This is a genomic window from Porphyrobacter sp. SLTP, from assembly GCF_009905735.1.
Taxonomy (GTDB): domain Bacteria; phylum Pseudomonadota; class Alphaproteobacteria; order Sphingomonadales; family Sphingomonadaceae; genus Erythrobacter.
Map to the genome: position 1 here is coordinate 56,404 of NZ_JAAALE010000012.1, position 52,054 is coordinate 108,457.

Sequence of the window (52,054 nt, forward strand, 5' to 3'; positions counted from 1 at the left end):
CGCAGGCGACCCTGTTCGGCACCGCCAGCGCCGTGGGTGCGATCAGCATCGTCTCCGCCCGTCCGCGGGAAGGCTTTTCGGCCGAGGTGCGCGGCGGCTATGGCAACTTCAACCAGACCCTGCTCGGCGGTTTCGTCAATGTCGGCAGCGACACGCTGGCCTTCCGCCTCGCGGGCGAATGGCGCACGCGCGATGGCTATGTCGAGAACCTTTCTCCCAATCAGGACGAGGAACTCTACGCGCAGGATCAGCTCGGCCTGCGCGCCTCGCTGCGTTGGAGCCCGACCGAGGATCTGACGGTCGACCTCGTCGGCACCTATGACCAGCAGCGCAATGGCGGCACACCGTTCATTTCGGGCCGCTTCCCGGCCTTCACCGGCGCACCGGGCGGGTCGGCCAATGCCTTCCGCGATGCCAATCTCGGCGGCAACCCGGCGGGCGCGGCGGCGCTGGGCGACGACCAGCTCGGCCTCAACCGCGAGGTTTACGACATCAACCTCACCATCGACCACCAGTTCGACACCGACTGGAGCTTCACCACCGTCAACGGTTACCGCAAGTTTGACAGCGCCGAAGTGTTCGACGCCGACGGCAGCGCCGCGCCCTTCCTCGAATTCGCCGAGATCGCCGATGGCTGGCAGGTCAGCCATGAAGGCCGCTTCACCTATACCGGCACCAAGCTGCGTTCGAGCTTTGGCTGGAATGCCTTCATCGAGGACGGCCGCCAGAACGTGCCCTTCGCCACCGAGGAAGGCACCTTCCTCCAGTGCCTCTCCTCGCTGTTCGGCGCGCCGCTGGTGCCGGGCATCGCCTGCGTCGCGCCCAACGGCTCGGTTCCGGCGAGCGGCGTGACCGCGATCCTCACCGGCGGAGCGGCGACCGCGATCCCCTACACCTCGGTGTTCGAGAACCAGGGCCGCAACGAAGCCTATTCGCTGTTTGCCGATGCGACCTGGATCCCGTTCGAAAGCCTCGAACTGACCGCAGGCATCCGCTGGCTGACCGAATATCGCGGCTCGGAATTCTTCGCCCGCGTGCCCAACAGCCAGATCAGCCGCGCGGCGCTGATCCCCGGCCAGATCGACACCGGCGGGCGGACGTTCTCCGCCGACAAGTGGTTCCAGGCGTGGCTGCCGCGCGTCAATGCACTCTACCGGATCAACGACGATGTGAATGTCTTCGCCACCATCTCCAAGGGTCGCCGTTCGCCGGTCGTGCAGGTCGCCGCTGCGCGCAGTGGCGGGCGTCCGGTCCCCAACGTCCAGACCATCGCCGAGGAAACCGTCTGGAACTACGAAGGCGGGATCAAGCTGGCGACGGGCCGCGTGTCGGGATCGATCGGGGTCTATTATCAGGTCTATAACGACTTCCAGGTCTCGGTCGCGCAGCTCGATGCGCAGGGCAACCCGACCGGCGCCTTCGTCACCCAGAGCGCGGGCAAGGCCTCCAACCTTGGGGTTGAGGCGGAGCTGGCGATCGACGTGACCGACTGGCTCAATGTGTTCAGCAATGTCGGCTATATCGACGGCGGGATTGACGAGGACGGCGCGTTCTCGCCCGCCTTCTCGGGCGCGCGGTTCCGGTTGCAGCCGGAAATTCAGGCCGCGGGCGGCTTCACCGTCAATTACGAATTCGGCAACGGGATGCGCTTCTTCGCCACGCCGAGCGTGACGCACCGCAGCCGGATCTTCTTCGAAGTTCCGAACAACCCGCTGATCGCGCAGGAAGCGGTAACGCTGGTGAACGCGCGCGCCGGGATCAGCTTTGCCGATGAGCGCTACGAGATCGCCGGCTTCATCCGCAACGCCTTCGATGAAGACTATCTGCTCGACGCGGGCAACACCGGCGGCGCGTTCGGCATCCCGACCTTCATCCCGGCCGAACCGCAGTTCTACGGGGTGGAAGTGACCGCGAAGTTCTGACCGCGCCCTAGCGGGACTTGATGGCGGGCGGGGGAAGCAATTCCTCCGCCCGCTGCGCATCACGCGCGGCGATTTCGGCGGGGGTGAGCGGGCGGAAGCGGATGGCGATGGGCGTGAAGCTGCCGTCCTCGCGCTGGCGGATGGTGACTATGCCGCGCTGGTCGCCGCTGCGGAGTTGTTCCTCAAGCTGGGCAGCGCGGTCCTGCCCGATATAGAGGCGGCCGGTCATCAGCGCAGAGATGCCGTAGACCCCGTTACCATCGGTGGTGATCGGATGGGGGCACGCGGCTGCATCATCTGCGGCAGACACGGCATCAAGGCGCGGCGGCTTACCGGCAAGACACAGTGCTGCGGGCCACTGGTCGAGCTCTCGGGCATCGAACCCCGGCCAATCGTAACTGAACTCGACATAGTGCCCGCGCAGGTAATCGCGCGGATCGTAGCCTTGGATTGGGACCTCCCATTCGGTGCCCTGATGGTAGGTGCGGTCACTCTGCGCCCACAGCGCGCCGAGGCCGAGCACGGGGACAACAACAGTGGCGAGGCGGATCAGGCGGTTCATGCGCCGGGCTCCTCACGTGGAGCAAAGCGTTTGGACACTCGCACCGCGACCCATGCGACGCTGAGGATCATCACCCCCGACAGGATCAGCCCGAAGCCGCTCGTCAGCAGATCACCCGCCAGCTCGAAACTGAGGATGATGAGCCGCAGCGCAATCACGCCGACGGCGAGCTGGAACACCCCGCGCCACTGCGCCGCCAGCGCGGCGGCGGCGATGCCGGCCCATAGGGCCATGAACAGCAGCGCGGCGGGGACGGTGAGATCGTTGCAGGCATAGGCGAACACCAGCACGCCCCCGGCCCCGGCGATGATCGCGCCGGCCATCCGGCCCGAGGCGGTCGGCCGCGCCAGCATCACGCCGAGACCGGCGATCACCAGCACCGCACCGCTCACCGCCATGCTCGCCCATTCACGGAGCAGCGCGGTTTCGCCAAAAGCGTTGGCACTGGCGATCGCGCAGGCGAAGGACGCTCCGGCCACGGCATAAGCGAGCGCCAATTGCTCTAGTCGCCGCCAGAAACCCGGGCGATCACTGCGTGCGCGCAAAGCGGCGGCGAGCGGCGCGAAGGCAACCGGGCAAGCGATGACGAAGGCAAGCCACATCAGCCAGCCAAGCCCCGGATCGCGCGCCGCGCCGTAGCCGGTCATGGCGGTGGCATATTCCCACACTGTCCACACCATCCCGCCGACCACCGCCAGTGCGGCAGGCCAACTCCGCCCCATCAGCAACAACAGCGGCGCGAACAGGGCCAGCCACACGGCCAGCGGCTGCCACAACGGCGAAGAGGTCTGATAGACCTGCCCGAGATGCCCGAAGAAGGTGAGGCCCAGCGCCGCGGTGACAAACACCAGCGCCTCGACCGCCCAAGGAGACTGCTCCGCCAGCCGCTGCTCGCGCAGGAACAGCGCCGCCAGCAGCCCGGCAATCAGCGCAAAGTGAAGCGAAAGCCGCACCAGACCGGGAATATCCTCCCAGTTAGCCGCAATGACTGACACCAGCCCCAACCCGATCGCCAGCGCGCCGATCCCGAACACCGCCCACAGCACCAGCGGGCGGGCGTGTTCGGTCTCGTAGGCGAGCAGCCGGTCGCGCGTGGCCGCGTCGATCAGGCCGGCCTCTTGCCATTGGACGATCTTGCGCGCGCTCATCGCGCCACGCTACCCGCTCGCCCGCTGCCGGGCAATCGGCGCGGCTATTTGGCTTCGAGTTCGGCCTTGGTCAGCACGACCATGTTCTGAACCTTGGCGGCGTTGGCCGTCATCGCTTCGTCCGGCATGGCCACCATCCCGACCTTGGCGAGCGGGCCAGTCTTGCCCCAGCTCTTGACCCATTCCTTCATGAAGTCCTCAAGCCCCGGGATCGCGCGCATGTGCGCTTTCTTGACATAGACGAACAGCGGACGCGCGCCGGGGTATTTGAAGCTGGCGATGTTGTCATAGGTCGGATCGACCCCGTTCATCGGCAGGCCCTGCACCCGGTCGGCGTTTTCTTCCATGTAGGAATAGCCGAACACGCCCACGGCGCGCGGATTGCCGACGATCTTCTGGACGATGAGGTTGTCCTGCTCGCCCTGGTCGACATAGCCGCCATCATCACGCACTTCGGTGCAGATCTGGCGGTATTCGTCCTCGTTGCTGTCCTTGAGCGCCTTCATCGCCGGATCGGTCTTGCAACCGACTTCCATCACCAGTTCCTTCAGCGCATCGCGGGTGCCGGAGGTGCTGGGCGGGCCGTAAACGAGGATCGGATCGGCCGGCAGCGCCGGATCGACATCCTTCCAGGTCTTTGCGGTCTGCGGCTTGCCGTAAGGCTTCGCGGCGAGCGCTTCATAGATCGTCTTGGGCGACAGGTTGAGCATGATCCCGCCGCGTGCCGAGGCGAAGGCGATGCCGTCCAGCCCGACTTGCAGTTCAATGATCTCGTCGACCTTGTTCGACGCGCAGCTATCGAATTCCGATGGCTTCATCCGGCGCGAGGCGTTGACCATGTCGGGGGTGTTGGGGCCGAGCCCGGAACAGAACAGCTGGATGCCGTTCCCTGTTCCGGTCGATTCAATCAGGGGCGAGCGCTTGTCCGGGAAGGACCGGGCGAAATTCTCCGCCACCAGCTTGGCAAAGGGATAGACGGTCGAAGAACCCACCGCGTGGACCGACTGATTGGCCGAACCGTCGCCGCTGTCACAAGCGGTCAGCGTTGCAGCCCCCAGCGCCATCAAGCCGCCGACTTTGAAGAACTTTTTGATAGAATGTGCCATGATTATTCCCGATGAGTTCGGATCGAACCCCTGCCCAAATGGCGCAAAAGCCGCGCCCCGATCCGCCCCTAGGCGGACTTCATGACAAGCTTATGACTATCCTTCGCCACGGATCGGCATGCTGAATCTTTTGAACACAGCAATTTAGGTGACTGCACGCAACTGCATGAGAATGCGTGATATTCCTCCAAAAAGGAGGTTTTTCGCTTAACAGCATCGTAACAGCTTGCATAGTAAGACCCGCCATATGGCACTTGCGCGCCTCATCTTCCGTTACGTCGTGGCTGCTGCGCTCCTCGCGCTGTTGGCCGCGCGTCCGGCTGCGGCGAATGATCATACTGTGCCAATCTTTGCTCCGACGTGCCACGCCGCAAGCGGCGTCGAGGCCACGGCGCGCGACATGCAGGCGCGGGGGCGATGGATCTGCAACAACCAGTCATGGCGGTCGGATGTGCCCGTGGTCTGGCTTCGGTTCGAGGCGGGAAGCTGGCAGGGTGAAAAGCTGCCGCGGCAGTTCTTCTCCCGCATTGCCCGGTTCAAGTCCGTCACCTTCCACGCGATCGACGCCGATGGCGAGAGCCGCGTCACGCGCCTGACGCAGGCCGATGGGGTCGCGTTCCCCGCTGGCCCGGTGTTCCAGCTCCCCCTGCCCAAAGTCACCGCCGAGACGACCGTGCTGCTGGCCCGGATCGAAGCCCCGCACTCGGTCCCGCTGCTGACCGAGGCACGCATCACCCATGATCCGGGCGAGGCCGAATGGTCGCAGACCGAAATGATGCTGCTGGCCTTCGTGGTCGGGATGCTGGTGCTGCCGCTGTTGTTCGACATCAGCTTCTTCCTGGTGCTGCGCGAACGCTTCGTGGTGCTCCATGCCGCAATGGTCAGCGCCATGATGATCTATGTGGTGACGGCGGGAGGGTTGGCCTCGGCCTTCGTGACGCTGCCGGTGGCTGTCCTCGCCGTGGTGTCGCCCTTGTCCTACGCCATTGGCGCCGGACTATCGATGCTGTTCCTGGCGACCTTCCTGGAACGCGGCGCGCAGTCGCGGGTGATGCGCAACCTGACGATCGCGACCGGCTGGTTCACCATGATCGCGCCCGGGTTCTTCGCGCTCCAGCTCGATGCGACCCAGACATTCGACGACCGCGGCTATTTCATCACCTTTATCCCCTGCATCCTCGTGATCAGCGTGGCGGTGATTGAGGCTGTGCTGCGCGGCAGCCGCTCGGCACGCTATATCGCCGCCGCGTGGATGCCGATCATCATCGCCTCGACCGAACGTCTGTTGCGCGGCTTTGGCTGGCACGTCGGCCCCTCCAGCCTCGACCAGATGATCTATGTCGCGGTCGGGATCGAGGTGGTGGTGATCAGCCTCGCGATTGCCGACCGCTTCCTCGCCCTGCGGCGCGAGCGCGATGCGGCGCTGACCGAAGCGAAGATGCTGGAACAGATCTCGACCCGCGATTCGCTCACGGGTCTGATGAACCGCCGCGCCATCGAAGCGCGCTTCGATGAGCTGGTGGCGCAGGGCTTCGATACCTTCGCGCTGGTCGATCTCGACCGGTTCAAAGCGATCAACGACCTCCACGGCCACCAGGTTGGCGATGCCGCGCTGATCGCCTGCGCCAGCGCGATCCGCGCGACCGGCGACCGGGATTCGATCGCGGTGCGGCTGGGGGGCGAGGAATTCGTGGTGCTGCTGCGCGGCCCGCGCTCGCTCGAACGGGCCGAGGCGCTGCGGCAGGCGATTCCGATGCGGATCGCCAAGGAAGTGCCGGGGCTCGACCTGCCGGTCACCGCCAGCATGGGCGTGATCGTGATGGCCGAAGCCACCCGCCACAAGATGGCCTTCGCCGAGTTCTACGCCCGCGCCGACGCGCTGATGTACGAAGCCAAGGCGTCCGGCCGCAACCGGCTCGCCTATGAACGTCTGACAGTGTTCACCAGCGCCCCGCCGGAGCGCCGTCGGGAACGCATGGCTTAGCGAATTCGCGTCCCTCCCCGTTCCGCAGGAAAGAGGAGGGACTGGGAGTTCAGGCAAACGGCGCCAGCACCTCGGGCCGCACCCGCGCCAGCCGCCCGGTGGCGCGGTCGAGCATCGCCCAGGTGGTCGCCGCGCTGACAAGGCGATTGCCGGCGCTGTCGGCAAACTCCACCCGGCGGAGCGATTTCGCGCCCATCGCCGGGCCCTCAATCCAAGTCGTCGCGGTCACGGTCTCGCCCTCAGACACGTTGCCGCGGTAATCGATCTCGTGCCGCACCACGACCCAGAAGAACGCCGCGCGATCCTCGGGCCGCGCAACTGCGTCCCAATGCGCCGTCGCCATGTCCTGAATCCACTGCACCCACACGGTGTTATTGACGTGACCGAGCTCATCAATGTGCGAAGGCTCGGCCACGAAGCTGCGGGTAAAGCGGTTGGGGCCGGTCATTCGCCCTCGGTCTTCGGTGCCATCCCCATCTGCCACAGGATGAAGGCGAATTCCTCCGCCGTCTCCTTCAGGGAGTTCCAGCGGCCCGATTGCCCGCCGTGGCCTGCGCCCATGTTGGTCTTCATCAGCAGCAGGTTGTCGTCGGTCTTGAGCTCGCGCAGCTTCGCAACCCACTTGGCCGGTTCCCAATAGGTCACACGCGGATCGTTCAGCCCCGCCGTCACCAGCATCGGCGGATAATCCTGCGCGACCACCTGATCATAGGGCGAATAGGACAGCATATAGGCGAAGGACGCCTTGGAGGTGATCGGGTTGCCCCACTCCTGCCACTCGCCCGGGGTGAGCGGCAGCTTCTCGTTGAGCATCGTGTTCAGCACATCGACAAACGGCACATGCGCGACAATCGCGCCGTACTGCTTGGGATCCTGATTGATGATCGCGCCCATCAACTCGCCCCCGGCCGAACCGCCGCTGGCGGTGACCATGCCCTCGGCGGTGTAGCCCTTGGCGATCAGGCCCCGGCCCGCATCGACGAAATCGTTGAAGGTGTTGGTCCGCTCAAACATTTTGCCTTGCAGATACCAGCGCCGCCCGAGATCGTCCCCGCCGCGAATATGCGCGATGGCATAGGCAAAGCCGCGATCCACAAGGCTGAGGCGCGAGGTCGAGAAGCCCGGCGGGATGGCATAGCCATAGGCGCCATAGGCATAGAGATGCAGCGGCCCCGGCCCTTCGATCCCGGCCTTCTTGAGGATCTCCGCACGGTCCTTGCGCATTACGATGCTGACCGGCACCATCGTCCCGTCCCGCGCCTGCACGGTCACGCGTTCGGTGGTGTAGAGCGAGGCGTCATAGCCGCTCGGGATTTCCTGCGTCTTGAGCGTCTCCAGCTTGGCGGTCTTGACGTCGTAGTCATAGACCGTGCTCGGCGTGACCATGCTCTGATAGGAAAGCCGCAGCTTGGTCATGTCATATTCGGGGTTGTTGGACAGGCCCGCGGTGTAGCTCGCTTCCGGGAAGGCGATCGGGGTGATCTTTGCCGGATCGGCATATTGGCGCAGCTCGATCTGATCGAGGCCGTTCCTGCGACCTTCGGTGACGAAGAAGTCCTTGAACAGGTCGAACCCGGTCAGATAGAATTCGTCCGACCCCGCGATCACCGTCTGCCAGTCACCCGGCGTCTCCAGCTTCGCCTTGGCGAGGCGGAAGTTGATGTGTTCGTCATTGGTCCACACCCACAATTCGCCGTCACGCACGTCGACCGAATATTCGACGCCCTTCTTGCGCGCCTTCACCAGAATCGGCTCGGCCGTCGGATTGGCGGCGGGGACGAGGCGCACTTCGCTCGTCTCGTTGTCGCCGGTGGCGATGATCAGCCAGTCTTCCTGCGCGGTCAGCCCGGTGCCGACGCCGAAGCTCTGGTCTTCCTCCTTGTAGAGCGTGACATCGCTGTCCGCCGGCGTGCCGATGACGTGCAGCTTGGCTTCCAGCGTGCGCCACTCCTCGGTCGAAGGGCCGTAGACCAGCGCGGTGTCATTCGCGACCCACACCATATCGCCGCGCAGGTTTTCCAGCACATCGGGGAGCAATTCGCCGGTCTGCAAATCCTTGATCCGCCCGGTGTAACGCTCCGACCCGTTGGTGTCGGTCGAATAGGCGAGATAGCGCTGGTTCTGGCTGATCGAAGCCGCGCCGAGGCGGAAATATTCCTGCCCTTCGGCGAGCTGGTTCTCATCAATCAGCAGTTCGGCCTCACCGCCTGCGACGGGCTTGCGCCAATGCTTGCGGTATTGCGCGCCTTCCTCGAACTCGGACCAGTAGAGGTAGTCGCCATCCTTCTGCGGAACGGTGCTGTCGTCCTCCTTGATCCGCGCGCGCATCTCGGTGAACAGCGCTTCGGTCAGCGCCGATTGGCCCGCCATCTTCGCCTCGAAATAGGCGTTCTCGGCCTTGACGTGGTTCAGCACATCCTCGTCGTCCACCACCGGGTACGACTTGTCGTAGAGCCAGTCATAGGGGTCTTCGATGGTGATCCCGTGATGCGTGTAGGTGTGCGGGCGCTTGGCCGCGACGGGCGGTGTGATGTCGGGTGTGGCGGCAGTGGAAGCGGCGGATGACGTTGTCACGCGGGACTGTTCCTCTCGGGTGGTGGTGTTCGCGGCGGCTGGCACACAAGTGGTGGCCGCAAGGGCTGTGGCAAGAGCAAGGCGGCTGATCGGGCGGGTCATGGTTGGTCGTCCCCTTTGGCAGGCGGCCAGCGTGCATCCGGGTGGAAAGACGCGGGTTTTGGGCCTATGTTGGCGGTTCTAGAGATACATTCCTGCGCGGCAAGTGCCCCGCGCGATAAGCCGAGGATCGATGAAATGCTGATGCAGACCCATGAAGCCCGCTTGGCCGCGCTGCGCGAGGAATTGAAGCGCCGCGGCGTGGACGGGTTCATCGTGCCGATCAGCGATGAGCATATGAGCGAATATGTCGGCGAATATGCCCAGCGCTTGGGCTGGCTGACGGGGTTCGGCGGCTCGGCCGGGTTCGCGGCGGTGACGCTCAACCACGCGGCGATCTTCGTGGACGGGCGCTACACCGTGCAGGTGCGCGAGCAGGTCGACGGGCAATTGTTCGATTACAAGAGCGTGCCCGCCGAAAGCCTTGCCGGGTGGCTGGCCGAGGTGTGCGAGGATGGCGCGCGCATCGCCTATGACCCGTGGCTCCACACCTGGGCCTGGGTCGAGGCGCTGGAAAAGCAGGTCAATCCCAAGGGCGTCACGCTGGTCCCGCTCGCCAGCAACCCGATCGACGCGGTGTGGGCCGATCGCCCGGCGCCGTCGGCGGCGGTGGCGACGGTCCATGACGAAACACTCGCCGGGCGTTCCTCGGCGGACAAGCGTGCGGCGGTGGCCGATTGGCTGGTCAAGGAAGGCCATGATGCCGTGGTGATCCCGGCGCTCGACTCGGTCGCGTGGCTGCTCAATATTCGCGGCGCGGACGTGTCGCATACGCCGGTGGCGCTGTCCTATGTCATCGCCCGCAAGGATGGCAGCGCCGAGCTGTTCATCGCGCCCGAGAAGGTCACGCCCGAACTCACTCGCCACCTCGGCAACGCGGTGACGATCCGTGATCGGGGCGCGTTCGAAAGCGCCTTGAGCGAATATGCAGGCCAGAGCGTCGCGCTCGATCCCGATTTCGCGGTGGTCGGCATCGCGCAGGCCCTGCGCGCGGGCGGCGCGACATTCGCGTTCAAGCAGGACCCGACGATCCTCGCCAAGGCGATCAAGAACCCGGCCGAACAGGCAGGTCAGCGCGATGCGCAGACGCGGGACGGGGCGGCGGTGTCGCGCTTCCTGCGCTGGCTGGCAATCGAAGCGCCGAAGGGCGGCGTGGACGAACTTGCCGCCGCCGCGCGCCTGCAAGCCTTCCGCGAGGAAGACCCCAGCCTCAGCGATCTGAGCTTCGACACCATCTCCGCCGCTGCGGGCCATGCCGCGCTGCCGCATTACAAGGTGGACGAGGACAGCAATATCCCGATCCCGCCGTCCTCGATCTATCTGGTCGATTCGGGCGGGCAATATCCTGGCGGCACCACCGACATCACCCGCACCGTGTGGGTCGGGCCCGGCGAGCCAACCGCCGAGATGCGCGACCGCAACACCCGCGTGTTGAAGGGCCACATCCAGCTCGCCCGCGCGGTGTTCCCGCAAGGCACCTGCGGCGGCCAGCTCGATGTGCTGGCGCGGCAATATCTCTGGGAAGCGGGCGTCGATTACGCCCACGGCACCGGGCACGGCGTGGGCAGCGTGCTCGCCGTGCACGAAGGCCCGCAGCGCATCGCCAAGCCCAGCGGCGGGCAGGCGGGCACCGGGCAGGAGCTGTTCGCGGGCATGATCCTTTCCAACGAGCCGGGCTATTACAAGCCGGGCGCCTTCGGCATCCGGATCGAGAATCTGGTGCTGGTGGAAGAACGCGAAATTGCAGGGATGGAAGGCAAGTATCTCGGGTTCGAGACGCTGACCTTCGTGCCGCTGGATCGCAAGCTGATCGAGAAAGCCCTGCTGACGGCGGAGGAAATCGCGTGGGTGGATGCCTATCACGCGCAGGTGCGCGAGACCCTGTCGCCGCGCCTGACGGGCGATGATCTGGCGTGGGTGGAGCGCGAAACCCTACCCCTTTAGCATCGTCGCCCCGTGCTTGACACGGGGCTTGGCTAACTTCCCGTCCGCAAACGCTTGAGAAGAAAAGCCAAGCCCCGGATCAAGTCCGGGGCGACGAAACTTAGGCAACTCACCTTGTTGGAAGCTCAATGTTCCTGTAATGTTCCACCATCGATTCGCATCACATGGGAGGAAACACGATGATCGGCTACGTCACCTTGGGCACCAATGATCTGCCGCGCGCGGCGGCGTTCTATGACGCGCTGGCCGCGCATTTCGGGGTCGGGCGGATGATGGATACCGAAGCCTTCATCGCCTGGGGCGAATGGGGCGGTGCGCCGGGGATTGCGGCGACCCTGCCGTTCGATGGCCAGCCCGCCACCGTGGGCAACGGCGTGATGGTCGCGCTCGAAGTGAAGACGACGGAAGATGTCGATGCGATCCACGGCATCGCGATGGCGCACGGCGGCCGCGACGAAGGCGCCCCCGGCCCGCGCGGCGAGGACGGGTTCTATGCCGGCTATTTCCGCGATCCCGATGGCAACAAGCTGAACGCCTTCTGCATGGTGCCCAAAAAATGACCGCGCCCCGGCTGGAGGAGCGGTTCATCCACCTCGGTCTCGGCGCCAAGGCCGAGGTGCTGCCGCCCTTCACCGGGATGGCATGGTACGAAGACTACGGCGCGCGTGCTGCCGCTGACGGGGCGGAAGGGCGGTTGGTGTCGCAATACACCTTCTGCGAAAGCTGGACCTCATGGGAGATGCATCCGGCAGGCGCCGAAGTGGTGATCTGCGTGGCGGGGTCGATGGTGCTGGTGCAGGAACATCCCGATGGGCGGCATGAAAGCGTGACGCTGACGGCGGGGGACTATGCGATCAACCCGCCCGGCGTGTGGCACACCGCCGATGTGGCAGAGAGCGCAACCGCGATCTTCATCACCGCCGGGGAGGGCACCGAGCACCGCCCGCGCTAGCTTTCTCGCGGCGGTGCGGATGGCCCGCGGCGTCGCGCGGTCATTGTGCCATCATCGCCGGGTCATTGCGTGTTTCACGTGGAACAGTCGGCGGCCCGTTTCCCGGTCTGCCCCGCTTGTCCGAGCGGACGTCAGCGCATCAGCCCGCCGATCAGGTTCCTGACAAAAGCGGTCGCGCCGGTCTTGAGCGGATTGGCGCCGGACTTCTTGCCCAGCACCGCCGCCACCGCGATCGAAGCCAGCGAACCGCCCGCCGCAGTCATCGCGCTCTTGCCCGCCTTCTCCCACACAGACGGCGTCTTGCGCTCACGCTTGCCGACTTCCTCGCGTCCCTTTTCCGCGACTTCCTCCGCCGTGGCAGCCGCATCGGCAGCCTTGGCGGCGAGGACTTCGGCGGCGCTTTCGCGGTCGGCGCGGGTGTCGTACTTGCCATCGAGCGGGCTAATCGATTGAATAATCGCGCGCTCCTTGGGCGTCACCGGGCCGAGGCGCGAACGCGGCGGCTTGATCAGTGTGCGCTCGACAATGGTGGGGGCACCGTCCTCATCCAGCGTGGAAACCAGCGCCTCGCCCACCTTCAGCTCGGTGATCGCGGATTCGACATCGAGCTTGGGATTGACCCGGAACGTCTCCGCCGCCGCCTTGATCGCGCGCTGATCGCGCGGGGTGAAAGCGCGCAAGGCATGCTGCACCCGGTTGCCGAGTTGGCCGGCCACTTCCTCGGGAATGTCGATCGGGTTCTGGGTGACGAAGAACACGCCGACACCCTTGGAACGGATCAGGCGAACCACGTTCTCGATAGTGTCCTGCAAGGCCTTGGGCGCATCGTCGAACAGCAGGTGCGCCTCGTCAAAGAAGAACACCAGCTTGGGCTTTTCGGGATCGCCGACTTCGGGCAGGCTCTCGAACAGTTCCGCCAGCAGCCACAGCAGGAAGGTGGCGTAAAGCTTGGGACTGCGCATCAGCTTGTCCGCGGCGAGCACGTTGACGTAACCGCGACCCTGCTCGTCCACCTTGAGGAAATCATTGATCTCCAGCGCGGGCTCACCGAAGAAATTGTCCGCCCCTTGCGCCTCGAAACTGAGCAATTGGCGCTGGATCGATCCGACAGAAGGCTTGGTGACGTTGCCATATTTGCCGGACAATTCCGCCGAATTCTCGTTCGCCCAGGCCAGCAGCGCCTGCAAGTCGCTGAAGTCGAGCAGCAGCAACCCGTTCTCGTCAGCATAGCGGAAGATGATCTGCAGCACGCCTTCCTGCGTCTCGTTCAGATCGAGCAAGCGCGACAGCAGCAGCGGGCCCATTTCCGACACTGTGGTCCGGATCGGGTGGCCCTGCTCGCCATAGAGGTCCCAGAAGATCACCGGATTGTCGGTGTAGGTGTAATCACTGATGCCGAGTTCCTTGGCGCGGCTCTCCAGCTTGTCGGCGTGCTTGAAGGTCGGCGAACCCGGCATGGCAATGCCCGACAGGTCGCCTTTCACGTCGGCGACGAACACCGGCACGCCCGCCTTGGAAAAGCTCTCGGCGATGCCCTGCAAGGTCACGGTCTTGCCCGTGCCGGTCGCGCCCGCGATCAGCCCGTGGCGGTTCGACCGGCTAAGCGCCAGCGCTTGGCGCGATCCGTCCGACCCCAGCCCCAGATAGATATCGCCCGCCTGCTCACCCATGCTTGATCCCCGTCACACTCTGTCTGACCCTGATGTGCAGGGGCCGTCCGCAGCGGTCAAGTTCTCGACAGCGGCGCACATTTGGCTAAGGCTATCCGGCATGGGTCAGACTACGCCTTTCGTGCTGCTGGACGATGCCCGCGCCGGGGAAAGTGCCGCCGACGCGCTGCTTTACGAAGCGCCGCGCGCGCTGTTTGTGGCGCATCGGCCGGATGAGGTGGATAGCGTACTGACCGCGGCGGAGGCTGCCCGCCTAGCGCAGGGCGGATCGCTGGCAGGCTATATCGCCTATGAAGCGGGCCTCGCGCTGGAGCCGAAGCTGGCAGGCCTCGCTGCCGCGCGCAGTGGAGCGGCTGGGCCGCTGGTGTGGCTCGGCCTATTCGATGCGCCGACGCGGATTGCGGCAGGCGACGTGCCCGGCTGGCTCACCGCGCGGGCGGAAGGCACCGGCACGCTCGGCCCGATGGAGCCGCAGCTCTCTCCCGGCGGATACGAGGCCGCGTTCCATGCCCTGCGCGAGGCGATCCACGCGGGCGACATCTATCAGGCGAACCTCACCTACCCGCTGGCTGGCTCTTTCCGCGGCGATCCGGTGGGAGTCTATGCCGCGCTGCGCGATGCGGCGGCGGCAGGCTATGGCGGGCTGATCTTCGACGGGTCGCACTGGCTGCTGAGCTTCTCGCCTGAACTGTTCGTCGCGCTCAATGGTGCGGAGGCGAAGGTGAAGCCGATGAAGGGCACGCGCCCGCGCAACCCCGAACCCGCGGCAGACGCGGCGCTGGCAGACGACCTCGCCACCTCGGTGAAGGACCGGGCCGAAAACCTGATGATCGTCGATCTGATGCGCAATGATCTGTCGCGCGTCGCCGAGGCGGGCAGCGTCCATGTCGATGCGCCTTTCGCGGTCGAGAGCTACCCGACGGTGCACCAGATGGTCTCGACCGTCCGCGCGCGGCTCAGCCCGGGCAAGGGCGCGATGGATCTGGTGCGGGCGCTGTTCCCCTGCGGCTCGATTACCGGCGCGCCCAAGATCCGGGCGATGGAACTGCTGGGCGCAGTCGAGCGCGATGTGCGCGGGCCCTATTGCGGGGCGATCGGGCGGATCGATGCTGACGGGAATGCCGCCTTCAATGTCGCGATCCGCACGCTGCGCCTCGCCCCCATCGAAAACGGGCAAGGGTCAGCGGTGCTCGGCATCGGCTCGGCGATTGTGGCGGATAGTGAGGCGCTGTCCGAACGGCGCGAGTGCGAGGTCAAGGCAGGCTTCCTGCGCCGCGCGGCACCCGGCCTTGCCGCGCCGCAATGCGATCTGATCGAGACAATGCGGTTTGAACCGGAAAGCGGCATCGCCCTGCTCGAACTCCACCTTGCGCGGATGAAGGCGAGCGCCGCCACGCTGAGTTTTGCCTTTGATCGCCACGCCCTGCGCAATCAGATTCAGGCGCTGTGCTTTGAACTCGACGCCCCGGCGCGGGTGCGGTTGCTGGTATCGCGCTCCGGGGCGAGCGCGCTCGAAACCGGTCCGCTGCCTGCGCCCTTGGGTGAGCCAGTGAAGGTTGCCGCGCTTCCCAATCCGCTCGATCCGTCGGACTGGCGGCTGATGCACAAGACCTCGGACCGCGGCTTCTACGAGGAGGCACTGGCGGCGGCCCGCAGCTTCGGCGCAGATGAGGCCCTGCTGGTGCGCGGGGATGGCCGCGTCACCGAAGGCAGCTTTACTTGCGTTTTTGCTGAGGGGCCCGATGGCGTGCTGCTGACCCCGCCCGCCCACCTCGGCCTGCTCCCCGGCGTGCTGCGCGAACACCTGCTCAGCGAGGGCAAGGCGCGCGAGGCGGAGTTGACGCTGGACGATCTCGCCAGTGGCTTCTGGATCGGCAATGCCCTGCGCGGATTGATGCGGGCGGAGCTGGTCTGAACCGCGCCCGCTCAGGACAGGCTTAGACAAGCTTGGGGCGAGCGGTTAGTGGGGCCCATGGCTGATATCAAAATCCTCTACGAAGACGGTGAAGCGCTGGTGATCGACAAGCCTTCAGGCATGTCGGTCGATCAACCGCGCAAGGGCGGAATTTGTCTGGAAGACCACCTTGAGCGGTTGAAGCTGGGCTTCCAGCGTCCGCCCGTCGCGGTGCACCGGCTCGACACCGATACGAGCGGCTGCCTGCTGCTCGCCCGCAATCCCAAGTCGCTCGCCCGGTTCAACAAGGCGTTCGAGGAGCGGCTGGTGGACAAGACCTACCTCGCGATCCTCGCCGGGCATCCGCAGGGGACGCAAGGGACGATCGAGCTTTCGCTGGCGAAGATCAGCTCGGCAGAGAAGGGCTGGCGGATGATCCCGGCCAAGAAGGGCAAGCCGGCGGTCTCGCACTGGGAGCTGGTGGACGAGCTTGGGCCGCACAGCCTGATCCGCTTCCGCCCCGAAACCGGCCGCACCCACCAGCTGCGGGTCCACGCCTTGGCGGGCCTTGGCCTGCCGCTGCTGGGCGATCCGATCTATGGCGCGGGCAATGCGCCGGGTGCCAAGCGCACCATGCTCCACGCCGAGAGCCTGACCGTCACCCGCCCCGGCAAGCCCGCGATCGAAGCCCGCGCTGCGCTGCCGAACGATTTCCTCGCTCTCGGGGCGAAGGATGGCGGGGCGACAGATGGATGACGATTCGCCCGAACCGCTAAGCGCCCGGGCGATCCGGCTCGCCAGCGAGAGCTTTCTCGCAGGCTCCGGCCCTGGCGGGCAGAATGCAAACAAGGTCGCGACCGAAGTCGAACTGCGGGTCAACATCTACGCGCTGCGCCTGTCACCCCCGGTGTTCGCGCGGCTGCGGGCGCTGGCGGGCGCGAAGCTGGCGGGCAACGGCGATCTGATCATCAATTCCAAGGCCCACCGCACGCAGGAGGCCAACCGGCAGGACGCGCGCGCCAAGCTCGCGGCACTGCTGGAGGAGGCCCAGACGCAGCCCAAGCGCCGCGCCAAGACCCGCCTCAACCGGGTGGGCAAGACGGAGCGGCTCAAGGTCAAGAAGGTGCGCGGCACAGTGAAGGCCAATCGCGGCAAGCCCAGCAGTTCGGACTGGTAAGCGCGCGCCCAACCCCGCCTTGACTTTTCCCCGTGAATCGGCGAATGGCGCGCCCATGTGGCGGTGTGCCGGGCCTTCCGGGCGCGCCGCTATTTGCTTTTTTAGCCCTGCGTGACGCACTCGCCGGGCCGACCCAGTTGACAGGAACCCGCCATGGCGAAGCCCACCACCGTCAAGATCCGCCTCGTCTCGAGCGAGGGCACCGGCTTCTTCTACGTGACCAAGAAGAACCCGCGCAACATCACCGAGAAGATGAGCTTCCGGAAGTATGATCCCGTGGCGCGCAAGCACGTTGAATTCAAGGAAGCCAAGATCAAGTAAGATCTGGCTCCCGCGCTCGGCCTTAGGGCAGTGTGCGGTAATTCATCGACAGTTCAAGCCCGCGTCCTTAGGCGCATCGGCATGACAACACCTATCGCTTCTCTTCGCACGCTCGTCATCGGCCTTGGGGCCGGTGCGCTGGCGCTTGGCCTTGCCCCCGCTGGCACGGCCCCGCTGACGGCTCCGGCGGCGGCGCAATCTGCGGCCCAGTCCGCCACCAACCTCGACAAGGTGGTCGGCGCGCTGCGTGGCATTTCAACCATGAAGGCCGACTTCACCCAGACCGACCGGCAGGGCGCGACCCTGCGCGGCCAGATGACCCTGAAGCGCCCCGGCAAGATCCGCTTCGACTATGGCAAGGACGCCGATTTCCTCGTCATTTCGAACGGCAAGTCGCTTTACGTGATCGATTACGAGGTCAATCAGGTCGAACGCTGGCCGATTGGCAACTCGCCGCTGGGCGCGCTGTTCGATCCTGATCGCGATGTGAAGAAGTTCGGCAAGATGGTGCCGACCAGCAATCCCAATGTGCTGAGCGTGGAAGTGCGCGATCCCAAGAAGCCCGAGTTCGGGATGATCACGCTGATCTTCACAAAGAACGCTTCGGCGCCCGGCGGTTTGCAGCTGACCCACTGGGTCGCGCTCGATGCGCAGAACAACCGCACCAAGGTGGTGCTATCGAACCAGCGTTACGGCGTGGCCGTCGCCGACAGCACGTTCACCTTCAAGGACCCGCGCCGCTCAACTCGTCGTCCGGGATGAACGGCGGTACGGCGAGCTGTTGTAAGAACGCGACAAAATTCGCCGCGTGTTCATGTGAATGAAAGCCGCGACGGGCTAATCATTCTCAACAAGGCGGCTCGAAGGGAGGTTTCCCCCCTGTTGCCCACCCTTCGGAATTGGGCCTGCCTTGTACAAGCGTGACGAACGCTCCATGGAACCCTCGACCCACCGCCCCCGGGTCGAGGGTTTTTTGGTGTCCCGGCGATTTATGCAGGCCTGCAAAGCGCTCCGCCCTGCGCTTCCGGTGCTCACGCACATTAAGTGCGCTCCGCTCCGGTTCTCGGTCGAATCCCTTTTCGGCGATGCCTAAATCACCGGGGCGCGTCCGCGCAAAACCTACTCCCAGCCCAGCGCCTTGCGGATGATTGCGTAGATCACGTTCTGCTCGATCACACCGCGCACGCGGCTTGCGCCGGGGCCGGTGGCGAACAGGGCGACGTCCTCGCCGCCGTGGGTCTCGCTGCCGAGCGGCACCAGCGCCTGCTGGCGGGCCTTGATCCCGGTTTCGGGCATCGGGCGGCCGTGATCGTGGTCCTCATCGTCAGCGTCATGCTTTTTGGCCAGCAACCCGCCCGGCCCATTGGCGTAGCCCAAGGTGGTGTAGGGCTTGCCATCCGCCGCCAGCAGGGGCGATGCGCCGTCCCCGCCATCCTCGCCATTGCCCTTCGGCGGCACCACCAGCCCGAGGATGTCGTTCCCGCGCTGCGGGTAGCCCGAAATCGTGAAGACGTGGCTGTGATCAGCGGTGACCATGATCAGCGTTTCGGCCGGATCGGTGTTGTCGACCGCATATTGCACCGCGCGCGCGAACTCGACCGCCTCTTCCAGCGCATAGCCTGCCTGTCCGGCGTGGTGCGCGTGATCGATCCGCCCGCCTTCGACCATCAGGTAGAAACCATCGGGATCGGCCTTCAGCCGCGTGATCGCCTGTGCGGTCATGTCGGTCAGGGTAGGCTCCGGCGAATCCGCCTTCCGGTCGGCCATGAAGGTCAGGTGACCGGGATTGAACAAGCCGAGCACCGGCTTGTCCATCGGCGCGGCGGCCAATTCGGCGGCGGTCTTGACGACGGTGCCGCCATTCCGTGCGGCCCACTGGTCGGGCAAATCGGCCCCGGCATCAATCCGGCGGCCACTGCGCTCCTTGTCCTTGCCGTAGAACACCGCGGTGCCACCGCCGAGCGCGACGTCGAACTTCGCATCGGCGAGCTGCTGCGCAATGTCCTTGCAACCCTGCCCCTGCTGGTCGGCGGGGATGTTGGTGTCGCTCTCCCAGTCACGATCCGCGCTGCGCGAATAGACGCTGGCCGGAGTCGCATGGGTCAGGCGCGTCGTGGTGACGATCCCGAGCGCGAGGCCGCGCTGTTTCACTTCCTCGCCCAGCAAGGGCAAGGGATGGGCGAGCGCGTCCTGGCACACGCCCTTTTCCGCCTCCGGCCCGATGCCGAGCACCCCGATGCGGGTCTTGGTCCCTGAATGCATCGCGGTCGCCGTGCCCGCGCTGTCCGGCACCTGCGCATTGGTGTTGTAGGTCTTGACCAGCGCCAGGTTATCGAACTTCTCGAAGCTGAGCCGGTTTTCCTCCCCCGTCTCGCCCCGCTTCTGCCCTTCGTAAATCCGCGCTGCGGTGATGGTGGAGATGCCCATGCCGTCTCCGATAAACAGGATCACGTTCTTCGCTTGCTTCGGCGTGGCGACCTCAGCCACCGGAGCGGGGCGTGCATCGCTCGCGCCGGTGGTGGTAATGGTGGTTACACACCCGCTCAAGGGCAGGGCTGCGGCCAGCAGAGCAATCATCGCGCGGGTCGTGGTCATCGGGGTTCTCCTCAGGCTGCCCGCTATCGGTTGGCGGTGGGACGGTAAAGCGCTGATCGCCATCCTAGTGGCTGGATTTTGGTGCCACCCATGCCTAAGTCCGCTGCCATGCTGACTGTCGCCACCTGGAACATCAATTCCGCCCGCCTGCGCGTGGGCCTGATCGAAAAGCTGCTCACCGAGGCCGCGCCCGACATCCTGTGTCTGCAAGAGATCAAGTGCGAGAGCCATCTTTTCCCGGCCGAGGCATTGGCGGCGCTGGGGTACACCCATCAGGCGGTGAGCGGTCAGAAGGGCTACCACGGCGTCGCCACCATCAGCCGCGTGCCGATCCGCGAAGTCACCCGCCACGACTGGCAGGACAATGGCGAAGCGCGGCATATCGGGGTCGAGGTGCTGGGCAAGGATCTGCTGATCGAGAACGTCTATGTTCCCGCTGGCGGCGATGTGCCGGACCGGGAGGTGAACCCGAAGTTCGGCCAGAAGCTCGATTTCCTCGGACGCATGACGAAGTGGGCCGATCGGCTTGACCGCCCGACGCTGATCGTCGGCGATTTCAACATCGCCCCGCTCGAAAGCGATGTGTGGAGCCACAAGCAATTGCTCAAGGTTGTCAGCCACACGCCGATTGAGGTCGAGACGCTGGGGCGGTTTCAGGACGCGCACGGCTGGGTCGATCTCGGACGTCAGCATGTGCCCGCTCCGGCGCGCTATTACTCCTGGTGGAGCTATCGCAATCCGGGCTGGCAGGAGAACGACAAGGGGAGGCGGCTTGACCATATGTGGGCCTCGCCCGACGTCGCCAAGCAGGCGAGGTCGCACCGCGTGCTGGAGGATGCGCGCAGCTGGACGCAGCCGTCCGATCACGTGCCGCTGATCACGGAGTTCGACCTCTGAGCGAGCCGCCCTCCCCGTCCCGCCGCGCGGCGCAGGCGGTGGACGCGCTGCGCCACGGCTGGCCGCTGGTGTTCGCGGGTGGGCCCCAAGGGCCGATAACGCTGCTGCCAGTCGAAACCGCCATTGCCCAAGGTGCCAGCGCGCCGCAGATGCTGATTTCCGCCGCCCGCGCTGCGACCCTGAAACTCGCCAACCAGCGCGAGGCCGCCGTGCCGCACGCGCCTGTGCTGATCGCGGGGGGCGAGGATTTCACCATGCGCGATGCCCTGCCGATTGCCGATCCGGCGCTTGATCTGGGCAATCCCCTGAAGGGCCCGTTCAAGGCGGTGACGCTCGATTGGGAAGAATCGGCCCGCGCCGCGCTGGAACTGGCGCGGATTGCGGGGATTCTCCCGGCTTTTCTGGTCGACCCGGTGGACGCGGGCGAGGCGCAGCCGGTCGCTGTGTCCGATCTTGCCGCCTATTCGGCTGCGGGCGCCCTGCGCATCGTCACCCGCGCGCGTCTGCCGGTGTCGGCCTGCGAGGACGCCGAGATCGTCGCCTTCCGCTCGGCGGCCGACCTGCGCGAACATGTGGCGCTCGTCATCGGCAAGCAATCGGGCGACCGCCAGCCGCTGGTCCGGCTGCATTCCGAGTGCCTCACTGGCGACATCCTCGGCAGCCTCAAATGCGATTGCGGCCCGCAACTGGACGCCGCGCTGCACGCGATGGCGCATGAGGCGCAGGACTCAGGCGGGTGGGGCGTGCTGCTTTATATGCGGCAGGAGGGGCGCGGAATCGGGCTCGTCAACAAACTGCGCGCCTACCGCTTGCAGGATCAGGGCTTCGACACGGTCGAGGCCAACCAGCGGCTTGGCCTGCCGGACGAGGCCCGCGATTTCCCGGTGGCGGCGCGGATGCTGGAACTGCTCGGCGCCCGCACGATTCGGCTGCTGACCAACAATCCAGCAAAGGTCACCGCGCTAGAAGCCGCCGGCATCACCGTGACTGAGCGCGTACCTCACCAGCTCCCCGAAAACCCGCACAACGCCCGCTATCTGGCGACCAAGCGCGACCGGTCAGGGCATTTGCTGCTTTAGCGCTGCTCGTACTGCTTGATCCCGGCGGCCAGTTTGTTGCCTTGCATGACGATTCGCGAGCCCGTCCAGTCGGCGAAGAAGGCGGTCTGGCGGGTCAGGCCGGGCACGAAGCGGGCTTCGTTGTTCACCACCTGAAGCCCGTCCGAGGGGTGGAGCAGGTCTTCGGCTCCCAGCGCGATGAAGGTCGAGTAATTCTCCTTGTCGCGCCCCTGCACGAACCAGTTGTCGGCGATCCGGCCGACGCTGCCTGCGGGCAGATCGATCATGTAATTGGTGGTGCGCCCGTTGGCGTCGTCAAAGCTGTTGCCCTCGATCACGACCTCGGTGGCGCGCGCTTTCAGGTAATGGCCACCCGTGCCACGCTCAAACCGGCTTTCGCGCACAGTGAGCGAGCCGATATCGCCGATATAGAGCGAATGCGCGCAGCCCGCGTCGTTCTCGCAGGTGCCAAGCCCGGTGAAGGTCGAGCGGGTGATGTACACCCGGATCGATGGATCGGCGGCGCTCAGGATGCCCTGCTGGCTGTTCTCGAACCGGGCATAGGCAACATTCAGCGCGCCCGTCTCCAGCCGGATGCCCGCGCCGTTGCCGTCCTCGACATTGATGTTGCTGAAGGTCAGCCCGCGGATTTCGGCGCCCGTGCCGCGCAGCACCAGCGAGCCCTTGCCCTCACACGCGCGGCCCGCCAACGTGACGGTGCCGGGTTCGGCGGCTTCGTAGATGATCACGCCTTCTTCCTGCACCGCGCATTGGCGATAGGTGCCGGGCGCGATGCGGATCGTGGCGCGGGTGTTGCCGATGTCGTTCACCGCGTCCTGCAAGGTGCCATAGCTGCGCCCGGTTTCGACCACGGTGAAGGCACCGGGAACAGGCTGGGCGAGCAGCACGGCGGCAGGGAGCGCGGCAGTAGCAGCGGCAGCGACGAGCGCGGATAGCGCGAGGGATTGATTGCGGGTCATGCGCGGCAGCCTAACCGACAATGGTTAAAGCACCATTTGCCGCTTGGCGTATCCCCCAAGGCTTGGCTAAACCCCCGCCATAACGTCACCGACGAGAGGAACTACCCGATGCGCAAAGCAGCCCCCTTCATCGCCCTTTCTGGCGCCGCCCTGATGCTCGCCGCTTGCGGCAGCGCGGATGATGCCTCGACCGAGGCGAGCGCCGATACCGTGGAAATGCCTGCCGACAGCGCGCTCGCGCCCGTCGCCGAAGTCCCGGTGGCCGATCCGTCCGCCACCGCGACCGATGCGCCTGCGACCGATGCGGCGATCGAAGCCACCACCGAGCAATCGGCCGAAGCCGCCGCCAATGTCGCTGCCGAAGCCTCGGCCGCGGCTGAAGAACCGGCCGAGTAAGCCGCGCCATGCCGCGCTGGCCAATCGCTGTGGGCCTCGCCCTCACTCTCGCTGCGTGCGGGGGCGAGGGTGCGAGCGCGCCGGGCGGGGTCAGCGCGGGCGAGGCCAAGGCGCTTGAGGATGCGGCCGCGATGCTGGACGAGCGCCGCCTTCCGCCCGAGGCGCTGCCCTCGGAAACGCCTGCGCCAGCCCCTGCCGAAATGACAGGCGACGCAGCCGCTCCGCGCAATTAGGCGCGAGCAGGCCAGCCTGCCTTGCTGCCCAAGGATGATTGCCCACCATGAATGCCCCCACCCATCTCGCGGCGCCCACCAATCCGGGCATGGACGAGGACACCTTCGAACAATTCGCCGAGCAGCTGAAACGCTATGTCCGCGAACGGCTGATCCCGGCCGAAGCGCAGGTGATCGCCGAGGATCGCATCCCTGAGGACATCCTCACGGAAATGCGCGAGATGGGGCTGTTCGGCCTCTCGGTCCCCGAAGAGTTCGGCGGCGCGGGGCTCAGCATGACGCAGTACGCGCGTGTGGTGAACATCATGGCCTATGCCGCGCCCGCCTACCGGTCGATCTTCTCGATCAATGTCGGGATGTTCGCGAGCGCGCTGAAGAACGGCGCGACCGAGGCGCAGAAGGCCGAATGGTATCCCAAGATCGCTGAGGGGCGGATCGCCTGCTTCGGCCTCACGGAACCGGGCTCGGGCAGCGACAGCGCCGGGCTCGCGACCACCGCCACGCCTGACCCGGATGGCAATGGCTGGATCCTGAACGGCACCAAGCGCTACATCACCAACGCCCCCCACGCCGAAGTTGCGCTGATCATGGCGCGCACCAACAAGGAAGCACTGCCCAAGAACGCGCATGTCTCCGCCTTTCTGGTGCCGATGAATGCGCCCGGCGTCTCGACCGGCTCGCCCGACAGGAAGATGGGGCAGAGCGGATCGCATATTTCCGACATTATGCTCGACGATGTGCGGGTGCCCGGCGATGCCTTGCTCGGCGGCGAGACCGGCAAGGGCTTCGTCTTCGCGATGAAGAGCCTCGACAATGGCCGCATTTCTGTGGGCGCAGCGGCGACCGGATACGCACGGCGGGCCCTCGATTCGGCGCTGCGTTACGCCAATGAGCGCAAGGCGTTCGGTGAGCCGATTGCCAACTTCCAGCTGATCCAGGCGATGCTCGCCGACAGCGAGATCGAGATCTATGCTGCGGAAAGCATGATGGCCGATGTCACCGCGCGGGCCGACCGGGGCGAGAACATCCTCGTCAAAGCCGCCGCCTTCAAGGTCTTCGCCAGCGAAATGTGCGGCCGCGTGGTTGACCGCGTGGTGCAAATCTATGGCGGCGCGGGTTACCTCGCCGAATATGACGCTGAACGCTTCTTCCGCGATGCGCGCATCTACCGCATCTACGAGGGCACGACGCAGATCCTCCAGCTCCAGATCGCCAAGCATATGCTGCGCGAATGGGCGGCAGCATGATCCTCACCGGAACGGGGAGGGGGACCACCCGCAGGGTGGTGGAGGGGCAGGTGCCGCTGCTCCGAACCGCTGATGACATGAGCAATCGAGGGTGCCCCTCCACCAGCTACGCTGGTCCCCCTCCCCCGATGGGGGAGGATTGAAATGTATAATTTATTGAACGACCTGAGCATCGTCGAAGTCTCCAGCTTCGTCGCCTCGCCCACCGCCGGGCTGTACTGCGCGCAGATGGGGGCGGAGGTGATCCGCGTCGATCACAAGGCGGGCGGCCTCGATTACAACCGCTATATGCTCACCCGCGAGGGGCGCTCGCTCTCGTGGGAGAACCTCAACCGCGCCAAGAAATCGGTCGCGCTCGATCTGCAATCGGGTGAGGGGCGCGAGCTGCTGGTGGCGCTGGCGGCGAGCGTCGGCCAGTGCATCACCAACCTGCCGGAGCGGAGCTTCCTCAGCCATGCGGCAATGGCCGCGAAGCGCGCGGATATGATCAGCCTTCGCGTGATGGGCTGGCATGACGGACGGCAGGCGATGGATTTCACCGTGAACGCCGCGGCGGGCTATCCGCTGATGTCCGGCCCCGAGGATTGGGACGCGGCGACCGCGCCGCCGGTCAATCAGGTGCTCCCGGCATGGGACTTCATCACCGGGGCCTATGGCGCCTTCGCCATGCTGGCCGCGCTGCACCACCGCGACCGCACGGGCGAGGGTAGCGAGGTGCGCCTGCCGCTCGGCGACGTGGCGATCGGCACCATGGCCAACGCCGGGCTGATGGCCGAAGTGCTCTATCGCGGCGGGGACCGCGAGCGGCTCGGCAATGCGATCTGGGGCGCGTTCGGGCGCGACTTCCGGGCAAAGGACGGCGTGCGCTTCATGGTCGCCGCGCTGACGCCCAAGCAGTGGACCGGCCTCGTCAAGGCCTTCGGATTGCAGGACGGCATCGCCGCCTTGGAAGCCGAATGCGGCGTGCGCTTTGCGACAAGCGACACGCCCCGCTTCCAGCACCGCGCCGCGCTGTTCGCGCTGTTCCAGAGCGCGGCGGACGGGATGGATTACGCGACACTCGAAGCGCGCATGGCAGCCGAGGGCTGCACCTTCGAGCGCTATCGCACGGCCTACGAGGCCGCGAATGATCCGGTGCTGGTGGCGAACAATCCGCTGTTCGGCCCCGCGCCCGCGAACCCTTCCGGCTTCGATTACCCCGCCACCCGCTCCTTCGCGAACCTGCCGGGGCAAGAGGCGGGCGACCCCGCGCCTGCGCCCTACCTTGGGGAGCATTCCGAAGAGGTGCTGGCCGAGAAGCTGGGCCTCTCCTCCGGCGCCATCGGCAAGCTCGTCGACGCGGGCACGGTGGCGCTGAGCGACAAATGACACCGCGCCCGTTCGTGTCGAGCGAAGTCGAGACACCTGCGCAAGGCCTCTCGACTTCGCTCGAGGCGAACGGAGGTTTGGAAGGATTGAGAGAATGACCAGAAGAGCCGCCATCTGCACCCCGCTCCGCACCCCGGTGGGCAAGTTCCTCGGCGGGCTTTCCAGTATGAATGCCGGGCAGCTGGGCGCGGTGATCCTCAAGGCGCTGATGGAACGCTCGGGAAGCGATCCCTCGCGGGTGGACGATGTCGTCTTCTCGCAGGGCTACGGCAATGGCGAGGCGCCCGCGATTGGCCACTGGGCGTGGCTCGCGGCAGGTCTGCCAATCGAAGTGCCCGGCTTCCAGCTGGATCGCCGCTGCGGTTCGGGCGTGCAGGCCGTGGCGACGGCGGCGATGATGGTCGAGACGGGCATGGCCGATGTCGTGGTCGCGGGCGGCGTCGAATCCATGTCGAACGTCGAGCACTACACGCTGGCCGCACGCGGCGGCGTGCGGATGGGTGACATGGTGCTGCATGACCGCCTCTCGCGCGGCCGCGTCATGAGTCAGCCGGTCGAACGGTTCGGCGTCATCACCGGGATGATCGAGACCGCCGAGAACCTCGCCAAGGATTACGACATCACCCGCGAACAGGCGGATGCCTTCGCGGTCCGCTCGCACCAGAACGCGGCGCGGGCGTGGGCGGAAGGCAAGTTCGCCGAGCAGCTCGTCCCCGTCGCGATCCCGCAGAGGAAGGGTGATCCCATCATCTTCGATCACGACGAAGGCTACCGCACCGACGCTTCGATGGAGACACTCGGCAAGCTCGCGCCCATCGACGGCAAACGCGATCCGCAAGCCATCGTCACCGCCGGCAATGCCAGCCAGCAGAACGACGCGGCGGCGGCGTGCCTCGTGGTCGCGGAAGACAAGCTGGAAGAGCTGGGCCTCACCCCGATGCTATGGTTCGGCGGCTGGGCGGCGGCGGGGTGCGATCCCTCGCGCATGGGGATCGGCCCGGTGCCTGCAGTGGAGCGGCTGTTCGAGCGGCGCGGCTATAGCTGGGACGATATCGGCATGGTCGAACTCAACGAGGCCTTCGCCCCGCAGGTGCTCGCGGTGCTCAAGGGCTGGGGCTGGTCGGACGACGATTCGCGCCGCGACATCCTCAATGTCAACGGATCGGGCATTTCGCTGGGCCACCCCATCGGCGCGACCGGGGGGCGTATCCTCGCCGACATGGCGCATGAAATGCACCGGCGTGGGGTGCGCTACGGACTCGAAACCATGTGCATCGGCGGCGGTCAGGGCATCGCGGCGGTGTTCGAGCGGGCGACATGAGCGACTTCAGCGCATGGATCGGGCGCGAGACCCGCGCCACGGATCGGCTGGACGAAGGGCTGGCCGCGCGCTGGCTCGCCACCTTCGATCTTCCCCACCCGCATCCGGCGATCATGCCGCAGGGCATCCACTTCGCGCTGTGCACCCCCGAGGCGCCCACCGCAAAGCTGGGTGAGGACGGGCATCCGGCGCGCGATGACAGCCCCGACAGCTTCCTCCCCCCCTTCCCCATGCCGCGCCGCATGTGGGCGTCTTCAAAGATGCAGTTCCCGTCGCCCATCGCCATCGGGGCGGTGATCGAACGCACCAGCAGGGTCGCCTCGGTCAGCGAAAAGTCGGGCGGGTCGGGCCGCCTCGCCTTTGTCGATGTCGAGCATGTCACCAAGACCAACGGCACCATTGCCGTGATCGAGACGCAGACGCTGGTGTACCGCGATCCGGCGACGCCCGATGCATCGCTCTCCCCCCCGCCGCCGGGTGAGGGGACATTCGATCCCGCCGGGTGGGATGCGCATCGCTCCCTCACCCCTGATCCGCGCCTGCTGTTCCGCTACTCGGCGCTGACCTTCAACACCCACCGCATCCACTATGACGCGCCCTATGCGGAAGGCGTGGAGCGGTATCGCGGACTGGTGGTGCATGGCCCGCTGACTGCGAGCCTGCTGCTGCAACTCGCCGCCAGCGAATTGGGCGAGAACCGGCTGCGGACCTTCCAGTTTCGCGGCCTCTCCCCCGCCATCGCGGGCGAGCCGCTGCATCTGGTGATGCGCGCCAAGGACGAAGGTTTCGAACTGGCCGCCTTCGCCAGCGATGGTCGGCAGGTGACGGCGGCTGCGGCAACCATCTAAGCCTCGTCATTGCGAGGAGGGTCGAACCTGTTCGACCGGACGAAGCAATCCATGGCCGGAGCTTGGTAATGCAGACCTCAGGCCATGGATCGCCGCGTCGCTGCGCTCCTCGTGATGACGATTAGACTTCGAAATTCGCAATCGGTTTCAGCACCTTGTACTTCTCCTTCGCGGGCTTTCGGCCCAGCTCGGGGAAGTCGATTGCGTCCGGCTCCGCGTGCGTATCAGGAATCCGCGAGAGCAAGTCGCGCACCAGCGTCAGCCGCCCGCGCCGCTGGTCGTTGAAATCGACCACAGTCCATGGCGCGTGATCAGTGTGGGTCGCCTTCAGCATCGCCTCGCGCGCCTTGGTGTAATCATCGTATTTTTCCCGCGCCGCGAGATCGATGGGGGAGAGCTTCCAGCGCTTGAGCGGATCGTCTAGCCGTTCGCGCAGGCGCTCCTCCTGCTTGTCCTGATCCGCGGCGAGCCAGTATTTGAACAGCAATATGCCGTCATCCACCAGCAGCTTCTCGAACAGGGGCACCGCCTTCAGGAACGCCTCGACCTGCGCCGCGTCTGCGTAACCCATCACCTTCTCGACACCAGCGCGGTTGTACCATGAGCGGTCGAACAGCACGATCTCGCCCGCTGTCGGCAGGTGGGCGACATAGCGCTGGAAATACCACTGGCCCAGCTCCGCCTCGGTCGGCTTGGTCAGCGCCACCGTGCGGCACTGGCGCGGGTTGAGTTCCTGGCGTACCGCAGTGATCGCCCCGCCCTTGCCCGCCGTGTCGCGCCCTTCGAACAGCACCACGACCCGCGCGCCGCTCGCCTTGACCCAGCGCGCCATGCTGACCAGTTCCAGACTGAGCGGCTCCAGCGCCGCCTCGTAATCCTTGCGCTTCATCGCCATTGGCGTCCCTCCTGTTTGTGCTGCTGTCGCAAAGGTAGTATCATCTGCAACGATATGGCCACGCTCGCAGACCCCCAGCCCGACTTCGCCATCCTGCCAGACATGGCGGCGGATGTCTTTACCGCGCCGCTCGCCAAGCCCGCGCACGTTGGCGCGGACTGGCTGGAGCCGGCGCAGACCGCCTACACCGCCGAAGATCACGCCGTGTGGGACGATCTGTTTGCGCGCCAGATGGAGGTGCTGCCGGGCCGTGCGTGCTCGGCGTTCCTCGCAGGGCTGGAGAAGCTCGATCTCGCCCGCGGCGGTGTGCCGGAATTCGGGGTGCTGTCCGAGGAATTGGGCGCGCTGACCGGGTGGAGCGTGGTGCCCGTCCCCATGCTGATCCCCGATCACGTATTCTTCTGGCACTTGGCCAACCGGCGGTTCCCGGCGGGCAATTTCATCCGCACGCGCGAGACGTTCGACTATATCGAGGAGCCGGATGTGTTCCACGATGTCTTCGGCCACGTCCCGATGCTGACCGATCCCACCTATGCCGATTACATGCAGGAATATGGCCGCGCCGGGTGGAAGGCGATGCGCTACAACCGGCTGAAGGCCTTGGGCGCGCTCTACTGGTACACGGTCGAATTCGGACTGATCGAGGAGGCGGGCTCTGTCCGGGCATACGGCGCGGGCATCCTGTCAGGCCCCACCGAGGCGCGCTTTGCGGTGGAGGCGGAAAGCCCCAACCGCATCATGCTCAATGTCGACCGGGTGATGCGCACCGATTACGTCATCAGCGACCTGCAACCGACCTATTTCGTGATCGAGAGCTTTGCCGATCTTTACCGCCAGACAGTGGAGCGCGATTTCGACCGGCTCTACCGCAGCCTTCCGGCCGGGTTCACCTATGCGAACAGCGCGGTGATCGATGTCGACAATGTGCTGCACCGGGGAACGCAGGAGTATAACCTGCGCGGCGGACGCGGCAGTGGGGCTGTACCTATCTAAGGGACTGGCGCCGCAGGCGTCGCAAGGCCGACTGGCCGCCGCGCCTTATGGCTCGAAAGCCAAGGCGGACGGACGTCCACCGCCCGGCGCCTGAGGGCAAAACAAACTACGCTTTCGCGCCGCGCCGGGCGACAGCGTGATACAGCACCAGCGCGACTCCGGTTGCGGCCAGCGCAATGCCAAGGCTGAGGAACGAGAGGCTGCCGATCATCGTGCCGTCATTGGCGATCTCGCCCGCGACCACCGATACCGCCATCCCGAGTGCGACCTGACGCAGGATGGTGCCCGGCGCCTCGGTCCGCGCGAGGATCGAGGCCAGCCAGCCCAGAGTTGCCCCCAACACGATCAGCACCAGCAACGCCATTTTGTCCTCAGTCTCCGTCTTCGCCGACGAGCGGCGGTTCGACTCCCTAACCAGCGGAGCGCCAAGCGGTTCCGGGAAAGTGCTTTATCGCCAGGTCAGCCAGGCCAGACCGGCAAGGCCTAGGACGATGCGATACCAGGCAAAGGGCGCAAATCCGATCTTCGTCACCACGGCCACGAAGATCTTGACCACCACCAATGCGGTCACAAACCCCGCGATCGAACCGATCCCGATCAGCTGCGCATCGTTCATCGTCAGGTTCGCCCCGTGCTTGGCCAACTGGTACACGGTCGCCCCGGTCAGTGTCGGCACGGCGAGGAAAAAGCTGAATTCGGCGGCGGTCTTGCGGTCCACCCCGAAGGCCATCGCGCCGAGGATCGTCGCGCCCGAACGACTGACCCCGGGGATCATCGCGAGGCATTGGACGAGGCCGATCAGCACCGATGTCCGCAACGGCACGCCCGCAACGCCCGGGCCTTCGGCGGGCGGGTTGGCCCAGCGCTCCACCGCCAGAATGGCAACGCCGCCCAGCACCAGCGACCAGCACACCAGCACCGGATTGCCCAGCCAGCCCTGGATCACATCCCCGAAGGCGAGGCCCAGCAGCACCGCCGGGAAAAAGGCCACCAGCAGGTTGCGCACGAAGGACAGCGCGCCTTTTTCGAGCCCGAACAGCCCTTTGGCCACATCCCAGAAGGTGCGCCAGTACAGCACCACGATGGCGAGAATCGCGGCCGGCTGGATCGCGATGTTGAACACCTCCCACTCGTCCTGGTTGAAACCAAGGACCTCGGTGGCGAGGATCAGGTGCCCGGTCGATGACACGGGCAGGAACTCGGTCAACCCCTCAAGGATGCCGAGCAGGATCGCGGCTAAGGTATCGGTCATGGGGGCACCGCATCGACGAGGCGGCGCGGGGTGTCAACGTAAAGAGGTCGCGTCCCATCCAAACCTCGTCACCCCGTGCTTGACACGGGGCTTGGCTTCTTCGGTCCGGGCGCAGCGGAAGAAAGCCGAACCCCGTGTCAAGCACGGGGCGACGATTGAAAGGTTGTGGATGCCAAAAGGCCCGCTCCTTCCGGGAGCGGGCCTTTCTATCCTTTACCAGATGCGCACACGCTCTTCGGGGGGCAGATACATCTTGTCGCCGGGCTTCACACCGAAGGCTTCGTACCATTCGTCGAGGTTGCGCACGACACCGTTGACCCGGTATTCCTCGGGCGAGTGGCTGTCGGTGACCAAGCGGTTGCGGTAATTCGCCTCGCGCTGGGTCGAACGCCAGACCTGTGCCCAGGCGAGGAAGAAGCGCTGGTCGCCGGTCAGCCCGTCGATCACCGGGACGTCCTTGCCCTTGGTCGCGATCTTGTAAGCGCGGTAGGCCATCGAGAGCCCGCCGACATCGCCGATATTCTCGCCCAGCGTCAGGCGACCGTTCACGCAGGTCTTGCCCTCATCGAGCGGACAGAAGCTGTTGTACTGCGCCACCAACCGGTCACCCAGCTTGTCGAACGCGGCGCGGTCTTCGTCGGTCCACCAGTTGCGCAGCATCCCGGTCGCGTCGGACTTGGAGCCCTGATCGTCGAAGCCGTGGCCCATTTCATGCCCGATGACCCCGCCAATCGCGCCGTAATTGACCGCAATATCGTTGGAGAGCGCGAAGAACGGCTGCTGGAGGATACCGGCCGGAAAGACGATCTCGTTCTTCACCGAGTTGTAATAGGCGTTCACCGTCTGGGGCAGCATCCCCCATTCGGTGCGGTCGATCGGCTGGCCGAGCTTGGCGACATTGTCCGCCTGCCCCCACTTGGCCGCGGCCATGCGGTTGGCAATCGGATCACCCGCGGTGATGGCGAGGCCGTCATAGGTTTCAAGGTTCGGGCGATAGCCGATCTTGGGATCGAAGCTGTCGAGCTTGGCGAGCGCCTGCGTCTTGGTCTCCGCGCCCATCCAGTCGATCTCGCCGATGGATTCGCGCAGCGCGAGCCGCAGGTTGGCGACGAGCTCATCCATCGCGACCTTGTTTTCGGCCGGGAAATAGCGCGCGACATATTCCTTGCCGATCAGCTCGCCCAGCAGGCCTTCCGCCTCGCCAATGGCGCGCTTCCAGCGGGGGCGCTGTTCGGGGGTGCCGCGCAGCGTCTTGCCGAAGAATTCGAAGCTCGCGGCGTCAAAGCGCGCGGGCAGCACGGCGGCATTGCCCGACAGGAACTCCTTGATCATCCACGCCTGCAACGTCTCGATCGGGGTTTCGCCCAGCAGCGCGAACATGCCCGGAAGGCCGCTGCCGATCTTGGCCTGCGTCGCTTCATCAAGCTTGAACTTGGCGATTTCCTCCGGCGTGGGCGGCATCAGGCTGACGACGAAGCCGGGGCTCTTCTCGATCCCGATCGCAGTCAGCATCGCGGTGACGGGCACCTTGCCGCCGATTGCGCTGAGTTCGTCAGCGGTCAGCAGGTTGTAGGTAAGGTCGCGGTTGCGGCGCACAGCGCGGTCCCATGCCACCTTGCGGGCGATGGTGTCCTCGAAGGCATAGACCGTCTCGGCCATCGCGGCCGGGTTGGCGTAACCCGCCTCGCCCAGCAGAAAGGTCAGGTATTCCTTGTACTTGGTCTGGATCGCGACGCCTTTTTCGGATGTGTCGAGATAGTAATCGCGGTCCGGCATCCCCAGCCCGCCGAAGCCGACATTGGCGATGTGGCGGTCCGGCTGCTTGGCATCGACGCCAACGCCGCCGCCCACAGGGCTGGCAAAGCCGGGCTCGGCCCACAGCATGGCGAGATCGTCGAGCGTCTTGGCGCCCTTGATCCGCGCGAGATAGGGCTGCGCCGGGGCAAGGCCCGCCGCTTCAATCGCCGCCGTATCGAGGTACGTGCGATAGGTATCGAGAATGCGGCGCTCGTCACCCGAAAGGCTGGCGGCGTCCTTGGCGACCAGCTCGTCCATCAGCGCCTTGACGTCATAGGTGCTCTTTTCGCCCAGCAGCACAAAAGCGCCGATGCGGCTGAAATCGGCGGGGAGCGGCGTGGCGTCGATCCAGCGCTTGTTGACATAGGCGTTGAAGTCATCGCCCGGCTTAATGTCATCGGCGAGCAGCGCGGGATCCACGCCCCAGCTGCCGAAGCTCATCGTCGGCAGGGCGGCGGCGGGTGCTTCGTCGGCAGCGGCCAGCAGCGTGTCGACATCGCCGTGGTGGTCATGGCCATTGTCCTGCGCAAAAGCGGGCGCGGCGGTGAGCGCAAGCAGGCTTGCGCCGATAAGGGCGGCGGTCTTGTGGATCATGGTGTTCTCGAGTCCCTGAGAATGGCGACGAGGTGTCGGCCTGACGTCACAGTAACGTCGCACGAGGGAAAGGGTTGCGCTTTGTCCGGCGCATGTCGTCATTCGTCGAATAGGGCGTGGCGATCCTTGTCCCTCCCCGTCCGGCACGGATGGGGAGGGACGGGTGGGATCAGGCCGCAGCGTCGGCGAATTGCAGCCGGGCGAGGCGCGCATAGAGCCCGCCTGCCTTGCTCAGCGCCTCATGCGTGCCCTGTTCGACGATCCGGCCATCTTCCAGCACCACGATCCGGTCCGCGGCCCTAACGGTGGCGAGACGGTGCGCGATCACCAGCGTGGTGCGGCCCTGCATCAACCCGTCGAGCGCCTGCTGCACCAACTGCTCGCTTTCGGCATCGAGCGCGCTGGTGGCTTCGTCGAGCAACAGGATCGGGGCATCGCGCAGCAGCGCGCGGGCAATGGCGACGCGTTGTTGCTGGCCGCCCGAAAGCTGCGTGCCGCCTTCGCCGAGATAGGTGTCGAGCCCGTTGGGCAGCTTGCGCAGGAAGCTTTCCGCGTTGGCGGCGCGGGCGGCATCCCAGATTTGCTCGTCGGTCGCGTCCCACTTGCCATAGCGCAGATTGTCGCGGGCATTGGCGCTGAACAGCACGCCTTCCTGCGGCACCAGCGCGATCCGCGAACGGATCTCGGCGGGATCGGCGCTGGTCAGCGGCACGCCGTCCAAACGGATGGTGCCCGCCTGCGGATCATAGAACCGCTCGACCAGCTGGAAGATGGTCGATTTGCCCGCGCCCGAGGGGCCGACAATGGCGATGGTTTCACCCGGCTCGATTTCGAGCGTGAAGTCCTTCAGCGCGGCGGTTTCGGGCCGCGCCGGGTAACGGAAGGTGACATTGCGGAAACTGAGGCTGCCGCGCGCAGGCTCGGGCAGACGCTCGGGCCGGGCGGGGGCGGCGATTTCGGGCTTGGATTCGAGCAGTTCAGCCAGTCGGCTCGCTGCGCCCGCGCCGCGCAGCAGATCGCCGTACACTTCGGTGAGCGAACCCAGGGCACCGGCCACAAGTCCGCCGGTCAGCACGAAGGCCGCGATGGTGCCGCCGCTGATCAGCCCGTCAGCCACCGCCAGCGCGCCTCGCCACATCACCAGCACCACACCGCCGAACACCAACAGGATCACCACCGAGGTCATCGCCGCGCGCAGCAGGATGCGGCGGCGCGCGGTCTCGAACGTGCCTTCGACCACGCCGGCAAACCGCTCACTCTCCCGCCGCTCCTGCCCGAAGCTCTGGACGATCTTCATCGCCGAAAGCACCTCGGTGACATAGGCGCCGACGTCCGCGATCCGGTCCTGACTGGAGCGCGAGACCGCGCGGATCTTGCGGCCAAAGAATACGATCGGCGCGATCACCAGCGGGATGCCGATGAGCAGGCCCAGCGTCAGCGACGGCGCGAGATAGACCAGCAGCCCGATCCCGCCGATCGCAGTGAGCGAATTGCGCAGCGCCACCGAGACCGTGGTGCCGACCACATTTTCGATCACCGCCGTATCGCTTGTCATGCGGCTGGAGATTTCCTTGGGGCTGTTCACCTCGTAGAAGCCGGGCGACAGGCGCAGCAGATTAGCCTGCACTTTCAGCCGGATATCGGCCACCACCCGCTCACCCAGCCAGCTGACGAAATAGAATCGCAGCGCTGTCCCCAGCCCGAGGATCACGACGATCATCAGCAGGTATTGAAAGGCGTGGGCGATATCGTCGGCATTGGCAGCGCCCGTGAACGCCTCGTCGATGATGACCTTGAAGCGCCACGGAATCGCCAGCGTTGCGGCCGAGGTGATGACCAGCGCCAGCAGCGCAAAGGCGATCTCGCGCGGGTATTGCACCGCGGTGCCAAACACCATCCGCAGCGGCCCGAGCGAGCGCGCTTTGGGCGCAGGCGCATCTCCTACCACCGACGCCGTTTCGGGCATTGCAGCCGGGACCTCAGCATCCGCCGGGACGTCAGAGGGTTCGCGCTTCTGGAGTTCACCTTGCATGATCGCAGCGCTCTAGCGGGCCGGAGCACGAATTTCACGTGCAAAAAGCGGCAAGCCCACAGGGGCTCTCTCGGGCCGCCCCCATAATTGTGCATTGCACAATGGCCAGCGAAGGCGCATCTGTAGCGGCAAGGTGCCACGGGATAAGGCGCCAAACCGTTCGTCGCCTGAGGTAAATTGATGCTTTATCATGCTTATGAGCTCCAGCGCAGCTGGCTGAACAGCGCCAGCGCGCTCGCTTCGATCAGCGCCGGGATGCTGAACAACCCCTCCAATCCGTTCGGTTATCTGGGCATGGGGCCGATGGTCGCCAACGCGCTTGACGTGTTTGCCCATGCGACCGCGCATTATGGCAAGCCCGAATTCGGCATTACCGCAGTCGAGATTGACGGCCAGCCGCACGCCGTGATCGAACGCGTCGCGCTGAAGCGTCCCTTCGGTGATCTGCTGCACTTCACGGTCGAAGGCACGCCCACAGACCGGCCGCGCCTGCTGATCGTCGCCCCGATGAGCGGCCATTACGCCACGCTGCTGCGCGGTACGGTGGAACGGATGCTGGAAAGCGCCGATGTCTTCATCACCGATTGGGCCGATGCCAAGATGGTGCCGACCGATGCGGGGAATTTCGACCTCGATGAATATATCGACTACCTGATCGAATTCACCGAGCACGTGCACGCCGACGCAAACGGCCCGCGCATTCACATGATGGCCGTGTGCCAGCCTTCGGTTCCGGCCTTTGCGGCGGTCGCGTTGATGAACCTCCACAAATCGCCCGCAACCCCGGCGACACTGACCATGATGGGCGGCCCGATCGACACGCGCGAATGCCCGACGGTCGTCAACAACATGGCGATGCAGCGCCCGATCGAGTGGTTCCGCCAGTCCGTGATCGCCACGGTGCCGCACAAATATCCCGGCTCCGGCCGCCGGGTCTATCCCGGCTTCATGCAGCTCAACGCCTTTATGAGCATGAACCTCTCAAGCCACATGATGAGCCACTACGAGATGTTCAAACACCTGACCGTGGGCGACGATGCCAGCGCGCAGGCGACGAAGACCTTCTATGACGAGTACCGTTCGGTCTGCGACATGACCGCCGAGTTCTACCTGCAAACGGTGGAAGAGGTGTTCCAGAAGCACTCGATCCCCAAGGGCGAGTTCCGCCACAAGGGCGAGCTGGTCGACATCACCCAGATCACCGACACGGCGCTGCTGGCGATCGAGGGCGAGCGCGACGATATCTCCGGCCTCGGCCAGACCAAGGCGGCGCTCAAGCTGACGCCAAACCTGCCCGAGAACAAGAAGCGCTACTATATGGCCGAAGGCGCCGGGCATTACGGCATCTTCAACGGCAGCCGCTGGCGCACCAAGGTCGCGCCGGTGGTCGAGGAATGGATTGCCGCGCACGGGGGATGACGGGCGGCCGCTTTGACGCGGGTTCGCAAGCAATCCTGACAATTTCGTCATCCCAGCGAAAGCTGGGACCTAGGGCGGCAAGCGCGGAAGTATGAGGCCCTAGGCCCCAGCTTTCGCTGGGGTGACGAATGAGGCAGCTAACCACCCTCTCCGAGCCATTCCCACGCCAACACGATCAGCCCGAAACCCGCCGCTAGCTCTGCCCTCTTCCCCGTTCTTGCACAACGGCGCGGCGGGCTTCGACCTCTTCAGGCGCGACAGCTGAGTTGGCGGCGCTTGACCGTTCCGCTTCCAGCGCCAGCCCTTCGCCGAAGCTGTGCGCATAACCATCGTCGATCAGCCGCTTGTAGTTGGCAAGGAACGTCGGATCGATCCCGGCCATGTCGCCCGCCAGCTTGCGCGCCAGCGGGAGCAAGGCGTCAGGCTCGACCACATGGTTGACCAACCCCCATGCCTGCGCCGTCGCGGCGTCGAGGAAATTGCCGGTGAAGGCGAGTTCTTTGGCGCGGCTGATGCCGATCATGCGCGAGAGTTTCTGTGACAGCCCCCAGCCCGGCACGATCCCGACCCGCGCGTGGGTGTCGGCGAAGCGGACATGGGTGCTGGCCACCAGCACATCGCAGGCGAGCGCGACTTCAAAGCCGCCAGTGATCGCCACCCCGTTGATCGCGCCGATCACGGGCTTGCGGCAGAGTTCAATCGCCTTGACCGGATTGTCCGCCGGATCGGTGGCATTGGCGCTGCCAAGTGCCCCTGCCTCGCTGCCCAGCTCTTTCAGATCGAGCCCCGCAGTAAACGCCCGCTCTCCCGCCCCGGTCAGGATCACGGCGCGGACCGCATCATCCGCATCGACCTTCCGCATCACTTCGGCGAGGCGCTGGCGCAGCGCGCGGTTGAGCGCGTTCATCGCCTGCGGACGGTTCAAGGTGACGGTGGCCACGCCATCGGCGACTTCGCACAGGATCACATCGTCACTCATCATAATCTCCAGTCGATTGCTCCGCGCCCATGCTCTTCCAGAAACGCATTGGTCTGACTGAACGGGCGCGAGCCGAAGAAGCCGTTATGCGCCGATAGCGGGCTAGGATGGGCCGAGGCGACTATCAGATGATGTGAGGCGCGCGCGAGGGCAGGCACCCGGCTCGCCTTCTTGCGCGCATGGGAGCCCCACAGGATGAACACGGTCGGCTCCGCCCGCTCCGCCACTGCCGCCACGCAGGCATCCGTCACCGCATCCCACCCGCGCCCCGCATGGCTGCCCGCCAGCCCGGCCTCGACCGTCAGCGTGTTGTTGAGCAGCAGCACGCCCTGCCGTGCCCACGGTGTCAGATCGCCAGCCGCCGCGCGGGGCAGGCCGAGGTCGGCCTCCAGCTCCTTGTAAATGTTCACCAGCGACGGCGGCACCTTCACGCCCGCCTGTACCGAGAACGCCAGCCCATGCGCCTGCCCGGGCCCGTGATAGGGGTCCTGCCCCAGAATCACGCAGCGTACCTCGGGCAGCGGGGTCAGCGCCAGCGCCGCCAGCCGGGTGCCGCGCGGGGGATAGATCTGCTTGCCCGCGGCTTCCTCGGCTGTCAGCCACCCGCCCAGCTTGCGCGCCTCGGGCGTGCTCAGCACCGGCTCCAGCGCCGGGCGCCACGTTTCGGGGATGGTGTCGGACAAAAACAGTTCTCCGTTCGCCTCGAGCGAAGTCGCGAGGCCGGTGCGGGGGTGTCTCGGCTTCGCGCGACACGAACGGGGTAAGGCAGGTTCTTTCTCCGCGCCACTCGCCCCTTCCCCTCTTTCCCCAATCGGCGTAGGGCGAGCGGCATGGCAGTGCATTTTCATGAAGAAGACCTCCCCGCCGGCGTGTTGACCGGCACCACCGATCTTGCGGTCGATACCGAGACGATGGGCCTCATCACCCCGCGGGATCGGCTGTGCGTGGTGCAGATTTCGGACGGCACGGGGAACGAGCATCTTGTGCGCTTCAACCCCGGCAGCCGCTATGACGCGCCGAACCTGAAGGCGGTGCTGGGCGATCCCTCGCGGGTGAAGATCTACCACTTCGGCCGGTTCGATCTCGCCGCCGTGCATCACTATCTCGGCGTGATGGCCGGGCCGGTGTTCTGCACCAAGATCGCCAGCAAGCTGGTGCGCACCTACACCGATCGCCACGGCCTCAAGAACCTGGTCGAGGAACTGCTGGGCGAGAATATCTCCAAGCAGCAGCAAAGCTCCGACTGGGGCGGGCCGGTGCTGTCCGAAGCGCAGCGCGATTACGCCGCCTCGGACGTGCGCTATCTCCACCGGTTGCGCGATGAACTCACCGTGCGGCTCGAACGCGAGGGGCGTACCGCGATTGCGCAGGCGTGCTTCGATTTCCTGCCGACGCGGGCGCTGCTCGATGTCGCCGGCTGGGCCGAAAGCGATATCTTCAGCCACATGTAAGGACGCCCGAGGCACACCCCCGTCATGGCCCCCGCCGAAACCACCATCGAGACATCCGAAGCGCAGGCTTTGCGCAGTCGGCGGCAGACCTTTGCTGCGCCCGGCGGCTCGCATGATCGGCTGGTGCGGTTCCTCGCGCGGGCGCTACCGATGGGCGTGGGCGTGGTTGCGGCGCTGATGATCATCACCCCCCTTTCCCCGCGCGGCGAGGTCAGCTTCCTGCTTGATCGCAACAAGGTCGCCCAGATTGACGAGCGCCTGAGCGTCGACAATGCGATGTATCGCGGCCGCGACAATCAGGGCCGCCCCTTCTCGCTGCTGGCGGGCGAGGCAGTGCAGCGTTCCAGCGTCGAGGGACTGGTGCGGATGCGCGATCTGGTGGCGCAGCTGTTGCTGACCGAAGGGCCTGCCCGCCTGAGCGCGGACGGCGGCGTGTATGATCTGGAAGCCGAGACCGTGACGGTCGACGGCCCGGTCCGCCTGACCGCCTCGGATGGCTATGCCATGATCGCGCGCGGCGTTTCGGTCGATCTCAAGGCGCGCACCATGCAGGGCGATGCCGGCGTTTCGGGGGAGGTTCCGGCCGGGACCTTCTCCGCCGATACGATGCGCGCCGATCTGCCCGCGCGCACGATCACGCTCGAGGGCAATGCGCGCCTGACGATGATACCCGGCCAGCTGAGGATGCCGTGATGGACCAGAATGCCCCCGCTTCCCGCACCCCGCTTGCCCGGCTCGCCCTGATCTGGGGGATCGGCGGCTTTGCGCTGACCGCCGCGTTGGTGGGCGGAATGAGCCTTAACGCGCAGAGCATCGCCAGCCACGATTCCAAGGCGCCCGTCACCTATGACGCGGGCAAGTTCGTGCTGGATGACCGCGCCAATCAGGTGATCTTCAGCGGCGGGGTGATCGTCAATCAGGCGGACCTGCGCATCCAGTCCGACCGGATGCTGGTCAACTTCACCGACGGCGGGAGCCTCGAAATCCAGCGCATCACCGCGACCGGCGGGGTCGTCATCACGCGCGGCGATGAACGCGCCAGCGGCGACAATGCGATCTATGATTTCAACCGCCGGATCATCACCATGGCGGGCAATGTCCGCCTGCGCCGGGGCACCGACACGCTGAACGGCGGGCGTCTCGTGATCGACCTCGCGAGCGGGCTTTCCACCGTGGACGGCACCGCTTCTGGCTCCAGCATCGGCGCGCCCGGTGCACCTGCGGGTCAGGGCCGCGTCACCGGCAGCTTCACGGTCCCGCAAAAGAACTGATCAGGAGGGCGTGCTACCGCTTCGCCGCAAAGCGGGCGATTTCGGCCAGCTCCTGTGCGAGCAGCAACTCGGCCGACTGGCTATTGGCGAGCAGGCTGCGGTGCAGCGCGGTCAGGCGCGGGATGAGCCGGTCGAGCCTAGTCTCGCTGGAACCGCGCGCGGCGGGCAGCGTCCAGCGCTTGAACTGGTTGCCGATATCGCGCTTCTCCTTGAAGAAGATGCCGAGCCGCATTTCCGCGCCCTTGTCGATCTGGTCGAAATTGCCGCGCGGGCCAAGGTAAGCGGCGATCTGCGCCAACTGAGCCGCGCGCCGTTCCAGGGCCAGCGCCACACCGACCGGGTTCAGACCCAGCTCGCGCATCCGCTTGATCTCTGACGCGATCTTGCCAAGCTCCCCGCCCAGCACGGCGTTGACCAGCGGGGCGAACCCGTCCTCCTCGGTCGCCGCGCCGATCGCGGCATGATCGTCGGGCGTGGCGGGGCGGGGGGCTTGCGGATCGGCATCGCAATAGAGCGCGAGCTTGGTGACTTCGGACTGCGCCAGCCGCACATCAAGCCCCGCGCCGCGCGCGATCCGCTCCGCCAGATCGCCGCCGAGCCTGAGGCCAGCCGCATCGGCCATCCCCCGCACGGCCTGCGCCACGTCCTTCAGATCGGGCGGATGGAACATCGCCACCAGCGCATCTGGCCGCTTTTCCAGCAGCTTGGCCGTGCGCGACTTGTCGGTGGCGGAGGTTGCAACGACGATCACCGGCGCCGCCTCGCCCGCCCCAGCCTCGGCGGTTTCGATCAGGAATTGCAGCGCGTCATGGGCATCATCGCCGCTGGCGCGCACCCAGATATGGCGCGCGCCGCCGAACAGCGAGGTCGAGCGCGCTTCGTCGCCCAGCAGGGCGGGATCGCGTTTGAGGTCTGCGCCCGCCAATTCCACCCGCTCACCCGCATCGGGAAAGGCGGCGGCCAAGCGGTTGGCGGCAGCGGTCGCCCCGGCTTCATCCGGGCCGCAGAAGAAGAAGATGCGGGCGGCGAGCGCGCCTTGCGGCAGGCCGCGGGCGAAATCGCTGTTCTTGGCCTTCACTGGCCCGCAGCGGCGCGGCTGCGCAGCGTGACGGCGATCTGCGTCGCCATCCGGTCAGCAACTTCGAGCGCGAGGTTTTCCAGCGCCTTCTGCTCGGCGGCGATGGTGGCATATTCGCTGGACACCACATCGATCCCCGCGTCCGAGCCTGCGGTGGCATCGAGCAGCACCGAGCCTGTCGCCAGCTCCACCAGCTGATAGCGCGCGCGCAGGATCCGGCGTTCACGGCTGATGGTATCGTCGTTAAGCACACCGAGGGCTTCGAGCGAATCGTCGAGCCTGACGTCCAGCCGGTATTGCGGCGTCACCTGCCCCGCGACGCCAAGCCGCGCATCAAGCGCGTTCTTGACCAGCCACCCGCCGCGCCCCTGAATCGCCGGGATATCGACCGCAGCAATTCCCTGTGCCGCGCCCGAACTCGCCCCGCCCGCATACATCGGTGACAGGCCGCAGGCGGTGAGGGCCAAGGGGGCCAGCAGGGCGAAAAGAATGCGCATCAGGTGACGATATTCACCAATCGGTCGGGCACCACAATGATCTTGCGGATCGCAGCGCCATCAACCGAGCGTTGCAGGTTGGCCGAGGCGAGCGCCAATGCTTCGAGCGCGTCCTTCGACGCCCCCTTGGGTGCGGTGACGGTATCGCGCAGCTTGCCCATGTGCTGGATGGCGATGGTGACCTCGTCATCGACCAGCAGCGCCGGATCGACGTCGGGCCAAGCGGATTCGGCGACGAGGCCGGTCCCGAGCCCGTAGGTCGCGCGCGCTTCCTCGGCGAGGTGCGGCATCATCGGCGAGACCAGCACGGCGAGCTTGCGGATCGCGTCGGAGCGGGTGGAGGACAGCGGTGCCTTCTCGACCGCGCCGACCAGTTCGTAGATCCGCGCAACCGCCTTGTTGAAGCTCAGCGCCTCGATATCTTCGGCGACCGCGGCGACGGTCTGGTGAAGCTTGCGGTCCAGCGCCTTGTCGTATTCCGCATCGGCGCCCGCGCCGCCTGCGCTCGCCTGCCCGAACAAGCGCCACAAGCGCTGGACGAAGCGCGCACAGCCCTCGATCCCGGCATCCGACCACGGCAGATCGCGTTCCGGCGGGCTGTCCGACAGCATGAACCACCGCACCGCATCCGCGCCGTGGCGGGCGATGATGTTGTCCGGATCGACGACGTTCTTCTTCGACTTCGACATCTTGATGACGCGGCCGACTTCGACCGTTCCGCCATCGGCAAGCAGCGTGGCACCCTCGGACGAGCGATTCACTTCCTCGGGGCCAAAGAACACCGGCACGCCGCGCGTTGCATCGATGCGGCTATAGGTCTCGTGCGTCACCATCCCTTGCGTGAATAACGCCGCGAAGGGCTCAGCCACGCTGATCTTGCCGATGTGCGCCAGCGCCCGCGTCCAGAAGCGGGCGTAGAGCAGGTGCAGAATCGCGTGCTCGATCCCGCCGATATAGTGCTGCACCGGCATCCACTTGGCGACCTCTTCGGGGTCGAACGGACGGTCGGCCGGCTGGCTGGCGAAGCGCAGGAAGTACCACGAGCTATCGACGAAGGTGTCGAGCGTATCCGTCTCGCGCCGCGCCGCAGCGCCGCACTTGGGGCAGTCGACGTGCTTCCACGTCGGGTGGCGTTCGAGCGGATTGCCGGGGATATCGAAGCTGACATCCTCTGGCAGGGTGACGGGCAGTTGATCCTTGGGCACCGGCACCACGCCGCAGGCATCGCAATGGATGAAGGGGATCGGCGTGCCCCAATAGCGCTGGCGGCTGACGCCCCAATCGCGCAGGCGCCACACGGTGCGGCCCTCGCCCCAGCCGCCGCTTTCGGCGCGGGTGATGACCGCCTGCTTGGCGTCCTCGACGCTCATGCCGTTGAGGAAGTCGCTGTTCACGATCACCCCGTCGCCCGCCTCGGCCTCGCCCTTGAAGGGCTCGTCAGCCTTGGCCGGATCGCTGGCGACCACGCGCAGGATCGGCAGTTCGTATTTGGTGGCGAATTCGAAGTCGCGCTGGTCATGCCCCGGCACGCCCATCACCGCGCCGGTGCCATATTCCATCAGCACGAAATTGGCGATGAAGACCGGCAGGTCCGCGCCCGTGAACGGATGCTTCGCGGTAATCGGCGTGCGATAGCCCAGCTTCTCCGCCGTTTCGAGCGCGGCGGCCGTGGTCGCGCCCTTCTTGCACTGGTCGATGAAGGCGGCGACCTCGGGGTCGGCAGCGAGCGATTGCGCGATGGGGTGGTCGGCCGCGATGGCGCAGAAGCTCGCGCCGAAGATGGTGTCGGGGCGGGTGGAGTAAACAGCCAGCTTGCCGCCATCGGAGAGATCAAACGAAAACTCCAGCCCCTGCGACTTGCCGATCCAGTTCTCCTGCATCAGCCGGACCTTCTCGGGCCAGTCCTCAAGGCTGCCCAAGCCTTCCAGCAAATCGTCCGCAAAGTCGGTGATCTTGAGGAACCACTGGTTCAGCTTGCGCTTTTCGACCTCCGCGCCGCTGCGCCAGCCCTTGCCGTCGATCACCTGCTCGTTGGCGAGCACGGTCATGTCGACCGGGTCCCAGTTGACGGTCGATTCCTTGCGGTAGACGAGGCCCGCCTCGTAGAGGTCGGCGAACAGCGCCTGTTCGTGGCCATAATATTCGGGATCGCAGGTGGCGAATTCGCGCGTCCAGTCGAGCGCGAAGCCGATGCGCTGCAACTGCGCCTTCATCTGCGCGATGTTCTGGCGGGTCCAGCCGCCCGGGTGCACGCCCTTTTCCATCGCGGCGTTTTCGGCCGGCATCCCGAAGGCGTCCCACCCCATCGGGTGCAGCACCTCGAACCCGCGCATCTTCTGGTAGCGCGCCAGCACGTCGCCCATCGTGTAGTTGCGCACATGGCCCATGTGGATGCGCCCCGAAGGATAGGGGAACATCTCGAGGATGTAGCTCTTGGGCTTCGGGCTGTTCGAATCAGCGGTGAACGTCCCCGCGTCTGTCCAGGCACGCTGCCAGCGGTCATCGGCGACGGCAGGGTCGAAACGGGTTTCGGTCATGTAAAATTCTTTCCGAGTGAAGCGGAAACTCTACGAAGCAATCGCCTGACGGCGCAGATCGCGGGCCTTGGTGAGGATAATGTCCTCAAGCTTCTGGACAGTGGCGGCCTGCACCGGGGCTTCGACCCAGTTGCCGGCTTCGTTCACCTGACGGCTCGCCGCGACGCGCAGGGCATCAGCGCGCAGATCCTGATCGAGGATCGTCACGGTCAGCTTGACCCGCTCATTGGGGTTGGAGGGATTGGAATACCAATCGGTCACGATCACGCCCCCGCTGCTGTCGGCCTGAAGCAGCGGCGCAAAGCTCACCGTGTCGAGCGCGGCACGCCACAGATAGGCGTTGACGCCGATGGTGTTGAGCTGGGCCGCCGACAGTTCGGTGCGCGGACGGGCGCCGCCGCCGCAGGCGCTGAGGCCCACCAGCGAAACGCCAAGCAGCGCAAGGCCGAGCGTGCGGCGGCCAAAGGAAACTTTGCCGGCCGGGCGACCAGTGGCCTTGGAGAAAGTGGCGGAATTGGCGCGTGTCACAGCCGGATCATCCTCATCATCTGTATCGGCCTCGCTCTATAGCCCCAAGGGTTGATGCGGCAAGCATCATCCGCGCGGAGCCCCGGCCGAGGCGGTCAAGCCCGCCGCTGCAAGAGCGCCCGCGGGCTTTACCCAGCCTGAATTTACCTCACCCTGCAACATTCTGTGTGCATGGTGCCACAGGTGCGGCGCGAATCTGTTTCGTGTCGCAGCAACCCCATTGCAAGCGGCCGGCGCGAGACTATCACTATATTTCAAAGTGACCGCGACTCAGCTGGCGTTAAGGCAAAGCGTGGTGAGGCAAAGGCGCTCCAGTCGGAAATCCGGGGCGCAGCAGAACAGGAAACGGGTAGCATAATGGCACGCGAGTCGGACAGGTCAGCAAAGGCGCAGCAACCGCTGCGGTCGTTTGCCCTGTACGCGCTGGCGTGCGGTGCGCTGGCCCTTGCCGTGCCGAGCGCCGGACTGGCGCTGGCGGGCGAAATCGTCCCGGTGCGCACGGCGGCCTCGCTCGATGCGCTGGGCCTGCGGATGTTCACCCCGGCCTCGGTTGATCCTGATCTGGCTGCCCGCGTGGCTGACAAGGCCCGCGCCCGCGGCATTCGCTTCACCCCCGCCAGCGCGCCGACCATGTCGGGCAAGCGCACAGTGACAGTCGCGGTGCGGATGGATGATGACACCGCCCGCGCGATCACGGTGCGCAAGGCGATTGACGCCGTACCGGGCCGCGGGCTGGGCCTCACCGGTCTGGATTCGAGCAAGTTCCAGCTGGGTTCGGCACGCGGCTACAAGAGCTTTGCCCGTTCGGTCGATCTGTCGGCCAAGGTCAGCAACGTCTCGCTGCCCGATCTGGCGCAGTTCGAACCTTCGCGCCCCAAGGCCGAAGACAAGCCCAGCCGCCTCCAGCCGCGGATCGAGCTTGAAGATCGCCAGATTGCCGGCCGTTCGCCCAACACACTCGATTCGACCGCTGCGCAGACCGTGGGTCTGGGCGGGAGCTTCCGCCTTTCGCCTAATCTCAACGTGACGGCAGGCGTGCGCTACTCGCAGGAGCGGGAACGGCTCAATCCGCTGACCAATTCGGTGCAGGATAGCCAGGCGGTTTACGTCGGGACGCAGATCAAGTTCTGATCCCGCGCTGATCCACCGGGCGTTGGCCCGTGGTTGCCCGCTCATTGCACGATCATCGCCCGGTCATTGGCGTTTCAACGGCGCCGAGGCGCATAGCTATTCCCCGCTTTCCCTGACCCTACGGCACGGCTAGGTTGCGCTGGTACAACCGCATCACGTCAAGGGGAGAAGAGCATGGGCCGGGTAGCCATCGTCACCGGAGGAACGCGCGGGATCGGGGAGGCGATCTGCAAGCGGCTCCAGCGCCAGGGCCATACCGTCATCGCCAATTACGCCGGGAACGAGGAGAAGGCGCAAGCCTTCACCAAGGCCACCGGCATCCCGGCACGCCGTTGGGACGTGGGCGATTACGAGGCGACCCAAGCGGGCTGTGCCGCCGTGGCGGAGGAATTCGGCGCGGTCGATATCGTGGTCAACAACGCCGGGATCACCCGCGACGGCACTTTGCACAAGATGAGCTTCGAGGACTGGAACGATGTCATGCGCATCAACCTCGGCGGGTGCTTCAACATGGCCAAGGCGACCTTCCCCGGGATGCGCGAACGCGGGTGGGGGCGGATCGTCAACATCGGCTCGATCAACGGACAGGCGGGGCAATACGGACAGGTCAACTATGCCGCGGCCAAGAGCGGCATTCACGGCTTTACCAAGGCCTTGGCGCAGGAAGGCGCGAAGTTCGGGGTAACGGTCAACGCGATCGCGCCGGGCTATATCGACACCGACATGGTCGCCGCCGTCCCCGCGCCGGTGCTGGAGAAGATCGTCGCCAAAATCCCCGTCGGCCGCCTCGGCATGGCGGAGGAAATCGCCCGCGGGGTGGCGTTCCTGACCAGCGAGAACGGCGGCTTCATGACCGGCTCGACCATGAGCATCAACGGCGGCCAGCATATGTACTGAGGCCGGGAGGCGCGCAGCGCTGCAGCTCGGCGGCGCGAGCTCGCCGAACCCGTCTGACGTCAGCCTGCGGCTTTGCCGCAGGCCTCCTTCTCGCTAAGCTCTCCTTCAACAAAGGGGGACCGCATGGCACTATCCGCAGCACAACTCGATCTCCGTCGCGCCCATGTGAACGGCGGCGCGGGCGTGCTGGTATCGGGCCTGGCGTGGCTCGCGGCGGCAATCGCCTTTCTCGCCGCCGGCCCCAAGCCCGCCTTCGTCACCCTGTTCGTCTGCGGCTTGGCCATCGCGCCAGTGGCAGGGCTGGTGGAGCGATTTGTGTTCAAGGCCTCGCCCTCCACCACTGGCAAGCGCTTGGAGTGGATCGCGATTGCCACCGTCCCCGTGCTGCTCGGCGGGTTCTTTATCGGCTGGCTCGGCATGGCTGAGGCACCTTTCGCCGCGGTCCCGATCGTGGCGATCGGGGTCGGCCTGCGCTACCTCACGTTCCCGGTGATGTTCGGGGGACTGGTTTTTGCCCTGTTGGGAGCGGCGTTCATCGCTGCGGGCGCGGTGGGCATCCTCAGCCTCCCAGCCGCCCCGTGGATAGCGCTCGGCCTTGGCGTGATGGAACTGGCCGCGGGCGCAATGCTCGTACAGCAATGGCGCGCCGCGGCCAGCCGGGCGTAACGCCCGGCCCTCACCCGATCACAATCCCCACCACGCGCCACGCGCCATCCTCCCACGCCAGCGAGACGCTTTCGACCTGATTGGTCCCGTCCGCATAGCTGCTGGCGAACTTGACCAGCTGGTAGCCTTCGGGCGGAGCGGGGACGAATTCGTTGGTGACGAGATTGCGGGTCAGCACTGTGCCGAGCGGCGGGCGCACCTTTTCAGACACCTCGGTCCAGCGCTCCAGACTGTTGAGCTGGCGAAACTGCGAGCCGGTAGCGGCGTAGCTTTCGGCCCAGCGGCTCTCGTCGATCAGCGTCAGGAAGGCTTCGGCCGCCCGGGCGGCGGCGGCAGCATCAGCCTCGGCCGTCGCGGCGGCTGACACCGCAGGGGCGGGGGCCAGCACCGAGAGCGGCGAGGCGGGGAGGAACAGCGCGGCAAGAATCAAGGACATGGCAAGCACTCCGGCAAGGGTGAGAGCAAGGCCCGGCCCAAGGCCGAACCACGCCCGCCGCTGGGTAGCGGATGCCGCTGCCCCTGCCGCGCCAGACCCCTCGGCCGCATCCCCCAAAGCCTTGTCCCCCAAACTTTCGGGGGCCTCTTCGCCTTCCTCTGCCAGCAACCGCCGCGCCGCCTCGCGGCTGCTGGTGACGCCGAGCTTGCGCCGCGCATCGCGCAGCCGCTCGTTCACCGTGTGCACCGACAGGCCCAACGCCTGCGCCGAGGACTTGGCGTCATGCCCGCGCAGGATCAGCCGGAGGGTCTGCTTCTCCTTCTCGGTCAGCGTGTCGAGGACGGTCGTCATGGCTGCGGTCTAAGGCGCGCGCCGGGGGCGGGCCACCCCGAATTTTTCGGGTGTCGTTTCAGCGTCGTTTCCCGCGCCGCCACAATGCGATAGGCTGACGCGCATGACAGCTACCGCCACCCCATCCCCCGCCGCTCGCCTCACCTTCGGACTTCCGCTCTGGACGTTGATCGGGCCGGTGCTCGGCATCGCCGCGCTGGCGCTGGGCAAGCCGGAGGGGTTCGCCCCCACCACAATTATCGCCCTGCTGCTGGGCGCGGCAGTGATGGCGGCGGTCTATCATGCCGAAATCATCGCCCATTATGTCGGAGAGCCGTTCGGCACCCTGATCCTCGCGCTGGCGGTGACGGTGATCGAGGTGTCGCTGATCGTCTCGATCATGCTGGCGGGCGGCGAGGACACCGAACTGCTGGCGCGCGACACGCTGATCGCGACGATCATGATCACCATCAATGGCATTATCGGCATCTGCCTGATCGCAGGCGGGCGGCGCCATCTGGAGCAGGCCTATACCCAGGCCGGGGTGAGCACGGGCCTGGCGATGCTGGCGACCCTCGCGGTGCTGACGCTGGTCCTGCCACGCTTCACCACCAGCGCGCCCGAGGCCTATTACACCGAGACGCAGCTGGTGTTCGTCGCGGCCGTATCGCTGATCGTCTACATCACCTTCGTGGTCGCGCAGACCATCCGTCACCGCGATCATTTCATCCACCACATTGAGGATGCCGACGATCACGCCCACGAAGAGCCGGTCTCGCGCCCCAAGGCAGCGGCGGCGGCGGCGATGCTGCTGGCGGCGCTGGTGGCGGTGGTGCTGCTCGCCAAGAACCTCTCTCCGGTGATCGAGGCCGGCGTGCAGGCAGCGGGCGCGCCCAAGGCGGTGGTGGGGATCATCATCGCCGCGCTGGTGCTGGCGCCCGAGGGCTTCTCCGCATTGCGCGCGGCCAAGGCCAACCGGGTGCAGACCAGTCTCAACCTCGCGATCGGATCGGCGCTGGCCTCGATCGGGCTGACCATCCCGGCGGTGGCGATGGTGGCGCTGGCACTGGGGCTCGATCTCGAACTCGGGCTGTCGATGGGCGGGATCGTGCTGCTGGCGCTGACACTGCTGGTGGCGAGCCTGACGCTGGGCCAGGGCCGGACCACGGTTGTGCCGGGTGTGATCCACCTCGTGATCTTCGCGACCTATCTGTTCACCACCATCGTGCCGTGACGGCGCGGGAGACTGACATGGCTGACCGCATCCTCGTATTCTACGGCTCCTACCGCCGCGACCGGCAGGGCATCCGGCTCGCAGATTACTGCGTCCGCGAGCTTGAGGCGCGGGGGTGCGATGTCGAGCTGATCGATGCCAAGGCGCTCGATCTCCCCATGCTCGACCGGATGTACAAGGAATATCCGAAAGGCGAGGCGCCCGATGCGCTGGAAACGCTGGCGAGCAAGATCCGCCGCGCAGATGCCTTCCTGTTCGTGGTGGGCGAATACAATTGGAGTGTGCAGCCGGGTCTGAAGAACCTCACCGACCACTTCCTCGAAGAGTGGTTCTGGCGGCCCGCCGCAATCGCGAGCTACTCCGCCGGGCGCTTCGGCGGGGTGCGCGCGGCGCTCGCGTGGCGCGATATCCTCGGCGAAATGGGCATGGTGGTGGTGTCGAGCACCATCGCGGTGGGGCCGATGAAGGACACGCTGGACGAGAAGGGGGAACCGGTCGGCGACGGCGGCAAGGCGCTGGCAAAGCAGTTCCCGCGCTTTGCGGACGATCTGGCATGGTGGACCGCGGCGGCGAAGGCGCAGCGGGAGAAGGGGGCGGTGCCTTATTGATCGGACGGTGGGTGACGAAGGATTAAGGCCTTGTGTCTTATGGGTTGCTTATGTCGGAACAGCCCACCTTCGCGGCCTTCGAGATACAACCCGATCCTGTCGAGCCATTCGACTGGCTGGGGCGCGTGCTCACGCAATTCGCGGTCGCCGAACGCGCCATAGGGCAGTTGTGTATCGCCTTGGACCTCCCCATCGACAAGGGACCGCTTTCCAGTCTGCAGACGCTGTGCAATCGCCTGTACCGCAGCAGCAACAAACGCTGTCAGACCCTCCTCAAACGGATTGAGCGCTGGAGATCATTTCGCCCGCTCCGACATCTTCTCGCACATGCGTCGATCATGGTTGTGCATGACAACGCGGGGAACAGCTTCCTTCTCACCCGCCATCTGCCGCTCGATCGGTATGACGTGACGCCGGACAGGCTTTGGACCCGGGATGAATGTCAGCAGTTGCTCAAGGTTGCATCCAGCGACGGGCGCTCGATCACCGATCAGATTCGCAACCTGATGCAGACCCCGGCCCTCATGTCCGCGCTGAAGCAACCCGACCCCGGATCAAGTCCGGGGTGACGACAAGAGATGATTGGCGCGTCGCCTATTGCGCCTTGCCCGCGGCAACCATTGCGTCCCATTCTTCCCATGCAATCGCCCGCCCTGGATAGGCGACGTTCCGGAAGGGCCAGTCGCGGGCGATCCAACCCTTCGTCCACGCGTATAGCTCGGCATCGAAGCCCGCTTCATATTCCTCCGCCGTCACCCACAACCGGACCTCGGCGTCATAGCTGCCTGCCCTGCCCGGATAGACATAGACGCAGCCCCGTTCGCGCAAACCATCGGGGGTGAGCACGGCGTAGGCGAAAGATTCGCGCCGCGCGAACCGTCCCGCTTCGGTGTCCATGTCGGCCTTCGCATCAGCTAGTGTCAGGCCATCATGTGGCCAGCCCGTGCTACGGGTGAAGGTCTTCTGCAGGTGCGCGATCGACGCCATGTAGGCGCGATAGTCGATCTCGGTCAGCGCGGGGCCGAGCGGGACGAGCTTGAAGCCCGGCCCCTCGATCAGCGTCGGCACGGCGAAATCGGGCGCGATAATGCGGGTGGGGTACCGATCACGGTCGATGCGTTCAACGGCTAGCG

At 65.9% G+C, this 52,054-nt stretch carries 50 protein-coding genes (1 of these 50 cut by a window edge); 29 read left to right on the top strand and 21 right to left on the bottom strand.

The window, feature by feature from the left end:
- Window positions 1-1,922 carry the 3' portion of a TonB-dependent receptor gene (locus tag GVM20_RS11320; RefSeq protein ID WP_166547302.1) on the top strand. 445 nt of this gene lie to the left of the window's left edge, so 1,922 of the gene's 2,367 nt are visible here — the last part of the coding sequence; its start codon lies off the left edge, out of view; its stop codon occupies window positions 1,920-1,922.
- Between the two features lie 7 nt (window positions 1,923-1,929).
- Here GVM20_RS11320 and GVM20_RS11325 read toward each other — a convergent pair whose 3' ends face one another.
- Genes GVM20_RS11325 through GVM20_RS11335 form a run of 3 tightly spaced genes read right to left on the bottom strand, consistent with a single transcriptional unit; the run spans window position 1,930 to window position 4,738 of the window.
- On the bottom strand, window positions 1,930-2,484 hold the full coding sequence (locus GVM20_RS11325; protein ID WP_166547303.1) for a GDYXXLXY domain-containing protein: 555 nt from the start codon (window positions 2,482-2,484) through the stop codon (window positions 1,930-1,932).
- On the bottom strand, window positions 2,481-3,632 hold the full coding sequence (locus GVM20_RS11330; protein ID WP_166547304.1) for a DUF2157 domain-containing protein: 1,152 nt from the start codon (window positions 3,630-3,632) through the stop codon (window positions 2,481-2,483). Before GVM20_RS11330 ends, GVM20_RS11325 begins: the two co-directional genes overlap by 4 nt.
- A 44-nt stretch (window positions 3,633-3,676) precedes the next feature.
- On the bottom strand, window positions 3,677-4,738 hold the full coding sequence (locus tag GVM20_RS11335) for a substrate-binding domain-containing protein (protein ID WP_199799572.1): 1,062 nt from the start codon (window positions 4,736-4,738) through the stop codon (window positions 3,677-3,679).
- Window positions 4,739-4,985: 247 nt separating this feature from the next.
- On the opposite strand from GVM20_RS11335, the gene GVM20_RS11340 reads away from it, so the two are divergent.
- Complete coding sequence (locus tag GVM20_RS11340) at window positions 4,986-6,722, top strand: sensor domain-containing diguanylate cyclase (protein WP_166547305.1); 1,737 nt, start codon at window positions 4,986-4,988, stop codon at window positions 6,720-6,722.
- Between the two features lie 49 nt (window positions 6,723-6,771).
- On the opposite strand, the gene GVM20_RS11345 is transcribed toward GVM20_RS11340, so the two are convergent.
- Complete coding sequence (locus GVM20_RS11345; protein WP_166547306.1) at window positions 6,772-7,170, bottom strand: acyl-CoA thioesterase; 399 nt, start codon at window positions 7,168-7,170, stop codon at window positions 6,772-6,774.
- Window positions 7,167-9,398: a S9 family peptidase gene (locus GVM20_RS11350; RefSeq protein ID WP_166547307.1), complete on the bottom strand. Its 2,232-nt coding sequence runs from the start codon at window positions 9,396-9,398 to the stop codon at window positions 7,167-7,169. Before GVM20_RS11350 ends, GVM20_RS11345 begins: the two co-directional genes overlap by 4 nt.
- A 135-nt stretch (window positions 9,399-9,533) precedes the next feature.
- On the opposite strand from GVM20_RS11350, the gene GVM20_RS11355 reads away from it, so the two are divergent.
- From GVM20_RS11355 to GVM20_RS11365, 3 genes are all read left to right on the top strand, one after another.
- Window positions 9,534-11,339, top strand: coding sequence for an aminopeptidase P family protein (locus GVM20_RS11355; RefSeq protein ID WP_166547308.1), 1,806 nt, complete (start codon window positions 9,534-9,536; stop codon window positions 11,337-11,339).
- 179 nt (window positions 11,340-11,518) lie between these two features.
- Window positions 11,519-11,899 (top strand): VOC family protein, encoded by a 381-nt coding sequence (locus GVM20_RS11360; RefSeq protein WP_166547309.1) that lies wholly within the window; start codon window positions 11,519-11,521, stop codon window positions 11,897-11,899.
- The gene (locus GVM20_RS11365; RefSeq protein ID WP_166547310.1) at window positions 11,896-12,291 is read left to right on the top strand and encodes a cupin domain-containing protein; all 396 of its coding nucleotides are present in this window, start codon (window positions 11,896-11,898) and stop codon (window positions 12,289-12,291) included. Before GVM20_RS11360 ends, GVM20_RS11365 begins: the two co-directional genes overlap by 4 nt.
- A 131-nt stretch (window positions 12,292-12,422) precedes the next feature.
- Here GVM20_RS11365 and GVM20_RS11370 read toward each other — a convergent pair whose 3' ends face one another.
- Window positions 12,423-13,961: a helicase HerA-like domain-containing protein gene (locus tag GVM20_RS11370; protein WP_166547311.1), complete on the bottom strand. Its 1,539-nt coding sequence runs from the start codon at window positions 13,959-13,961 to the stop codon at window positions 12,423-12,425.
- A gap of 100 nt (window positions 13,962-14,061) precedes the next feature.
- Between GVM20_RS11370 and pabB the strand changes: the two genes are divergently transcribed.
- The 5 genes from pabB (at window position 14,062) to GVM20_RS11395 (ending at window position 18,115) form a co-directional block, all read left to right on the top strand.
- Window positions 14,062-15,876 (top strand): aminodeoxychorismate synthase component I, encoded by a 1,815-nt coding sequence (gene pabB / locus GVM20_RS11375; RefSeq protein WP_166547312.1) that lies wholly within the window; start codon window positions 14,062-14,064, stop codon window positions 15,874-15,876.
- A gap of 57 nt (window positions 15,877-15,933) precedes the next feature.
- A complete protein-coding gene (locus GVM20_RS11380) occupies window positions 15,934-16,611 on the top strand; it encodes an RluA family pseudouridine synthase (protein WP_166547313.1) in 678 nt (225 codons plus the stop codon).
- Window positions 16,604-17,032: an alternative ribosome rescue aminoacyl-tRNA hydrolase ArfB gene (arfB, locus tag GVM20_RS11385; protein WP_166547314.1), complete on the top strand. Its 429-nt coding sequence runs from the start codon at window positions 16,604-16,606 to the stop codon at window positions 17,030-17,032. The genes GVM20_RS11380 and arfB overlap by 8 nt, the downstream gene beginning before the upstream one ends.
- Window positions 17,033-17,185: 153 nt before the next feature.
- Window positions 17,186-17,353, top strand: coding sequence for a 50S ribosomal protein L33 (gene rpmG / locus GVM20_RS11390; protein ID WP_017664380.1), 168 nt, complete (start codon window positions 17,186-17,188; stop codon window positions 17,351-17,353).
- Between the two features lie 81 nt (window positions 17,354-17,434).
- On the top strand, window positions 17,435-18,115 hold the full coding sequence (locus GVM20_RS11395; protein WP_166547315.1) for a LolA family protein: 681 nt from the start codon (window positions 17,435-17,437) through the stop codon (window positions 18,113-18,115).
- A gap of 357 nt (window positions 18,116-18,472) precedes the next feature.
- On the opposite strand, the gene GVM20_RS11400 is transcribed toward GVM20_RS11395, so the two are convergent.
- Window positions 18,473-19,948: an alkaline phosphatase gene (locus GVM20_RS11400; RefSeq protein ID WP_166547316.1), complete on the bottom strand. Its 1,476-nt coding sequence runs from the start codon at window positions 19,946-19,948 to the stop codon at window positions 18,473-18,475.
- 108 nt (window positions 19,949-20,056) lie between these two features.
- Here GVM20_RS11400 and GVM20_RS11405 point away from each other — a divergent pair, with 108 nt between their 5' ends.
- Together GVM20_RS11405 and ribA are read left to right on the top strand one after the other, a co-directional pair.
- Window positions 20,057-20,845 (top strand): exodeoxyribonuclease III, encoded by a 789-nt coding sequence (locus GVM20_RS11405; RefSeq protein ID WP_166547350.1) that lies wholly within the window; start codon window positions 20,057-20,059, stop codon window positions 20,843-20,845.
- A 38-nt stretch (window positions 20,846-20,883) separates the two neighbouring features.
- Complete coding sequence (gene ribA, locus GVM20_RS11410; protein WP_353653149.1) at window positions 20,884-21,924, top strand: GTP cyclohydrolase II; 1,041 nt, start codon at window positions 20,884-20,886, stop codon at window positions 21,922-21,924.
- On the opposite strand, the gene GVM20_RS11415 is transcribed toward ribA, so the two are convergent.
- The gene (locus tag GVM20_RS11415) at window positions 21,921-22,883 is read right to left on the bottom strand and encodes a right-handed parallel beta-helix repeat-containing protein (protein WP_166547317.1); all 963 of its coding nucleotides are present in this window, start codon (window positions 22,881-22,883) and stop codon (window positions 21,921-21,923) included. The genes ribA and GVM20_RS11415 overlap by 4 nt on opposite strands.
- Window positions 22,884-22,991: 108 nt before the next feature.
- Between GVM20_RS11415 and GVM20_RS11420 the strand changes: the two genes are divergently transcribed.
- The 6 genes from GVM20_RS11420 to GVM20_RS11450 all read left to right on the top strand — a co-directional run bounded on the left by GVM20_RS11420 (window position 22,992) and on the right by GVM20_RS11450 (window position 28,296).
- Window positions 22,992-23,279 carry a hypothetical protein gene (locus GVM20_RS11420; RefSeq protein WP_166547318.1) on the top strand — a complete coding sequence of 96 codons (288 nt, stop codon included), beginning with the start codon at window positions 22,992-22,994 and terminating at the stop codon, window positions 23,277-23,279.
- Window positions 23,280-23,287: 8 nt separating this feature from the next.
- The gene (locus tag GVM20_RS11425) at window positions 23,288-23,512 is read left to right on the top strand and encodes a hypothetical protein (protein WP_166547319.1); all 225 of its coding nucleotides are present in this window, start codon (window positions 23,288-23,290) and stop codon (window positions 23,510-23,512) included.
- 47 nt (window positions 23,513-23,559) lie between these two features.
- Window positions 23,560-24,759: an acyl-CoA dehydrogenase family protein gene (locus tag GVM20_RS11430; protein WP_234031972.1), complete on the top strand. Its 1,200-nt coding sequence runs from the start codon at window positions 23,560-23,562 to the stop codon at window positions 24,757-24,759.
- Between the two features lie 144 nt (window positions 24,760-24,903).
- A complete protein-coding gene (locus GVM20_RS11435) occupies window positions 24,904-26,127 on the top strand; it encodes a CoA transferase (RefSeq protein WP_166547320.1) in 1,224 nt (407 codons plus the stop codon).
- A gap of 94 nt (window positions 26,128-26,221) precedes the next feature.
- A complete protein-coding gene (locus tag GVM20_RS11445; protein WP_166547321.1) occupies window positions 26,222-27,448 on the top strand; it encodes an acetyl-CoA C-acetyltransferase in 1,227 nt (408 codons plus the stop codon).
- A complete protein-coding gene (locus tag GVM20_RS11450) occupies window positions 27,445-28,296 on the top strand; it encodes an HTD2 family dehydratase (RefSeq protein ID WP_166547322.1) in 852 nt (283 codons plus the stop codon). The genes GVM20_RS11445 and GVM20_RS11450 overlap by 4 nt, the downstream gene beginning before the upstream one ends.
- A gap of 121 nt (window positions 28,297-28,417) precedes the next feature.
- Here the strand turns inward: GVM20_RS11450 and ppk2 are convergent, their stop codons facing one another.
- Window positions 28,418-29,191, bottom strand: coding sequence for a polyphosphate kinase 2 (ppk2, locus tag GVM20_RS11455; RefSeq protein WP_166547323.1), 774 nt, complete (start codon window positions 29,189-29,191; stop codon window positions 28,418-28,420).
- A gap of 102 nt (window positions 29,192-29,293) precedes the next feature.
- On the opposite strand from ppk2, the gene phhA reads away from it, so the two are divergent.
- On the top strand, window positions 29,294-30,184 hold the full coding sequence (gene phhA, locus GVM20_RS11460; RefSeq protein ID WP_166547352.1) for a phenylalanine 4-monooxygenase: 891 nt from the start codon (window positions 29,294-29,296) through the stop codon (window positions 30,182-30,184).
- Between the two features lie 106 nt (window positions 30,185-30,290).
- Here the strand turns inward: phhA and GVM20_RS11465 are convergent, their stop codons facing one another.
- From GVM20_RS11465 to GVM20_RS11480, 4 genes are all read right to left on the bottom strand, one after another.
- Window positions 30,291-30,548, bottom strand: coding sequence for a hypothetical protein (locus tag GVM20_RS11465; RefSeq protein WP_166547324.1), 258 nt, complete (start codon window positions 30,546-30,548; stop codon window positions 30,291-30,293).
- Between the two features lie 84 nt (window positions 30,549-30,632).
- Entirely contained in the window at window positions 30,633-31,436 is an 804-nt protein-coding gene (locus GVM20_RS11470; protein ID WP_166547325.1) for an undecaprenyl-diphosphate phosphatase, read from the bottom strand.
- Between the two features lie 213 nt (window positions 31,437-31,649).
- Window positions 31,650-33,827 (bottom strand): M13-type metalloendopeptidase, encoded by a 2,178-nt coding sequence (locus GVM20_RS11475; RefSeq protein ID WP_166547326.1) that lies wholly within the window; start codon window positions 33,825-33,827, stop codon window positions 31,650-31,652.
- A 169-nt stretch (window positions 33,828-33,996) separates the two neighbouring features.
- Window positions 33,997-35,793 carry an ABC transporter transmembrane domain-containing protein gene (locus tag GVM20_RS11480; protein ID WP_166547353.1) on the bottom strand — a complete coding sequence of 599 codons (1,797 nt, stop codon included), beginning with the start codon at window positions 35,791-35,793 and terminating at the stop codon, window positions 33,997-33,999.
- A gap of 246 nt (window positions 35,794-36,039) precedes the next feature.
- Between GVM20_RS11480 and GVM20_RS11485 the strand changes: the two genes are divergently transcribed.
- A complete protein-coding gene (locus GVM20_RS11485) occupies window positions 36,040-37,278 on the top strand; it encodes a polyhydroxyalkanoate depolymerase (RefSeq protein WP_166547327.1) in 1,239 nt (412 codons plus the stop codon).
- A gap of 193 nt (window positions 37,279-37,471) precedes the next feature.
- Here GVM20_RS11485 and GVM20_RS11490 read toward each other — a convergent pair whose 3' ends face one another.
- Both GVM20_RS11490 and ung read right to left on the bottom strand, forming a co-directional pair.
- Window positions 37,472-38,257, bottom strand: a complete 786-nt coding sequence (locus GVM20_RS11490; protein WP_166547328.1) for an enoyl-CoA hydratase — start codon at window positions 38,255-38,257, stop codon at window positions 37,472-37,474.
- Window positions 38,257-38,940: a uracil-DNA glycosylase gene (gene ung / locus GVM20_RS11495; protein ID WP_199799573.1), complete on the bottom strand. Its 684-nt coding sequence runs from the start codon at window positions 38,938-38,940 to the stop codon at window positions 38,257-38,259. The genes GVM20_RS11490 and ung overlap by 1 nt, the downstream gene beginning before the upstream one ends.
- Window positions 38,941-39,087: 147 nt before the next feature.
- Between ung and GVM20_RS11500 the strand changes: the two genes are divergently transcribed.
- The 3 genes from GVM20_RS11500 to GVM20_RS11510 are packed head-to-tail and all read left to right on the top strand — an operon-like array spanning window position 39,088 to window position 40,979.
- Window positions 39,088-39,708, top strand: coding sequence for a ribonuclease D (locus GVM20_RS11500; protein ID WP_166547329.1), 621 nt, complete (start codon window positions 39,088-39,090; stop codon window positions 39,706-39,708).
- A gap of 24 nt (window positions 39,709-39,732) precedes the next feature.
- Window positions 39,733-40,401: an LPS export ABC transporter periplasmic protein LptC gene (gene lptC, locus GVM20_RS11505; RefSeq protein WP_166547330.1), complete on the top strand. Its 669-nt coding sequence runs from the start codon at window positions 39,733-39,735 to the stop codon at window positions 40,399-40,401.
- Window positions 40,401-40,979: an LptA/OstA family protein gene (locus GVM20_RS11510; protein ID WP_166547331.1), complete on the top strand. Its 579-nt coding sequence runs from the start codon at window positions 40,401-40,403 to the stop codon at window positions 40,977-40,979. The genes lptC and GVM20_RS11510 overlap by 1 nt, the downstream gene beginning before the upstream one ends.
- 13 nt (window positions 40,980-40,992) lie before the next feature.
- Here GVM20_RS11510 and holA read toward each other — a convergent pair whose 3' ends face one another.
- The 4 genes from holA to GVM20_RS11530 are packed head-to-tail and all read right to left on the bottom strand — an operon-like array spanning window position 40,993 to window position 45,529.
- The gene (gene holA, locus GVM20_RS11515) at window positions 40,993-42,057 is read right to left on the bottom strand and encodes a DNA polymerase III subunit delta (RefSeq protein ID WP_166547332.1); all 1,065 of its coding nucleotides are present in this window, start codon (window positions 42,055-42,057) and stop codon (window positions 40,993-40,995) included.
- Window positions 42,054-42,554, bottom strand: a complete 501-nt coding sequence (gene lptE / locus GVM20_RS11520; protein WP_166547333.1) for an LPS assembly lipoprotein LptE — start codon at window positions 42,552-42,554, stop codon at window positions 42,054-42,056. Before lptE ends, holA begins: the two co-directional genes overlap by 4 nt.
- Window positions 42,554-45,091 (bottom strand): leucine--tRNA ligase, encoded by a 2,538-nt coding sequence (gene leuS, locus GVM20_RS11525; RefSeq protein ID WP_166547334.1) that lies wholly within the window; start codon window positions 45,089-45,091, stop codon window positions 42,554-42,556. The genes lptE and leuS overlap by 1 nt, the downstream gene beginning before the upstream one ends.
- A gap of 30 nt (window positions 45,092-45,121) precedes the next feature.
- Window positions 45,122-45,529, bottom strand: coding sequence for a DUF3576 domain-containing protein (locus GVM20_RS11530; protein ID WP_166547355.1), 408 nt, complete (start codon window positions 45,527-45,529; stop codon window positions 45,122-45,124).
- A gap of 447 nt (window positions 45,530-45,976) precedes the next feature.
- Between GVM20_RS11530 and GVM20_RS11535 the strand changes: the two genes are divergently transcribed.
- The 3 genes from GVM20_RS11535 to GVM20_RS11545 all read left to right on the top strand — a co-directional run bounded on the left by GVM20_RS11535 (window position 45,977) and on the right by GVM20_RS11545 (window position 48,313).
- Window positions 45,977-46,750 carry a hypothetical protein gene (locus GVM20_RS11535; RefSeq protein ID WP_166547335.1) on the top strand — a complete coding sequence of 258 codons (774 nt, stop codon included), beginning with the start codon at window positions 45,977-45,979 and terminating at the stop codon, window positions 46,748-46,750.
- 174 nt (window positions 46,751-46,924) lie between these two features.
- A complete protein-coding gene (phbB, locus tag GVM20_RS11540) occupies window positions 46,925-47,647 on the top strand; it encodes an acetoacetyl-CoA reductase (RefSeq protein ID WP_166547336.1) in 723 nt (240 codons plus the stop codon).
- Between the two features lie 123 nt (window positions 47,648-47,770).
- Complete coding sequence (locus tag GVM20_RS11545; protein WP_166547337.1) at window positions 47,771-48,313, top strand: DUF7010 family protein; 543 nt, start codon at window positions 47,771-47,773, stop codon at window positions 48,311-48,313.
- A gap of 10 nt (window positions 48,314-48,323) precedes the next feature.
- Here the strand turns inward: GVM20_RS11545 and GVM20_RS11550 are convergent, their stop codons facing one another.
- Window positions 48,324-49,100: a helix-turn-helix domain-containing protein gene (locus GVM20_RS11550; RefSeq protein ID WP_166547338.1), complete on the bottom strand. Its 777-nt coding sequence runs from the start codon at window positions 49,098-49,100 to the stop codon at window positions 48,324-48,326.
- A 103-nt stretch (window positions 49,101-49,203) separates the two neighbouring features.
- Between GVM20_RS11550 and GVM20_RS11555 the strand changes: the two genes are divergently transcribed.
- Genes GVM20_RS11555 through GVM20_RS11565 form a run of 3 tightly spaced genes read left to right on the top strand, consistent with a single transcriptional unit; the run spans window position 49,204 to window position 51,490 of the window.
- The gene (locus GVM20_RS11555; protein WP_166547339.1) at window positions 49,204-50,313 is read left to right on the top strand and encodes a calcium:cation antiporter; all 1,110 of its coding nucleotides are present in this window, start codon (window positions 49,204-49,206) and stop codon (window positions 50,311-50,313) included.
- 17 nt (window positions 50,314-50,330) lie between these two features.
- Entirely contained in the window at window positions 50,331-50,921 is a 591-nt protein-coding gene (locus GVM20_RS11560) for an NADPH-dependent FMN reductase (protein ID WP_166547340.1), read from the top strand.
- Window positions 50,922-50,971: 50 nt separating this feature from the next.
- The gene (locus tag GVM20_RS11565; RefSeq protein ID WP_166547341.1) at window positions 50,972-51,490 is read left to right on the top strand and encodes a hypothetical protein; all 519 of its coding nucleotides are present in this window, start codon (window positions 50,972-50,974) and stop codon (window positions 51,488-51,490) included.
- Between the two features lie 25 nt (window positions 51,491-51,515).
- On the opposite strand, the gene GVM20_RS11570 is transcribed toward GVM20_RS11565, so the two are convergent.
- The gene (locus GVM20_RS11570; RefSeq protein ID WP_353653150.1) at window positions 51,516-52,037 is read right to left on the bottom strand and encodes a twin-arginine translocation pathway signal protein; all 522 of its coding nucleotides are present in this window, start codon (window positions 52,035-52,037) and stop codon (window positions 51,516-51,518) included.
- Between the last annotated feature and the right edge of the window lie 17 nt (window positions 52,038-52,054).

Excerpts from the sequence above, each read along its gene's own strand:
- GVM20_RS11475 (WP_166547326.1), bottom strand. The coding sequence starts at position 33,827 with ATGATCCACAAGACCGCCGCCCTTATCGGCGCAAGCCTGCTTGCGCTC.
- GVM20_RS11370 (WP_166547311.1), bottom strand. The coding sequence starts at position 13,961 with ATGGGTGAGCAGGCGGGCGATATCTATCTGGGGCTGGGGTCGGACGGA.
- GVM20_RS11415 (WP_166547317.1), bottom strand. The coding sequence starts at position 22,883 with ATGACCCGCAATCAATCCCTCGCGCTATCCGCGCTCGTCGCTGCCGCT.
- GVM20_RS11400 (WP_166547316.1), bottom strand. The coding sequence starts at position 19,948 with ATGACCACGACCCGCGCGATGATTGCTCTGCTGGCCGCAGCCCTGCCC.
- GVM20_RS11555 (WP_166547339.1), top strand. The coding sequence starts at position 49,204 with ATGACAGCTACCGCCACCCCATCCCCCGCCGCTCGCCTCACCTTCGGA.
- GVM20_RS11340 (WP_166547305.1), top strand. The coding sequence starts at position 4,986 with ATGGCACTTGCGCGCCTCATCTTCCGTTACGTCGTGGCTGCTGCGCTC.
- GVM20_RS11490 (WP_166547328.1), bottom strand. The coding sequence starts at position 38,257 with ATGAGTGACGATGTGATCCTGTGCGAAGTCGCCGATGGCGTGGCCACC.
- GVM20_RS11355 (WP_166547308.1), top strand. The coding sequence starts at position 9,534 with ATGCTGATGCAGACCCATGAAGCCCGCTTGGCCGCGCTGCGCGAGGAA.
- rpmG (WP_017664380.1), top strand. The coding sequence starts at position 17,186 with ATGGCGAAGCCCACCACCGTCAAGATCCGCCTCGTCTCGAGCGAGGGC.
- GVM20_RS11380 (WP_166547313.1), top strand. The coding sequence starts at position 15,934 with ATGGCTGATATCAAAATCCTCTACGAAGACGGTGAAGCGCTGGTGATC.
- GVM20_RS11325 (WP_166547303.1), bottom strand. The coding sequence starts at position 2,484 with ATGAACCGCCTGATCCGCCTCGCCACTGTTGTTGTCCCCGTGCTCGGC.
- arfB (WP_166547314.1), top strand. The coding sequence starts at position 16,604 with ATGGATGACGATTCGCCCGAACCGCTAAGCGCCCGGGCGATCCGGCTC.
- GVM20_RS11345 (WP_166547306.1), bottom strand. The coding sequence starts at position 7,170 with ATGACCGGCCCCAACCGCTTTACCCGCAGCTTCGTGGCCGAGCCTTCG.
- GVM20_RS11425 (WP_166547319.1), top strand. The coding sequence starts at position 23,288 with ATGCCGCGCTGGCCAATCGCTGTGGGCCTCGCCCTCACTCTCGCTGCG.
- GVM20_RS11450 (WP_166547322.1), top strand. The coding sequence starts at position 27,445 with ATGAGCGACTTCAGCGCATGGATCGGGCGCGAGACCCGCGCCACGGAT.
- GVM20_RS11350 (WP_166547307.1), bottom strand. The coding sequence starts at position 9,398 with ATGACCCGCCCGATCAGCCGCCTTGCTCTTGCCACAGCCCTTGCGGCC.
- phbB (WP_166547336.1), top strand. The coding sequence starts at position 46,925 with ATGGGCCGGGTAGCCATCGTCACCGGAGGAACGCGCGGGATCGGGGAG.
- GVM20_RS11335 (WP_199799572.1), bottom strand. The coding sequence starts at position 4,738 with ATGGCACATTCTATCAAAAAGTTCTTCAAAGTCGGCGGCTTGATGGCG.
- lptC (WP_166547330.1), top strand. The coding sequence starts at position 39,733 with ATGGCCCCCGCCGAAACCACCATCGAGACATCCGAAGCGCAGGCTTTG.
- GVM20_RS11535 (WP_166547335.1), top strand. The coding sequence starts at position 45,977 with ATGGCACGCGAGTCGGACAGGTCAGCAAAGGCGCAGCAACCGCTGCGG.
- GVM20_RS11565 (WP_166547341.1), top strand. The coding sequence starts at position 50,972 with ATGTCGGAACAGCCCACCTTCGCGGCCTTCGAGATACAACCCGATCCT.
- GVM20_RS11405 (WP_166547350.1), top strand. The coding sequence starts at position 20,057 with ATGCTGACTGTCGCCACCTGGAACATCAATTCCGCCCGCCTGCGCGTG.
- GVM20_RS11465 (WP_166547324.1), bottom strand. The coding sequence starts at position 30,548 with ATGGCGTTGCTGGTGCTGATCGTGTTGGGGGCAACTCTGGGCTGGCTG.
- GVM20_RS11480 (WP_166547353.1), bottom strand. The coding sequence starts at position 35,793 with ATGCCCGAAACGGCGTCGGTGGTAGGAGATGCGCCTGCGCCCAAAGCG.
- GVM20_RS11545 (WP_166547337.1), top strand. The coding sequence starts at position 47,771 with ATGGCACTATCCGCAGCACAACTCGATCTCCGTCGCGCCCATGTGAAC.
- GVM20_RS11420 (WP_166547318.1), top strand. The coding sequence starts at position 22,992 with ATGCGCAAAGCAGCCCCCTTCATCGCCCTTTCTGGCGCCGCCCTGATG.
- GVM20_RS11445 (WP_166547321.1), top strand. The coding sequence starts at position 26,222 with ATGACCAGAAGAGCCGCCATCTGCACCCCGCTCCGCACCCCGGTGGGC.
- GVM20_RS11550 (WP_166547338.1), bottom strand. The coding sequence starts at position 49,100 with ATGACGACCGTCCTCGACACGCTGACCGAGAAGGAGAAGCAGACCCTC.
- GVM20_RS11510 (WP_166547331.1), top strand. The coding sequence starts at position 40,401 with ATGGACCAGAATGCCCCCGCTTCCCGCACCCCGCTTGCCCGGCTCGCC.
- GVM20_RS11470 (WP_166547325.1), bottom strand. The coding sequence starts at position 31,436 with ATGACCGATACCTTAGCCGCGATCCTGCTCGGCATCCTTGAGGGGTTG.
- GVM20_RS11485 (WP_166547327.1), top strand. The coding sequence starts at position 36,040 with ATGCTTTATCATGCTTATGAGCTCCAGCGCAGCTGGCTGAACAGCGCC.
- lptE (WP_166547333.1), bottom strand. The coding sequence starts at position 42,554 with ATGCGCATTCTTTTCGCCCTGCTGGCCCCCTTGGCCCTCACCGCCTGC.
- GVM20_RS11330 (WP_166547304.1), bottom strand. The coding sequence starts at position 3,632 with ATGAGCGCGCGCAAGATCGTCCAATGGCAAGAGGCCGGCCTGATCGAC.
- GVM20_RS11365 (WP_166547310.1), top strand. The coding sequence starts at position 11,896 with ATGACCGCGCCCCGGCTGGAGGAGCGGTTCATCCACCTCGGTCTCGGC.
- GVM20_RS11430 (WP_234031972.1), top strand. The coding sequence starts at position 23,560 with ATGAATGCCCCCACCCATCTCGCGGCGCCCACCAATCCGGGCATGGAC.
- ppk2 (WP_166547323.1), bottom strand. The coding sequence starts at position 29,191 with ATGGCGATGAAGCGCAAGGATTACGAGGCGGCGCTGGAGCCGCTCAGT.
- GVM20_RS11560 (WP_166547340.1), top strand. The coding sequence starts at position 50,331 with ATGGCTGACCGCATCCTCGTATTCTACGGCTCCTACCGCCGCGACCGG.
- phhA (WP_166547352.1), top strand. The coding sequence starts at position 29,294 with ATGGCGGCGGATGTCTTTACCGCGCCGCTCGCCAAGCCCGCGCACGTT.
- GVM20_RS11435 (WP_166547320.1), top strand. The coding sequence starts at position 24,904 with ATGTATAATTTATTGAACGACCTGAGCATCGTCGAAGTCTCCAGCTTC.
- GVM20_RS11360 (WP_166547309.1), top strand. The coding sequence starts at position 11,519 with ATGATCGGCTACGTCACCTTGGGCACCAATGATCTGCCGCGCGCGGCG.
- GVM20_RS11500 (WP_166547329.1), top strand. The coding sequence starts at position 39,088 with ATGGCAGTGCATTTTCATGAAGAAGACCTCCCCGCCGGCGTGTTGACC.
- GVM20_RS11395 (WP_166547315.1), top strand. The coding sequence starts at position 17,435 with ATGACAACACCTATCGCTTCTCTTCGCACGCTCGTCATCGGCCTTGGG.
- pabB (WP_166547312.1), top strand. The coding sequence starts at position 14,062 with ATGGGTCAGACTACGCCTTTCGTGCTGCTGGACGATGCCCGCGCCGGG.
- leuS (WP_166547334.1), bottom strand. The coding sequence starts at position 45,091 with ATGACCGAAACCCGTTTCGACCCTGCCGTCGCCGATGACCGCTGGCAG.